We start from the raw sequence: 57,671 nt of genomic DNA on the forward strand, positions 1-57,671 counted from the left end.
TGCGGACACGGTTTGATGAAATTGATGAACAGAAAATTTACGAAAAAGGACAGCGGTTAGGGAAGAAGATCGGGGAATGCATTGGAGAGCGTATAGGCAGACAGCAAGGAGAACTCATTGGAGAACGCAGAGGAGAACTCATTGGCAGACAGCAAGGGGAAGAAAAACAAAGAAGGATGCTTCAACAAATGTTGAGTATCCGGATTCCGATGGGTGAAGAAGAAGCTGAACTGCTTCAGCAATTAAACGGTGATGAGCTTTTATTATTGTCAGAACGGTATGAGATGATAAAGACGTCCAAAGATCTGGCTGAACAGGTTCACGAAATTGTAAATCAGAGAAGGAACTCAACCCCACAGCCTAAGCTGGCGGTCACAGTTTAGAATTCTCTGCAGAGGTGATCCCAATGATCAGAATGACAGAAGAACAGCGGGCGGAGTTTTTGAGAAGTACAAGCTTGGACATCGCATTAATACGGACACGGTTTGATGAAATTGATGAACAGAAGATTTACGAAAAAGGACTGCGGTTAGGGAAGAAGATTGGGAAAATCATTGGAGAACGCAGTGCCGAGCTTAAAGGGCTGAGAATGATACTTCAACAGGTGTTGAGTATCCGGATTCCGATGGGTGAAGAAGAAACGACACTGCTTCAGCAGCTAAACGGTGCCGAGCTTCTGTTATTATCGGAGCAGTATGAAATGATAAAGACATCTGAAGATCTGGCAGAACAGGTTCATCAGATTGTAAATCAAAGAGCTCACCATTAGCCTGGCTTCAAGTGAATTTCCACTTTCTGAAAAAAGGCTCTAATTAAAGAAAAATGCCAGGATCAAGGAAAAATCCTGGCACAGGAACAACAATCTAAAATGATTGTTTCTTAACTATTTCATGAACTTCCGAACCAACTTTGCTTTCCAAGGAGAAACAGGCTGATAGCGGATTGGCAGGTCGATGAGGGTTGATTTATCGACGATACTTTTGGTATGGGAGAAGGTTTTAAAGCTGGCATAACCATGATAACCGCCCATGCCGCTGTGTCCAACGCCGCCAAAAGGCATCGCCGTGGTCGCTAAATGAATGATCGTATCGTTAAGGCAGCCGCCGCCGAAGGAACATTCGCGCAGGAAGCGATCCTGATGTTTATGATTTTCACTGAACAGATAAGCGGCCAGCGGTTTCTCCCGCTGCTGGATGAAATGCAGCGCTTCGCTGAAATGTGTATAGGTCAGAATCGGCAGGATCGGTCCGAAGATTTCTTCCTGCATTAGACTTGAATTGGGATCCGGATCGACGATCAACGTCGGCATCAATTTGTGCTGGTTCCAGAGGCCACCGTAAACAACAGGCTGATCCATCAAGAGTTCATTCAGCCGCTGTTCATGTTTCTCATTGATGATTTGCGGATAGTTTTCATTTAATGTCGGATTTGTGCCATACTGGCGTATGATTTCAGAACGCAGCGCTTTGATCAGCGGTTCTTTTACGCGGGAATCCACTAAAATGTAATCTGGGGCCACACAGGTTTGTCCGGCGTTGAGCAGCTTGCCGAAGATGATCCGGCGTGCGGCCAGTTCGATATCGGCGGACGCATCGACCAGACACGGACTCTTTCCGCCTAACTCCAAGGTTACCGGCGTCAGCCAGCGCGATGCTTTTTCCATCACCAATCGGCCGACCTGGACACCGCCTGTGAAAAAGATCGTGTCGAAACGTTGTTCTAAAAGCTCGGTATTTTCTGCCCGGCCCCCCTCGATGACCGCAACATAACATTCGTCATAAATGATGTTCAGCAGCTTAGCGATACAATGGGAGGTTGCCGGCGCATAGGCGGACGGTTTAACGATCGCGCAGTTGCCGGCGGCCAGTGCGCCGATCAGCGGGCTCATCGTCAATTGGAACGGATAATTCCACGGCGCCATGATCAAAGCCACGCCAAACGGTTCGGCCATCGTAAAGCTGACAGCTGGAAATTGAGCTAACGGCGTCGGGACACGCTGGAACCCCATCCATTTCTTTAAGTTTTTTCGTGCGTAATTCAGTTCTTCAAAGACCATGCCGATTTCAGTCATATACGACTCAAAATTGGATTTTCCCAGATCCTGTTTCAGAGCCTCCATGATTTCCAGTTCATGTTCCTGGATTACGCGTTTCAATAGCGTCAGCGCTTCAAAACGAAACGCATAGCTCAATGTTGCGTGCGTATTAAAATAAGCCCGCTGATTATCCACACAGGTTTTAATATCCATACATCAATCCTCCTGTTTTCCTTATTGTATCACGAAGCGGAAATCATCAGGTGAAAGAATGCTGAGATTCGTTAGCGAGATATCGATCAATATGGAGGAAGTCTCATGATAAAATTAAAAAATCAGGATTTTAGTTACAAGTGTTTAAAATTTACTCAATTTGAATTGGCTTCGAGGAAGTCCATTAATTCCTGACGCGAGCGGCACAGGATCATTTTTTTATAACAGCTTTCATCGATCAGAATATCAAAGATCAGATTGTAGATTTTAGAAGCTTGTTCATCATCGCTTCGGCTCAGAATCAACAGGACTAAATTGACCCGCGAGTCATACCAGCGGATCGGTTCGTCGCTGTAATAATAGACGACCTTGGTTAATAACGCATCCTTTTCTAGCGAATGCGGTACGGCAAAACGGTTGAAAAACGCCGTAGAGGACAAACTTTCCCGCTGTCGGACGGAATCCATAAACTGATCATCGATGACACCCCGCTGTTGAAGCAACTGATCGAAGAAAGTCAGGATTTCAACTTCTGTGGTCAGTCCATGGTTGCAGAAAAAGAGTTGATCATCGAAAAAACGAAGCAGATTCTGGCGCAGCTTGCGGCGTTTTTGAGCCTTCATAAACTCGAGGTTTTTCTTCTCAATTCGATGGATTTCAAGCGGGGATAATATGGGACTGATCGGGATCAGATCCGTAAGACTGTTTTCCGTCTTCACGGTGGATAGATAAAAATCAGCGTGATCCTGGTCTGTAATTTCCGACAGACTGGAAACGATTTTCACAATATCCAGCGTACAGCTTAATTTTTCTGTCAGCTGCTGAACCATCAATTTGCGCAGCTCATGATACTGCGGACAAATACAGATCACACGGGGCAGATCATACGTCGGCACATAGGTAGCGATCGAGCCGAGATAAATCGCGATTAAGCCGATTTCATCACCGGGGATTGCGGCCTGGAATTCTTTTTCCAGCTGATAAGCGAGATAGACCGCGACATCGTAAATAAACGGATGCGATGTGCGCAGCGACGTCGCGAAATCATTGTGGAAAAAATTCTGATGACGGCAGCGCAGAAGCAGAAAATGGACGTGCAGGACAAAGTTGTCGAAGACAGCGGAATAATCCAGTTCCAGCTGAAAATGACGAAAAGTCTTGTCCAGCAGTTTCCGGATCTGACCGCGGAAACGTTCGTTTTGAAGGATCTGTTCGTTTTCTTCCGGGAAGGAACCCGTAATGAACGCCAGAATCGTCGCTTTATCCGCTTCGGTAAAGGTCAGCTCGAGCTGTTCCTGCAGCCGTCCGCAGATCGTATCGACAAAGCGGGTCAAAAGCGGAGAGGTTGAGATCGGCAGCGCGTCGGCTTCGGTTTCACTGCCGTCGCTGGGATAGCCGTTGATCATCCGCTGAACGCAGACCGCAATGCAGATAATGATGTTTTTGATATAGATGTCGTCGATTTGAACATCCAGTTCATCCAGCGTTTCATGGATGATTTGCGCCAGCTCCGCCAGGCCGAACGGCGAAAAATAACCATCGAAATTGACGAGTGTCGTGGCTAATGCGTTAGCTTCGGCAAAGAAAAAATGAGAAAGCATCCGGCGTTTATCGGTTTCCTTACCCTGACAGCTCAGCCATTCCCCGCGCCGCTGCAGACTCAGCGAAAAACTGTGAAATTTCGGCATCATGCGTTTCACCAGACTGTAAATCGTGGATTCGCTGACGTATAACTTCTGCGTCAGATCGTAAATCGACGCTTCCTTGCATTCGAGCAGGGCTAAGATCAGCTGTTTTTCCAGCTGACGGTCATCATCCACGCGGCAGTCCTGGATCTGTTGGAGAACCGCTGGATCTTCGTTCAGCACATAGCCTTCCTTATTGGAAAGAATGATTGGCTGACCGGCAATCCGGTTGATCGCGCTGACTTCATACCGGAGTGTGCGCGGCGAAACATTCAGCAGCTGGCTGAACTGTTGACCTTTGATCGGTTTCTGATATTCCCGCAGCAGGCGCAGCGCTAAATATTGTCGCTGAGAAAGTTCAATCATGATTTTTCCTCCCTCTGCCTCTTCAACATCATTATTATCAAAATCCTTACAAAAACACAAGGAAAGGTGAAAATAAAAAATTGCCAGGATCGCGGCAATTTCTTAATCATCCCTTTATGAAACAAGAGGAAATCGAAATTAGATTGAAAACCCAGGGTTATTTCTACTCAATCGTTCAATGAAAGAAAGCGAAAGCGCTAGTCAAGGTCAAAAAGAACGTCTTCGTCATTCTGAACATAAACTCTCAGATTCTTCCGGCCTTTCTGAACGATCGAGTGTCCTTCGGCTTCCAGCTTCGCTTTCTGCGCCAGGACGCCGCCGGGATATTTCGGATTCAGTTCTCCCGCTGCTTTAAGCGTCCGCCAATAGGGAGTTTCATCCGCTGACCGTTGAAAGCTGGCCCAGGTGGCAATCGAAACGAAGATGCCGGCGGTGATCGGTTCTGTGAAATCTGCACCGTTGATTCGGGTGAAATCTTCACGGAGTGTCCCCACAGTGATCATCTTACCCCAAGGTACGTGTTTCATCATGCGGTTGTAGTCGATCGGCGGAGCGAAAAACATCCGGGTTCCTGCACAGGGTCGATATCCATGGTCATTATTTCTTATAATAAGATCAAGCAAGATTGAAACCCATCAATTTATGATCAAGAAGAAGCGGGCGAAAATGTTTCTTATTTGCCAACTTCTTTTTTTGCTTGCACAGCTTGGATCCAGTCTTGAGGGCTTGCCGCGGTCGCGGCAAAATCCAGATTGTCCGCACGGCTTGAAAAGAAGTATGCTGACAACGGAAAAGATCCCGTATTCTTTTCAACCGGGAGAGTTGAGACCGTCGGTCAGCCATGCCTGTGATGTGGGCCGATGGACGCTGCGCCGGTCTTGACTCTCCACCATTCAATACGCTGGAAATCAGCGTTAGAAGGAGTGAAAAATCAATGAAAACACCGAAAGGTTTTCTATGGGGCGGCGCTTCGGCGGCCAATCAATTTGAAGGTGCTTATCTGGAGGATGGCAAAGGATTGAGCGTAGCGGACTGCTTTACCGCCGGTTCCCGAACGCATCGCCGTGAATACACCGACGGCGTCGTCGAGGGGAATTATTATCCGTCGCACATTGCGACCGACTTTTATCATCATTGGAAGGAAGACGTCAAGCTGTTTGCGGAAATGGGTTATAAAGCCTTCCGCACCTCAATCGCCTGGAGCCGGATTTACCCGCACGGCGACGATGAACAGCCTAACGAGGCGGGACTGCGGTTTTATGACGAACTGTTTGACGAGTTATTAAGCTATGGCATCGAACCGGTGATTACGCTGACGCACTATGAGGTTCCGTATGCGTTGGTTGAGAAATACAATTCCTTCGCTGACCGGCGCTGTGTGGATTTCTTTGAACGCTACTGCCGCACGGTGTTCACGCGCTACAAGGGGAAGGTCAAACTGTGGATGACGTTCAATGAAATCAACACCATGATGCATGGTGGCGAGCAGCAGACCGGCGTGCGGATTCCGGAAGGCGCTGACCGTGATCAAGTCCTGCTGCAGGTTGCTCACCATTTGCTTCTTGCCAGCGCGAAGGCAGTTAAACTGGGGCATGAAATCGATCCGGAAAACAAGATTGGCTGCATGGTCTGCAATCCGCTGTTTTATCCGGAAACCTGCAAGCCGGAAGATCAGATTCAGGCGATGAAGGATAACGACGCAATGTTCTATTTCAGCGATACCCAGGTTCGCGGCGGCTATTCCAACAAAGCGAGGAAGCTGTGGGAAGCGCGCGGCGTGCAGCTCAAGACGGAGCCGGAGGATGAACAGATCTTACGCGAAGGCTGCGTAGATTATGTGGGATTCAGCTATTACATGTCGGCGGTTTCCTCAACCCGTCCGGTTGAAAAAGTCCAGGGCAACATGATGCGGATGGTGAAAAATCCGTATGTCCAGGAAAGCGACTGGGGCTGGGGGATCGATCCGGTCGGCCTGCGGATCGCGCTGAATCAGTTTTACGACCGCTATCAAATTCCGGTTTTCTGCGTGGAAAATGGCTTCGGCGCAGAGGATGAGGTCAGCCCGGACGGCCATGTTCACGACCCGTACCGGATCGATTACTTCCGCCGGAATATTCAGGAACTGCTCAAAGCGATTCATGAGGATGGCGTCGACGTGATGGGCTACACGGCCTGGGGCTGCATCGACTTCATCAGCGCCGGCAGCGGCGAGATGAAAAAACGCTATGGAATGATTTATGTCGACCGCGACAACGAAGGCCGCGGTACGTTAAGACGGATTAAAAAAGACAGCTTCGACTGGTACCGCCGCGCGATCGCTTCCAACGGGGAGGATCTCGGCTGACGCGGCAGGAGAAGAAAAAGGAGGGACGGATGGCGAAGAAAGAACTGGATCTGCTGCAGGACAAACCCGCCTCAGCGATTCTTAAATTTGCGGTGCCGATGTTGATCGGCGCCTTGTTTCAACAGGTGTACAGTCTGGTCGACACGGTGGTCGTCGGCAACTTTATCAACAGCGACGCGCTGGCGGCGGTGGGCACCAGCGGCGTCATCATGAATATCGTGACGATGGCCGGGATGGGATTAGCCGTCGGGACCTCGGTCGTCACGGCGCAGTATTTCGGCGCAAAGAAGCTGCGCGAAGTCAAGACAGCGATCCGCACGTCGCTGATTGTGTTTGTGGCGCTGGGCTTGGGCGGCGGCGCGCTGGGCCTGGCGATCATGAAGCCGATGCTGCAGCTCATGAATACGCCTTTGGAAATGATGGATTATGCCCTTTCCTATCTTGGCGTGATCTTTATCGGCGTCGTGTTCGTCATGCTTTACAACATGTTTAATCAGGTATCCATCGCGTTGGGTGATTCTAAAACCCCGATGATCATGCTGCTGGCGGCCAGTGCGATCAATGTGGTGCTCGATCTGGTCTTCACCCTTGTCTGCCATTGGGGAACAGCCGGCGTGGCGGCCGCGACCGTGATCGGCCAGGGCTTCGCGGCCTTGACCTGCTGGCGGCTGATTCAAAAGAAAATGAACCAGATGGTCACGGAACAACCCGCCTGGTTTGATAAGCAGATGTTAAAATCCATCTGCGCAATCGGACTGCCGGCCGTGGCGCAGAATGCGATCTCCGCGTCCGGCATGTTGGCCGTGCAAAGTCTGCTGAACAGCTTCGGCAGTGTGACCGTGGCGGCTTATACCGCCGCCAACAAGGTCGACGGGATCGCGATGTCGCCGATGGTATCGCTGGGAACCGCCATATCCACTTATGCCGCCCAGAATATCGGCGCGAAGCAATACGACCGGGTCAAAGCGGGACTGCGCTTCACCTTGGGCCTGGCGCTGGTCTGCTGCCTTGTGACCGGCGTGCTGATCTACGGCGCGACCGACGCAATTCTCGGATTGTTTGTCAGCGGCAGCGCCAGCCGCGAGCTGTTTGATATCGGCGCGGAATACCTGCATGTCGCGGTCTTCAGCTACTTTGTCATGGCCGTGATGTTTATCCTGACGGGTGTGCTGAAAGGCGCCGGTGACGCCAAGCTGGTGTTCGTCTGTTCGATCACCGATCTGTTGACGCGCGCCGGGTTCGCCTATGCCGCGGTCGGCGTCTTAGGCCGCTATGCGCTGTGGCTTAGTTACCCGTTCGGCTGGTTCTGTTCCATCGCGATTGCCTGGCCGCGTTATCTGTCGGGCAAGTGGAAAAAAATTACGATTATCGCAAAGGAGTCGGAGCTATGAAACATACATTCCATCTGAGAGCGGCGAAGGAAGAAGTCTTTGACTATTTTATCGACGTCCTGCTTCAGGATGTGCTGGCTTATACGGGTCAGAAGCTTTCCCGCAGTCAGTTAAAAGAAGGCTTTACTTACCGGAAAAACTTATCGAACAACCCGAAGAAATCCCGGATCGCGACAGTCCGGCTGACGGAATTTCGCTATCCGGAGCATTATGCCGTGATTTATACGCGCGATGATTTCCGCAAACGCGCGGTCTACGATCTGAGCGATGAACGGCAGGGCTGCCGGTTTGTGATGAGGCAGCAGCAGGAAAAGAAGCTGCGCGATGAATCCGGAGCCCTGTTGTGGACGGTTACGGAATCCGCAGAGAGGGAGGAAAAACCATCGCTGATGACGCGTTTGCGGATGCGGGCGGTGGTCCGCCAGCTGCGGAAAAGATCGAAAACCGCCGTCGTTCTGTAATGGGGCAAGACTCTGCCGCGAAGGCGGCAAATGTGAAATTGCCCCAGATAAGTTGTTGACGCTATACTGATATCAGAAATACGGGATAGTGAGGACGGAGGTGTTTTTAAGCCACAGGTTTTGAGAAAATAAGGAATCTTGCAGAAAGGGGAAACTCATGAATAATTTCTTAGACAAACTCGATCACGTTTTATCGCCGGTCGCGGACGTATTGTCCAACAACAAATTCCTGCGCTCAATCGCCAACGGTTTGATCGCGCTGATGCCGTTAACGATGGTCGCCGCGATTTTCAGCATTCTGGAGGCGCTGCCGAAGGTGGCTTCCTTCTTACCGCAGTGGAGCGAAGCGGTGGATGCCGCACTGTTAGTTCCGTACAACGTCATCTTTGGTTTAATGGCTTTGATCGTATCGTTCACCGTCGCTTACCAGCATTCCAAAAACTATGAGGATTCCGACAGTATGATGAACGGTCTGTTATCGCTGTTATGTTTCGTGCTGATGGCGTCGACCTATGAAAACATGACGTTCAGCGCCCAGTATTTCGGCTATGCCGGAATCTTCGCAGCCGTGCTGACGGCGTTGGTTTCCGTGGAACTTTATCATTTCCTGGTCAAACACAACCTGCGCATCAAAATGCCGGATTCTGTGCCGCCGCTGGTCAGCAAGTCGTTTGAAGCGTTGATTCCGCTGCTGATTCTGGTCACGGTGTTCTATGGCGGCAACTGTCTGGTCGTCAGTCTGACCGGTAATTCGATTCCGGCGCTGATCCAGTCGCTGGTCACCCCGGCCATCAAGGGCTCCGATTCGATCTGGTACCAGGCGATCCTGCACTTCCTGATGCAGCTGTTCTTCTGGCTGGGCATGCACGGCTGGGCGATCACGGCAGGGTTCTCGATGCCGATCTCCAACGCGCTGCTGGCGGAACAATCAGCCGCTTATGCCGCAGGGACACCGATTGCCGAGCTGCCGTATTTTACCACGGGCGGCGTCAACATGTGCAACGTCTTCTACTTCATCCCGCTGATCCTGATGTTCGCGTGCAAAGCCAAGCGCAACAAAGCGATCGGCAAGATGACGTTCATTCCGACCTTGTTTAATATCTCCGAACCGATGACCTTCGGCATTCCGATCGTCCTGAATCCGATTCTGGGCATTCCGTTTATCCTCTACCAGCCGATCATCGTTTCGATTAACATGGCGGCGGTCAAATACGGCTTCATGAACCGCTCGGCGATGTCCGGCATCGCGGCTTTGCCGCAGCCGTTCTCAACCTTTGTCGCATGCTACGGCGACTTCCGCGTCTTCTTAGTTTTCGCGGTGATGATGATCGTTGCGATTGCGATCTGGTATCCGTTCTTAATGGTGTGGGACCGGAAATGTCTGCGGGAGGAACAGGAAGCGATCGCCGCGGGTCAGGTGGAAACGGCGGAATAAAGAAAGAAGGATATCATGAAAATTATACGTTTGTTCTGCGCCAACGGCTTCACTACAGAAATGATGACCAAAAAGATGCAGCAGGCGGCTGAAAAGCTGGGCCTGGATTATGACATCAAGGCTTTCCCGTATGCCAAGATCCGCGACGAGGGACCGAAAGCTGACGTCATTCTGTTAGGCCCGCAAATTCGCTACAATTTAAAACATGTCGAAAAGGACTATCCGACAACGCCGGTGATCCTGATGGATATGCGTCTGTATGCCGCAATGGATGGCGAAGCAATGGTAAAGCAGGCTCAAGCCGCTTTGGAAAAATAGGAAACACGACGGAAGGAGGAATACAGATGCAACAGGAATTGACAAACGTCAGCTGCGAAATCATCGCGAAGGTGGGGACGGCCAAGGGGTTGTTCGTGGAAGCGATCGAAACTGCCGCGGCCGGCCAGCTGGATCAGGCCCGCGCTTTGTTAAGTGAAGGCGAACAGATTTTTAACCAGGGACACGAAGCTCACGGTCAGCTGTTGACCCAATTCGCAGCCGGGGCTGAGGTCAAGGTCGACCTCCTTCTCGTTCATGCGGAATGTCAGATGATGAGCGCCGAAGACTTTAAGGTGATCGCTGAAGAAGTCATCGCGATCGCAGAAAAGAGGATTCATGCATGAAGATCAATGTGGAAACCGGCAAGCGCGCCGCGATGAATGACATTGTCGAAGCGCTGGAACAATCTGAACTGCACGCCGTCTTTTGCGGCAAGGACAAGATGAATCCGATTGCGCTGGTCTTTGAGATCGACGCGGAAGACACGAAAGCAGTAATTCGTCAGGCTGAAAAAATCATTAAGGCCCGGTTGGGCAAATCAGTTTCTTTTCGGGTCGTGCCGCACGGCAGCTTGCTGTACTATGGCTGATCCCGCCGGGAAACTCGCGTCAGAAAAGAATTCAAAATCAGAGGAAGATGAATGGAACATTCCGTTCATCTTTTCAAAAGAAAGAACTGAATCTCAAGTAACTGTTTTAAACCGTAAAACGAAACCGATCTCCGTTTTCCCGGGAAATACCGATGGAATCAAACTTGCCTTGAAACCGGATTTCATCAGAAGCAGACTCTTTGCAATCTGAATTCACTCAGCGTCCCGGGATTATTCCAAGCAGGAAGCCCAAACATTAAAAAGAAAGAAGGAGCGCTATGCAAACTCATTTTACCCATCTCTTCACACCGCTGCGTGTACGCGGCATCATGTTTCCAAACCGGATTTTCCTCTCACCTCAGGGCCATTCGCCAAAGCATCGCCACCCGTCTTCGTATGATTCCTTATACGATGCCGGCATGTTGTTCTTTGATAAATCCCAGGGTGGTTTCGGCGGCTGCACGATTGCTACAGGACCAGTTCTGGAAGACGGCCACTATGAGAAATATGCCCGCGATCAGATTCGCGAGCTGATGTCGATGGCTACCCAGACCGGCGCCAGGGTCGCCGCCGGGGTCATGCCGTTTACTTTCCATCCTGATAAAATTCCGCCGATCACAGATTTAGAACCTCAATACGCGGAAATTGAAGGCGGTACGCCGAAAGGTCAGCCTAGCAGCGGAAACCAGCCGATGATGCCGAACTACCGTGCATCCGATGGCCTGTGGGACGGTTATCCGTGCGAAGAAATGCCGAAGTCCATGATTCTGGAATCTATCGAAACAGCTCGCAGAAGTGCGAAAGCGGCACGGGAATTCGGTTTCGATTACGTGGAAGTTGGCGGCTTCGCCCATGGCAGCGCGATCGCGTCCTTCTTGTCAGCCAAAGAAAATCACCGGACTGACGAATTCGGCGGTTCGCTTGAAAATCGCTGCCGTTATCCGTTAATGCTCTTACAGGCGGTACGTGAGGCGATCGGCGAGGATATGCCGATGGCGATTACGATTTCCAGCCAGCTGTATGATCAGCGTAGTGCTGATTTGTCGCATACCGAAGATGAAATGATCGAATTTCTCAAACGGGCGCAGGGAATTCTCGATATGGTGATTATCTCCTCTGGAATGGATACGACGAACCTGTGGAATGAAAACGTGTTCCATTGCGGAACGATCTTTCAGAAGAAAGACTTCACCGTCGAATTCTCCAAGCGGATGAAAAAAGAAACACCGCAGCTGATCGCAATTCCGCGCGGCGGCATCAACACCGTTCAGCTGGCGGAGGAAGTCATCGCTGAAAACTGGGGCGATGCGGTGTGCGTAGGCCGTTCCTTCGTTGCGGATCCTTATTGGCCGAAGAAAGCGATGGAAGGCCGGGAAGAGGATATCGTTCCTTGCCTGCGCTGCGATTACTGCTATCACAGCGCGACCGATCACATGAATTTATTCTGTTCCGTCAATCCGCGGCTGTTCCGGGAACGGCGGGTGCCTGCCGCTATTGAACCTGCGTCGGTGAGGAAGAAAGTCGTTGTAATCGGCGGCGGACCGGCCGGATGCAAAGCAGCGTTAACCGCGGCAGAGCGGGGACATGAAGTCATCCTTATTGAGAAGAGTGATGCGGTTGGCGGTCAGCTGAAGCATGCGCCGTATGATCATCACAAAGAGGATCTGGATAATTATAAAAAATATCTCCAGGTTCAGATCGCAAAATCCAAGGCTCAGGTGATCTACAACACGACGGCTACGCCGGAATGGGTGCGGTCCATGAATCCGGACGCGCTGGTGATCGCGGTCGGCGCTGAACCGGTCTGCCCTCCGATTCCAGGCATTGAGAAAGCACAGGAAGCGACGAGTTTCTATACCCGGATGGATGAGATTGGCCAGCGGGTGGCAATTATCGGCGGCGGGACGATCGGCGCGGAACTGGCGCTGACTTTAGCGGAAACCGGACGCGATGTGACGGTCATTGAGATGAATGACGAGCTGGCGGCGCAGGGCCATTTCTTTTATAAGATCGGCTTGAAACACGCGATTCTTGACGTTAAAGAAAACTACCACGCTTTGTTGAAAACTCGCTGTCTGGAAGTGTTGGATAACGGCGTCAGAGTCATGGACGCAGAAGGCCAGGAACAGATTGTGGAAGCGGATACCGTGATCTATGCGGTCGGCATGAAATCCAAACGGGAAGAAGCGCTGGCGTTCTATGGTATTACGCCGCAGACGGCGGTGATCGGTGATTGCAAGCGCGTCGGCCGAGTGATGGAAGCGACGCATGACGGATATTTCTTCGCAATGAGCTTATAGAGGGAATCAGTTCTCATTCCTCATGATTAAAATGAAAAAGGAAAGCTGCGAAGACTTTCCTTTTTAACGGTCAATTAACGAAAAAGATTGCTTTGAAATCAGTTCTTTCTGGGAAACTGGCGAAAGAAAAATTTGCATTATCCGCAATTTCGGGCATGGTTCCAATGGATTCCGATATGACCGATACCCAAAATTACAACAGATACGCAGAGTAATGGATTGTGGTTAGCGATTCCCAACAGGAAAAAAGCCATGACCGGCAAAGTCGCGCCCGCAACCGGAATCTTGAGAAAAGGGGCATAGAAATCCCGCAGCGTCTGCGGACTCCGAAAATAACGGATCCAGAAGCCTTCGTAGCTCAGCATCATCGCCAGAGACAAAAGAAAACACAGCTGTTCCAGAAATCCTGAATAAGCTGATTGACTCTCGAAGAAGGCAAATACGGTAACCAGGACCTGACCGATTCTTTCCAAGCGGACCAGTGATGGTTTTTCTTTTGCGACCGCAGCTTCGTAACCTTGCGGTTTGTGCCGCGTCCAGAAAAGATTGGGCAGAAACAAGCCGGTCAAATAGATCAGACCTGGGAATGAGAATTTCCACGACATAGGGACACCTCTTTCTAAAATTATCAAAAAAATATGACATAAATTCATCAGAGATGCAAAGATTAAGCTGGAAAGTTTAAATTTAAAGCAACTTCCAGCGCCTTGCCGATACAGGCTGAGAACATTAAATCAAAGTAAACCGCAAGTTCTTTTGCGGGTATTGTCATTCCTTCTTCAACCCAGTCTGCAATTACGGCCATGGACCCTTTGGAATGATAATTGATTACAAAGTTGATTCTTTGGGTATCGACTTCTTTTAACAACCCCTGCTCCTTATAATCTTTGATTGTTAACTCTGCACACATCCTGAGGTTTTCCTGCGTTTCTTTCAGCATATAACTGATCAGATCGTTTTGCCCGCGGATTTTAAGCGCCTGTAGATAAAAGGCTTTAGCCCTTTCCATTTCGCCAAGATAGAGAGGAGAAATCGCATCCCAATTTGAGGTTGGCCCATCAATAATTTTGCGAACTGGCAGCGTGATATCCTGATGAAAAATCCAACAGATCAGTTCTTCTTTGTCACAGAAATGATAGTAGAAGGTTCCCCGATTAATATTGCATTGATCAGCTAACTCCTGGACAGTGATGCTTTCTAATTTTCTTTGCATACACATTGATTTTAAGGCATTTGCTAGTAAATTCCGTGTTAAGCTGTTTCGCATTATAGATTCCCTTCCTTTTTAATTTCAACATTTTGTGTGAAATGTTGAACAATTCAACAATAATCCTTTTGTTGTCGATGTAATTTAAGTTTAACACATGCTATTCTGGAGTCAACAATAGTCCTGATAATGGACTAATCTGAAGGAGGAACTTATGCGAAGCGCAAAGAAATTAACGACAAGTTTTATCAGTCTTCTGCTTATGGTCTCTTTAACGGGATGCCAGAATGAACCAACGTCCCAGCCAGTATCTTCGACAGGCTATACGCCGGGTACTTATGAAGGAGTTGGAGCGGGCATGAATGGAGAAGTTCATGTCGCTGTTACCTTTGATAAGGATTCTATTACCGCGATTGAAATTAAAGATAATGCGGAAACCATTTCAATCTCGAAACCGGCTTTGACAAGACTGCCACAGGATATTGTGCAAAATCAATCGTTAAATGTGGACTTGGCCAGCGGTGCAACGATTTCCAGTAATGCGGTGATTACCGCTGTCGGTGAGGCTGTCAAGCAAGCCGGTGGAGATGCAGAGGCTTTAAAAAGCAAGGCGAAACCTAACCTTGAGGTCCAACCGGATGAGCAGACGGAAACGGATATTGTCGTTGTTGGTAGCGGCCTGGCTGGAGTGTCAGCCGCATTAGAAGCCGCAAATCAGGGAAAATCGGTGCTGTTAGTGGAAAAGATGGAAGCCTATGGCGGGTCCTCAGCACAATCCGGAGGGGCTGTTTGTTATACACTGGAAGACTCTGATTTTACAGAACAAGATTATGCGGAATGGTTGATCCAGATGGGACATGACGGAGAGAATATCAACGAAGAATTGGTTCGGAAGATCGCCTCAATGACAGGGGATAGTCTTGAATTTTTACGCGATCAAGCAGGTGTTGACATTTCTTTTCCAGTCCGGGAAACATTGGCACACAATACAGTTTCTTATCTGGTTTCAACAAAGAAAAGTGTTGTTCTCGGAGCAGGTGGTTTAATTATTGAACCTTTCATCGAAAAATTAACTGCGATGAATAACGTTACGCTATTAAACCGGACAAAAGCAGAATCTCTGATCGTCAATGATACAGGCGCTGTATGCGGCATTCAAGCGGTCAGAGCTGATGGTAGTTCGCTAACGGTGAAAGCCGATTCAGTGATTCTTGCGACTGGCGGCTGGGACCGGAATTCGGAACTTACAGAAAAACTGGCTCCAGGCTTTGTCAACAGTGTTCATTTAACCGGAACAGGGAATACTGGAGATGGAATATTGATGGCGGAAGCTATCGGTGCGGCGATCAATGAACAATTGCCAGCTTGTGTTGATGGATTTATGGGCTTGCCGGTAACGCTGACCAGTGATTTTATTCTAGTAAATCAACAGGGAGAACGTTTTGTCAATGAAAGTGCAGTGAATATTGAAGTCTTTAATGCGATTGCCCGGCAGGAAAGTGGCATTCATTATTATATTTATGACGCGAATGAACTCTTTGAATTTGTAAATACGACAGATCGTGCAGCATTGGAAGCCGCGGCTGAGGCAGGCACCGTGCTGAGCGCGGATACCATTGAAGAATTAGCTGAACAGATAAAGGTAGATCCTTCAACTTTAAGAGCAACAGTGGACCGATACAATAGTTTTGCGGGAACTCAGGATTCAGATTTCGGCAAAGATATGACAAACGTGCAGCCATTTGAAAACGGACCTTTTTATGCAATGTCAGGTGTACCTTATATTATGACAGCTTATGGCGGACCAGTGGTCGATGAAGAATGCCATGTTCTTAATCAGGAAGGGCATATCATTTCAGGCCTTTATGCAGCCGGAGAACTTGCGGCTTCTAATTGGACCGGACAGGATTCGATTGGACATGGGATGAGCCTGCAGGATGCGCTGAGTACGGGACGGATCGCCGCACTATCAGCATCAAGAAAATAAAATATGGCAGATTGCTGATCAGGAAAAGAGATATTCATTAATACCTCTTTTTCTATATTGTACAAAAAACGGAAGACGCTTTGATCTTCCGTTTATCATTTTCTGCATTCACAGCATCGGGACAGGAGTTTGAGCTAGTGCATCAGCCGGCTCTTGTTTTCTGAACTCATCTGGAACACGATCGCCAGCGGAATCATATACGACAACATACTCGAGCCGCCGTAGGAAATAAACGGCAGCGTAATGCCGGTGATTGGGAACAAACCGGTGATCATGCCCATGTTGACCAGCTGCTGGAATAATAACATGCCGATCATTCCGGCGACCATATACCGCTCGCGCGGCTGATCATGCCGTGAGGCGATGCTGATGAGCTTTAAATCGAACGCCGTCAATAACGCGACGACCGAAGTCGTACCGAGAAATCCGAAATTCTGACCGATGACAGAGAAAATGAAGTCGGTCTGCGGCTCTGGAAAACGAATCAGGACTTCGCGGAAGCCATGGCCCGTCAAGCCCGAGGAACCGATCGTTAATAACGAGGTATACAGCTGGTTGCCCCAGGTATTGATGTATTTCTCTGTTTCCAGCCAGCCGTAAATCCGCCGCATTTTATAACCCCCGCCTAAGATCGAGGATAAAAGATTCGGATAAAACTTGAACATGAAGATCAGTCCGCCGAAGCCGATGACCAGGCAGGCCGCGCCCAGCCAGACCCATTCCTTGCGGACGCCCGAGACCGCCAGCATGACCAAGATACTGACGATGATGATCAGCGGGATGCCGGTATCCGGTTCTAAAAAGATCAGGATCAGCGGCGGAACGGCGATCTTGCCGACTTTCCAGAACAGCTTGAAGTCACTCGCAAACGACATTTCCGTCTTCCCGAGGTTATGCTCGTGGATAATGTTGGCGACCATGATGATCAGCACGACCTTCATGAACTCGCTGGGCTGGAAAGTACCCAAGCCGGGGATCTGATACCAGGCCGTTGTTCCATTGACTGGACGGATAAACCGGTCCGGCAGGTTGATCACATACTTATCCACTAATAAAATCGCTAACAGCACCATCAGAATCCAGTAAAAGATTTTGACGCCGGTAAATAACCGGTCGCTTCCAAACCGCGTCAGAAAGGCCAGCATCAGAAAGCCGATCGCATACCACATGCCCTGTTTCAGCCACAGATGCGTGCCCTGCAAGCGCGTTGCCATGATCGGATCGGCGCAGTAGATCGCCAATAACGAAACGCAGGTCATCGCCAAAAGCAGAAGCATCAGCGTCTGGTCAATATGGAATTTCTTGTGGATCCGTTCCGGCTGTTGGCTCATAATGCTTTCTCCATCGTGACGTGACGAATGCCGGCCTCATAAAACGGCTTGGACACCGTGGTATAACCCAGCGACGCGTAGAAGCCTTCAACCTGAGCCTGGGCGTGCACAACAATCTTTTTATAACGGGCCAGATGCGGATCCTTTTCAATCTCACGCATCATCAACGCTCCGATATGCTGGCCGCGGTAAGGCTTCAGGACGGCTACCCGTCCGATATGGATTTCCTCGCCGAAGTCCAGCCCCCGGCAGCAGGCAACCGCTTCGCCTGCCTCGTTTTCCACCAGCCAATGCATGGCGGTCTCGTCGTCCTGATCCTGTTCAATATGCAGGTCGACCTGTTGTTCTATGACAAAGACTTCTGTGCGGATTCTGACAATCCGGAAGAAATCCGCCTGTGTTTCAGCAAACTTGGTTTTCATGAAAGTCAAACCACTCCTTTCATTTGAATCTGATGTACAATAATGGTATCATAATAGGCGAGGTGATGGTATGAGAAGATGGCATTCTTTGTTAGAAATCATTCAATTTCCATTGAAAATGCTGTTTGTGGCAATCATCCTGACGGGGCTTGGAACCTTGATTACCAACCAGAGCTTATCGGTGTTCTGGTCGGTGAATGACCGCAATATCCTGCTGCTGGCAGATCTGTTCAAACGGACGGGCAGTTTTATTATCGTCAATTTTCCTTTCTTTGTCATGATAAAGTTTTTAGCGACGAAAAGCAATTCGTCGGTTCCGATCATGATCGGAATCACCGGCTATGTGCTGGTGCTGGTCATCACGATGCTGTTTCAGCCAGCGGGCCTGCCGACGTCGGCATCCTCGGCGATTCTGGGATTAAGCTATTCTTCCTCCCTGTTTGATCGAACCCGCTATCCGCTGCAGACAGGATTCTTTGCCTGCGCCGCGGTCGTTCTGGCATCACGGATCGCGTATTCCAAGTCGCGGACGAAGTCGATTTACGGTTTCTTCTCGTTTGTTGACCGGGATACCTGGGGTTTGATTTTAACGTTGATTTTATGTATGATCACCGGCTTCGCACTTGTCTGGCTGTGGCCGATCGTGCTCAATCTTCTCAATACGATCTTTGAGTTCATTGCTACCGATATTACCAATCCGATGAACCTGTTTGTTTACGGCGTCATGGACCGGCTGTTAGCGGATCTCAACCTGGGCGCGCTGATGCGTACCTTGTTCTGGTATGGCGAACAGGGCGGTACCTGGATTAATAATTTAGGCGTCAATTACATGGGTGACGTGGGAATCTGGACAGCGCAGATGAACAGTCTGATCACGCCCAGCGGCGTCGGCCGGCTGATCACGCCGTATTATGTTTTGAACCTGTTTGCGGTTCCGGGCATGTTGATCGGATTCTATACGATCTTTACGGATAAAATGGAGAAACGCCGGATTCGTCTGTTCTTCCTGTTGGCAATTCTGGTGTCGTTAGTCACAGGCACCCTGCTTCCGCTGGAGCTGTATCTGTTGATTTTGACCCCGTTGTTGTTCGTCTTCCATCTGGTCGTCACCGGCGCGTTGTTCGGTATCTTCCAGTCGATGAGCGTGACACTGGGCTTCAGTTATACCGGCAGCACCGTCACCGCCATGCCGGGGACCTTATTTGATTTTATGCTGTACGTGCGGAATCCCAATATGCAGAATACAATTCAGATGATTTTCCTGGTCGGTGTGATTCTGTTTGTGCTCTACTTTGCGTTCACTCGTTTCTACTTCAAATATCTGGCATTGGACTTATTCAATACCGGCGCCAGTAAGCGGCGGGTTGAAGGCTTTATCTTAGCGGTAGGCGGATTGGAAAACATCAAAATGATGCATTCCTCGCCGACGCGGTTAACGATTCAGGTTGTGGATTCCTCGCTGATCAACTTCTCACAGATTCAGCGCTTAGGGGCCAGCCGGGTGGTAGAGAGCCGTGCCGGATATTCCGTTAACTTCGGGGCCGGCAGCACGATTATTAAAAATGAGATTAATAAGCGGATAAAGGAAATGAAGCGCAGCGCATAATCAAAAATACTTGGGATTGAAACGATACGGGAGATCGGGACAATCCCTTTTTTATTTATTCAAAACAAAGAATAAGGATCTTATCATTTTATGCTAAAATAAAATCAAGGAGATAGACTGAGGAAAAGATTATCCGGCATTATCAATTGACTTGAGTATTAAAAAGCAGACTTAATCAAGATTCCTGAAGCTTATCTTTTGGATAGTTCAAAACGCAATCAAACAATAAAGTTGGAATAATCGAAGGGGAAAAAATGAAAAAATTCTTATATCGTCATGGATGGTCTTATGATCAAGTTCGTCACCTTAAAGTGGTTCCTCTTTGTTTTTTGGTATATATCTTAGTAACTTATGGTTTTACGGCAATGACCAGGAATCAATCTATAAGCCAGGAAACTCCGCTAATAATTCATCTTTCGGATTTTGGTTTTGTGGATGAAAGTGTAGAAAAAAATCATAGCTGGACTGATGGATTAGGAAATAAACGAGTTGAATGTATCCTTTTGGGAATGGATCCGGCTGCCAGTCAACATGTCAGGTTTAATATTCAAGTGGTTGATTACCAAGAAGATATAAATCCTGTGGTTGGCTATCTGCGTGAGATGGGAATAAGCGTTCCTCAAAATACGTTTCAAACGCAAGATCTTGAACACTATCTTGAAGAACTGCATGAATTAGACGCTGAACAATGGGGATCGGAATTGGCCTATTCAAGTCAGACGTTTGATGTAGAACTCACATCCTATGGCATACCGAGTAATGCAATTTATCTGCTTTCCGGGAACAGAGCTATAATATTCCGATATAATACTAAAATTGAAATAACCCAGGAACTGATTGACAGCGTGGTTTCTATCTACCAAAAATCGTTTTACTAACAAGGATTAAGTTCTTATTCATAAAGAGGAAAGAGAACGAGCTCAATTGGGCAAGCATGAGATGAATATGTAATTTTAGGTAATGAAGGATGCGGCATCATTGAGATACTGAGTTGTTTCGGGAATTTTGAAGCAGAACCGCTCAGCTGTTTGTTAAATTTTTGAGGAGCAAATCAAGGCGCATCGATAATAACCGAGTATAGATCAAGTTAACGATCAGGGGACAAAGGAAAATTATGTTGAAGAAAATCAAAGAAGAGGTTATGTCTGCTTTTGGGATAACCTATACTCAGGCTGAAATAATTAAAAGAGATTCAAGAAGAATTAATCAAACTTTCTTTGTAACTTTAATTCTATTAGGGTTGTTTGTCTATGCGTCTAATCATGATGTCCAACAAGAAGTACCGCAAATAATACACATGACAGACTTTGGCTTTGTAAATGAAACAGTGGATCGAAAGCTTTCCGAAGCGGATTCCCTGGGGAATTTAAGATACAGTCTAATTTTATCGGGCATGACTCCTGATTTAGAAAGAACGGTTGAAATTTATCTGGAAGTCATTGATTTTAATGCGGAAGAAGATCCGGTTATTAGTTACCTGAGAGAAATGGGAATAACAATTTATCCTAATCAATTTAAAGAATCGAAGCTCAGTGAATATTGCCAGAATTTGAATTTGTTGGATGCTGCACTATGGCAATCGGATTTAGCTTATTCTGCGAAAGAACTCGATTTCCTGTTTCCATCGGATCGCAGAGAACAGAATGAAATTTATTTATTATCGGGCAGGAGAATGATTGTTTTACGATTTAACAGTTCTCTGGATTTTACTGAGGAATTGATCAACAAAATAACTTCTTTTTACGATAACACGGAGATTTTCTCCAAAGAAGAACCGCGGCAGAAATCATGATGAAACACTCTGTTATATTTTTGGAGTGTATTTGTGTTAAACTTGAGTTACAGATAGAGGTTGTTTTGATTATAAGATCTTAGTTTTTTCAGCGGTTTCAAATTGTTCAATTATAAGCTTGCCGGTTATTTGTTTTTTGATCAAATGGACATTGTTCAAATAAACGTGAGTTTGAAAGGAGAACTTATGAAAAAAAGGAAAATTCTGATCCTTGTCATCGCGTTAATCCTCGGCTTCCTGATCGAATCGACTGTGCTTCGTTTTCGGAACACCATGCCTTTTCTGGGGAATATTTTAATTAAGCGTGTCTTTCTGGCATCCATCTATCCCTTCATCATAGGACTGCTTTTGTTTTACGATGGGGAAACAATAAGATTTAATAAGAAAAACAGGATTCTTGTTCTTACTTTGCTTATCATCGCTAACGTAGAACCTATCTTCTTTTGGCTGATTCCGAATTTAATCGAGGTCGAGGAAATCTACGGGGCGATCCCTGTTTATGGATGGAATCGCATTGAATATTTATCTCCGGTTTTATCCATGATCGCGGCGTACTGTGCGAGTCGGCCGAATGAAATTGAGAAATAAGACTTGTTGGAATTGTGGGATATAAAGTTAATAAGGTAAATTAAACCTGTTTCATGCGTTATATTCGGCTCGCTTTGGGGAGAAAGGAAAGTTATATGAACATCCAATTCAAGAAGGGACATCGGTTTAAAGGCAGGCGTTCATGGATAAAAAGGATTTCAATCCTGGGTTTGACTTTGTTTTTTCTTCTGAGCGGCTGTACGGAAAGCCCGCCTTCGCAAGATCAGGATAGTCAGGAATCACAGATCAATTACATCGTTACAGAATGAATTTCTCTTCTCTGCCGGAAGGAATTTACGAATATCATGAGGTCTATCGCAACCAGATCAGCGTTATCGGTTTAAAAGACTGTGAAAACTATTTTTCTTCCACCGATCTGTATTTGTTAGATTTAGAGAACGGCGAGCTGGAAAAAATAGAAGAAATCGATAAAGAGGAGGAAACGAACCGGATCTGGAACTTTGTACGATTGGACAAACAGACTTATCTCTATACGGAAGTCGTTTATCCAAGCCTGTCCGACCATGCTTTTATGCAATACAACGTCTATCGTCAAAAAGGAGAGGATCGGCAGAGAATTACCGGGGGTTTTGTTTCCAGCATCTATGAATTGCCGGAGCTGGTCGTTATGGAGGACTCCCTTGTATTTGATACAATTTCATATTCCTTCTCTCACGAAGAAGAAAACGGACAGTATGATTTTGAAATCTGGAAAGTCAACGGAGAAAATCAGGAATTGCTTTTAAGAGAAGAAGGCAATTATTCTGATTACCGTCCGGATGAAACTACCGAATATTTAAGCAGTAGCTTAAGTCTTGTGAACGAATCAGAACTCTGTTTTACAACCGCCGACGCAACGAATAGTTATCTGAATCGAATACAAAATGGCCAGTGTCTGAAGCAGAAAAGTACGAAGGACCTGATCAATGCAATTCCTTTAGGAAATCAATGGTTGGTAACAGAAGGAAAACAGGAATCGATGAACCCGGAACATTTCACAACCTATCTTCTTGATGATCAAGGTCTGAGAAACGATCTTCCTTCACCGGTTCACCTGGAAACCTATTGCGTGTTAAATCATACGATAGTCGGTTATAAAAACCAGGAGATCATTCTTATTCAAGGTCAGAATCAGGAAATTGAAATGATTCATATTCCTGAAATTAAAGACAGCTCTGTGTTTAGAAAGATTAATGATCACGCTGTCCTGATCCTCGATTTTAAAAAACAGATGATTCGAATGGACATTGAAGAAGGATCCGGGAAAGCGGAGTAACGCGTTAAGGATGATTGCTTTTCAAGATTCGCTGTGATAGAATAGGCTCGGCTTAGAAAAAGGAGGCGAAACGCAATGCTTTTTAAACAAAGAATCGTTCTTCAAAGACGAAACAGCTCCGTACAAATCAAGTTGATGAAGCATTGTGCGGAGCCGGACCGGGGAATTATTTAATTTTCCATCATCTTCATCTGTCATACGCGGATTGAGAAATTCATGGCGAATTTCTTGTTTTCATCGTAGGCAGAGGAAGCGATTTACGGATTCAGGTCACAGATGCTTTGTCTGTGGCCTTTGTTATTTTTGAAGACAGAGGCCTGGGAGAGAAACTCCGGAAAGTCTCTGTTTTTATTATGGGAAAAAGGTTTGTTTCGAGGAGAAAGACAAGATTCAGAATACAGATCAGGACTAAAATCGATCGCTTCCAGCCAGAAAAGATCACCCAGAAGAAATGGAAAGCCCAATCAATGAAGTAAAAAATACGAATCAGTTATCTCAGCTAAGCATAAGAACAGGGAAACTGAAATTTCAATAGAAAGCAGGAATAAGAATATGAGTATTTGCAACGTAGCACATTTAACCCATCAGTTTGATGAGAAAATATTATATCAGGGCGCCGAATTCGAGTTGTTTAACGGCGAACATTGCGGAATCGTCGGACCCAACGGAGCAGGAAAGAGCACGCTGATGAAAATTCTGACCGGGCAGATCAGTCCGGATCAGGGCGACATCCGGTGGCAGCCGGGAATAACGATCGGCGCTTTGAATCAACAAGCCTGGACAGATCAGGCGGAAATGACAATTTTGGAGTTCTTAAAAACCGCGTACCAGACCTTGTGGCAATGGGAAAGTCAGATGAACGAAGCCTATCTGAAAGCGGCGGTAGAAATGGAAAACAGCGAACATTGGCTTAAAAAAGCCGGACGGCTGCAGGAACAGCTGAATGCCGCCGGGTTCTATGAAGTGGAAGTCATCATTGAAAAGACAATTACCGGACTGGGATTGGATCAGATCGGACTTGATAAACCTTTGTGCCAGTTAAGCGGCGGTCAGCGGGCCAAGGTGATTCTGGCGCAGCTGTTATTAAAAAATCCTGACGTTTTACTGCTGGATGAACCGACAAACTATCTCGATCATGAACATATCGTCTGGCTGGCAGAGATGTTAAGACTGCGCACCGGCGCATTCTTGGTGATCACACACGATTTCGATTTTCTTCAACAGATCGCGGCGTCGATTCTGAATGTAGAATGGGGACATATCACGAAATATTATGGCAGCTATGACGCTTTTTTGCGTCAGAAGGAGCATCGGCAGAAAGAATACCGCCGTCAGTATGAAGCCCAGCAGGAGAAAATTAAAAAGACGGAGGAATATATCCGCCGCAATATTGCCGGGGTGAATACCCGTATCGCACAGGGCCGTCGTAAGCAATTAGAACGATTAGAGCGTCTGATGCCGCCGGATTCGCCGGTGCCGCTGCATTTTGATTTCCCAGTCGCTTCGATCGGACAGGGTATTCTGTTAGAAACATCGGAATTGAGCGTCGGTTATGAAAGACCGCTGCTGCCTGAGCTGGATCTGAAGATTCAAGCAGGTGAGAAATGGGTGGTGACGGGATTTAACGGTATCGGGAAAACGACGCTGTTGAAGACTCTGATCGGGGAATTGCCGCCGCTGCAGGGCAGTGTGTGCCGTTTTGAAACACTGCGGATCACTTATTTTTCGCAGACGCTGAGCTGGCCGGATCCTAAACAGAGCGCATTGGCCTTGTTTTCTGACTGTTATCCCCGCAAAACTTTGCAGGAGCTGCGTTTTCTTCTGGCACAATGCCGGATTTCGCATGAGCTGGCTACCCGGCCGTTAGACACGTTGAGCGGTGGAGAACAGGCGCGGGTTAAGCTGTGTCTGGCGCTGCAGCAGGAAAGTAATTTGTTGATTTTGGATGAACCAACCCAGCATCTGGATGAATGGGTCAAGAAGGCACTGAAGGAAGCCTTACAGCGGTATTCGGGCGCAATCCTGTTGGTATGCCATGAAGCGGATTTTTATGCGAACTGGGTCGAACATCAGCTGTCGCTTCGCAGTTTGGTTCGTTGATTTCAGAGCATAAAAATACCTGAAGCAAAACTTAATTCTTCTATTCAAACTGAAATGAAAAAGAAGACTAAAAGAATATTGCTTAAACAAAAAGAAAAATATCAATTTTATTGATAATATTCTTTTTAAAATGATAATTTTCTGAGAAAAGAGTATAATAAAGCTGATAAGCAAAGGAGGGATCGATGTGAAAGAATATCTGTATGTCAGAGAAGCCGCAGCGCTTTGGAATGTAACACCCCGAGCTGTAACGGCGCTCTGTAAGGAAGGTAAAATAGAAAATGCCCGGAAGGAAAACGGAGTCTGGGTAATTCCTGCGGATGCGGAAAGACCGCTGGATCATCGTGTAAAAACGGGAGCTTACCGAAAATCAAAACAAGCGGAGAGGTTGCCGCTGCCAGTGGGAATCTCAGATTATCGTTTGGCTTCTTCCCAATATTACTATGTGGATAAAACGATGATGATCAAAGATTTCATTGATGAACGTCCGATGGTATCGCTGTTCACCCGGCCCCGGCGTTTTGGGAAAACGCTGAATATGGATATGCTCAGAACCTTCTTTGAAAAGACAGAGGAAGATACTTCTGTTTACTTTAAAAATATGAAAATCTGGAAATGCGGGAATAAATATCGCGAGGTTCAGGGAAAATATCCCGTAATCTTTATGACCTTCAAAGATGTTAAGCGGAATACCTGGGAAGAAACCTATGAACATCTGATCACGTTGATCAGCGAAGAATTTCAGCGTCACAGCGACTTGCTGAACAGTGAACGCTGCAGCGATTATGATAAGGCTCTTTATCAACAAATCGTTTCTCGTCAGGCACGGGAAACGGATTATATTTCAGCGCTGAAGGTGCTTTCTTCTATGCTGTATAAGCATTATGGCGAAGCGGCGGTGATTATCATTGACGAATATGATACTCCAATCCAACAAGGCTATCTTCTCGGGTTTTATGAATCAGTTGTGTCGTTTATGCGGAATTTCTTTTCCAGCGGACTTAAGGATAACCGCAATCTTGCGTATGGTTTTCTGACGGGGATTCTGCGGGTAGCGAAGGAAAGTATTTTCAGCGGTTTGAATAATCTGGTGGTGAATTCCGTGCTGGATAAAAAGTATAGTGAATATTTTGGATTTACGCGTCAGGAAGTAGAAATGATGGCGCGTTATTATCACAGGGAAGATAAAATTCAAGAAATTTGCGAATGGTATGATGGCTATCGTTTTGGAATTACGGAAATCTTTAATCCCTGGTCGGTGATTAACTATTTTCACAATGCCTGTGAGGCAAAAGCTTATTGGGTGTCCACAAGCGGGAATGAGGTTATCGGCGAAATTCTGGCCGGCGCCAGTTCGGAAGTAGTCGATCAGCTGGCGGATCTGCTGCAGGGAAAGTCCATTTTAACCTATGTCGATTCCAGTGTGATCTATCCGCAGATCAAGGATAATCCTTCGTCAATTTACAGCTTTCTGCTAGTCTGCGGCTATTTAAAAATAACGGGTTCTGACAAGGCATTCGGATTAGGTAATTTGTGTCAGGTCGCGCTGCCCAATCGGGAAATTAAGTTTGTTTATCAAAGCGAGATTTTAAATCAATATGCCGGAATGATTCCTCAGTCTGCGGCGATTGCTATTCAGGAGGCTTTGTTTACAGGGGATGCTGAGCGGCTTCGGGATCGGCTGGAGAAGTTGTTAGAAACCTCAGTCAGCTTTTATGATACCGCGAAAGAGAGCTTTTATCACGGCTTGATGTTAGGCTTGCTTGCAACCCTGGATAATCGCTATCAGGTATTGTCGAATCGGGAATCTGGATCTGGTCGGTATGACTTATGTCTGCTTCCGAAACAAGAGAAGCTGCCTGGCATTCTGATCGAGCTGAAGGCGGTTAAAAACGGAACGAAAGACGAACTGAAAAAGCTCGCTTCCGACGCGGTTCTTCAAATTCAACAAAGGCAGTATGATGTGCAGCTGCGGGAAGCCGGCGTGAAAAAGGTGCTGCACTTTGGCGTCGCGTTCAGCGGCAAGCATGTCGAAATTGTATCAGAATGGGCATAAATCAGTGTCGTCTATAGAATAGCGGATCCTGGCATCAGACTGTAGTTCACAAAGTAAAAACAGATCGAAATTCACAGCGGCGTTTTAAGCCATCTTAGCGGGGCAGTGATCAGGAGCCTGTTTCTCAACAAGGAAATGAGTTTGGAGAGAAGGGAGATCGCTGCCAGGCCCTGTCAAACGCTCCGCTGATGACTTAACACACAAAGACACCCGGGCAGTTTCCAATCCCGGGTGTCTTTTAAGATCCGACAAGGACTCACATCGAAATCCACGTTTTCGATGAAAGTCCAGCGCCTGCGGTCTCCCTGATCAATAATAAATCTGTCTCTGAATGAATTCTTTCTGTTCGGTTCCCTGCAGCTTCTCAATGATCGCAAACGCGAAATCAATGGTGGCCGCCGCGCTGCGTCCGGTGATCAGGTTGCCGTCGGTGACGGTGTATTGATCGACGTACGTACCGCCGAAATCTTCGTTCATGCTTGTGAAGCAGGTGTACCGCTTCCCTTTCAATAAGCCCAGATGTCCCAGTATCGTCGGCGCCGCGCAGATCGCCGCAATCGGCTTATCCAGCGCTTTAAACTTCAGGATGATCTGTTTTACGTCCTCGCTGCTTTCCAATAAAGCGTAATGCGGCCCGCCCGGCAGCAGCAGGCAATCATAATTTTCAGGGTTTAAGCCGGATAATGGAAGCAGGCTGCAGATCGGCAGATCATGCTTGCCCGTCGTCTTTTCTCCGCTGATGCCATACAGATCCGCTTCCAGTCCGCTGCGCTTCAATAACGCCAGCGTGCCGATCGCTTCGATCTCCTCGTAGCCCTTGCCTAAAATCGTACAAATTCTCATAACCGCACCTCCATTTTCCTTATTATAAACCCAAAACTCCCCTGACCTGCAGAAAAAATGATGGTATAATAAGAACAGTTTTTTTAGAGGTGAAAGTATGGAACAATATACGCCGATGATGCAGCAGTATCTCGAGGTAAAAAAGAATTATCAGGACGCCCTGGTTTTTTATCGTCTGGGCGACTTTTATGAAATGTTTTTTGAGGACGCCAAGATCGCGTCCTGTGAGCTGGACCTGGTGCTGACCGGCAGAAACGCCGGAGTGAAAGACCGCGTGCCGATGTGCGGCGTGCCGTTTCACGCGGTAACGGGCTATATACAGCGTCTGGTTCAGAAAGGCTACAAGGTGGCGATTGTTGAACAGATGGAAGATCCAGCCTTAGCCAAGGGCCTGGTCAAACGCGATGTGATCAAGGTCGTGACGCCCGGCACGGTGATCGACGAACTGTTTGATGAACGCTCCAGCATTTACCTGGCGGCCGTCGTGGACTATCAGTACGGATTCGCCCTGTCGATCTGCGAAATGTCGACCGGTGAAACGACGGTAACGCATATTCCGCGCAACATTCTCCATTTGCAGCAGACGCTGCTGAAAAACAATATCCGCGAGATCGTCGTGAAGGAAGGCTTCGACGAGAAGTTTATCCGCGGCGTCCGCGATCTGTCCGCCGTGGCGATTTCCTATTGTGCCGAAGACCAGATCGGCGAGGAATACCTGCCGCTGTGCGAGGAAGTGAGCGACGGGGCGCAGCGGGAAGCCTACGGACTGATGCTCAATTACCTGATCGAAACGCAGAAGCGGATGATGCATCATCTTCAGACTGTCGAAATTGAAAATGAAAATGACGTGCTGTATATGGACTTCTCAACCCAGCAGAATCTGGAACTGGTCGTTCCGCTGCGCACGCAAAGCAAATCAGAAACACTGTGGTCATTTCTCGACCGCTGCCAGAGCGCAATGGGTTCCCGCCTGTTAAAAAAGTGGATTGAACGGCCGTTGGTGGATAAAAAGAAAATTCTGTTCCGCCAGGACCGGATTGAATATTTAATGAAAAATTATCTTGTCCGCGAGGATCTCAAGGATAAGCTGAATCAGATCTATGATATGGAACGGCTGATCGCCAGAGTAGCCTATGGTTCCGCCAATGCAATCGACTGCCAGCGTCTGCAGAAAACGCTGAGCCAGGTGCCGGAAATCCTGGCGCTGTTTCAGGACGCGCCGGTTTTTCAGGAATACCGGGACATCGACTGCTGCCTGTCGCTGACAGAGCTGCTGGACGGGGCGTTCGTTGAGAATCCGCCGGTGTCCGTCAAGGAAGGCGGGATGTTTGCGGAAGGCTTCAGCGAACAGCTGGACGAATACCGCAGCGCCCAGAAGGAAGGAAAAACCTGGATTCTTCAACAGGAGAACTACGAACGCGAGCGCACCGGAATTAAGACGCTGAAAATCGGCTACAACCGGGTGTTCGGCTATTATATCGAAGTGTCCAAGGGTGCGGCGGCGCAGGTCAAGGAAGAATACGGCTATGTCCGCAAACAGACGCTGACCAACGCCGAGCGCTACATCACCTCCGAGCTGAAGGAAAAGGAAGACGCGATCCTGCATGCGGAGGAACGTTCCATTCGTTTGGAAACCGAGCTGTTCGCCAACCTGCTGGAACAGATCCGCAGCTATCTGCCGAAGCTGCAGAAACTGGCCTTGATGCTGGCGAATATGGACGTCTATTACGCCCTGTCCTCGATCAGCGCGGATAACGGCTACGTCCGTCCCCTCTTCACAGAGGACGAGCTGAAAATTGAGGAAGGTCGCCATCCGATCCTGGAAAAGATCAGCACCAACCGCTATGTTTCCAACAGTCTGGCCATGGATAAAGAAAATCAGATCCTGATCATTACCGGGCCGAACATGGGGGGTAAAAGTACCTATATGCGGCAGGTGGCGCTGATCATCCTGATGGCGCAGATCGGCTGCTTTGTGCCGGCGAAGAAATGCGAAATGCCGATTTTCGATAAGATTTTCACCCGCATCGGCGCCAGCGACGATATCTTGTCGGGACAGTCAACCTTCATGGTGGAAATGACGGAAGCGAACAACGCGTTATCCCAGGCTACGGAGCATTCCTTAATCCTGTTTGATGAAATCGGCCGCGGCACTTCCACGTATGACGGCATGGCGCTGGCCCAGGCTATGATCGAATACATCGCCGTCTGTATCCATGCGAAGACGCTGTTCTCCACGCACTACCACGAACTGACCAGTCTGGATGAAAGTCTGCCGGTGGTGAAGAACGTGCATGTCGAGGTTCATGAGGATAACGGCCATGTCACCTTTATGTACCGTGTTAAAAAAGGCAAAGCCGACCGGTCCTACGGCATCAACGTCGCCCGCCTGGCGCAGCTGCCGGAAGCGGTGCTGGAACGGGCCGGCGATCTGTTAGCGGAATACGAATCGAAAAAACGTGTCGTCCAGCAGTCGCTGGGCATCGTCGAAATGGTCAAAGCGCCGGTCAAGGAACAGGGCGTGCTCGACAAATTGGAAATGGTCGATCCCAACCAGCTCTCGCCGATTCAGGCGCTACAGATGATCATGGACTTGCAGCAGGAGTTGAAGGAAGCGCAGAAAGCGTAACGGCAGTCCGCCAGGCCTTCCATTTCATTTCCACTACCAGAAATTAATGAATTAAAGCAGAAACGTGGAAAGTAAAATCAGAAACGAGGAAAAGCAATGAAAATATTCAGAATGCTTTGCCTGGCGTTAAGCCAGGGTTTAATTCTCGGCTTGATCGCCAGCGCGATCCGGCAGACGCTGCGCCGCCGCAACCATCCGGATTTCACCTATACGCCTAAGCAGCTGGAAGAAGGCCGCCGGCGCTGGAAGACCGGTTCGCGGATTCTGACCTATGTCACTTTTGCGATGCTGATCCTCGGCTTTATCTGGTGCCTGTATTTCCTGGTGCTGGCGCTGGTCGATCCGGCGCAGGCGGAGTATGCCAACAATCTGTCGGAAATGATTGTCGGCTTGCTGACGATCATCTCGATCGGCTTCGCGTTTTACGAGTTTCTGCGGCATGGACAATAAAAAATAAGAAAAACCGGCAGTCCGCCGGCGTATTTGAAAAGAATGACCGGTTCCCTGAATTTACCGCATCCTCTGGGAATCGGCTCGGAAGCAGTTTTACAGAATAGGAGGGTGAATCCACGATGGCAAAAATACAGCAGCTGGACGCGCATTTAACCAACATGATCGCCGCCGGGGAGGTCGTTGAACGGCCGATGGGCGTCATCAAAGAACTGGTCGAAAACGCGCTGGACGCGAAAGCGACCCGGATTGAAGTCAACATCAACCAGGGCGGCACCGAGCTGATGGAAGTGATTGACAACGGCGTCGGGATGGATCGGGAAGACGCATGTCTGTGCTTTGAACGGCATGCCACCAGTAAAATCAAGACGACGGAAGATCTGTGGGCGATTCACACACTGGGTTTCCGCGGCGAAGCGCTGCCTTCGATCGCTTCCGTTTCCAATCTGACGCTTTTGACCAACAACGGCGAAGATTCCACGCGTGTGGAAATCCGCTACGGTCAGCGCCAATCCGCGCGGCCTTACCCCTGCAACCAGGGAACACAGATTACGGTCAGCGGCCTGTTTCAGAAAACACCGGCCCGGCTGAAGCATCTCAAGTCGATTCCGTATGAAACCTCGCTGATTCTCGACGTCATCCAGAAGTTTGCGCTGAGCTATCCGGACGTCGCGTTCCGGCTTGTCCATGACGGCAAGGAAGTGTTCCGCAGCGCCGGCAACGGCAGTCTGCTGGAAGTCATGGCGATCATTTACGGCCGCGATCTGGCCCGTCAGTGCATCGAGGTAGAAGGACAGGACTTCGATTACACGGTCCGTGGTTTGATGGCGCTGCCGGCGCAGACCCGCGCCAGCCGCAATTATATGACCGTCTTCATCAACCGCCGGATGATCCGCTCCTACCGGATTCAGAAAGCGATTCTGGAAGCCTATAAGAACTATATTCCGCAGGACCGCTATCCGATTGTCGTGCTGGATATCGAGATGGACAGCCATCTGTGCGATGTGAACGTTCATCCATCCAAATGGGAAATCCGGCTTTCCAAGGAGCAACAGCTGGAATTTTTAATCCGCGATACGCTGACCCGCACCCTGCGCGAGCACATGCAGGCGCCGGAGGTGATGCGCGTGGAAACGCCGCGGGAGAAAGTGGAAATGCCGCAGTTGTTTGAAACGCCCGCGGTTATTCCTGCCAACCAGGTGCGTGAGGATTCTGTCGAAGCCAACGAATGGCGCAGACAGGCGGCCCTGATGAGCGAACAGCGCGAACGGGAACAGATCGCCGCGTCGCTTTCCCGGGAAATACCGCAGGATCCGGAAGTCACTGGAAAAGCAGAAGCATCCTCAGTCTTACCTGCGGAGCCTGAAGCTCTGATTAAAAAAACAGCGGTGGAAAACCAGGAAGGTTCGTCGCTAACAACGCCGAAGCCAACCGCAAAGATCTCATCCGCGGACAGCCTTTCCGATCAGCTGCCGGAGCCGGAACCGCTGGATCCCCGGGTTCAGCAGACGGAAGCTTCGGCCGAAGCGCTGCGCTCGGTGCCAAAACAAACCTTTCCGCAGATGCAGGTACTGGCGCAGATGCATGGCAAATACATTCTCGCTCAGGACGAACATGCGCTTTATATTGTCGATCAGCATGCCGCGCAGGAACGTGTCCATTTTGAAGAAGTCCAACAGCGCTTTCTGGATCAGGAGCCTTTAATGCAGGAGCTGCTTGTGCCGATCATTTTGGAAGGCAGCGCGTCGGTGGCGGCCCGGCTGCAGGAAATGAACGAATTGCTGGAACCGATGCACATCCATTTGGAAAACTTCGGTCAGAACAGTTTGATCTGCCGTCAGCTGCCAGCTTGGATGAGTGAAATTGACGAACAGGCGTTCTTACAGGACGTGCTGGATCTGTGGAAAGACGGCCGCGAAGTCCGTGCCGAGGATCTGCAGCGGCACCGGCTGGCAACGATCGCATGTCATCATTCGATCCGGTTCAACCGTGTATTGTCGATAGGCGAAATGCAGGAGGTGATCGAACAGCTGGCTCATTGTGAACAGCCGTATCACTGTCCGCATGGCCGTCCGACGTTCATCACCATCACGGAAAAGCAGCTGATCAAGGAGTTTCAGCGATGAAGAAAGTACTGGTGCTCGTCGGCCCGACCGCCGTCGGCAAGACGGCGTTTTCGATTGAACTGGCGAAGCGGTTTCATGGTGAGATCATCAGCGGCGATTCGATTCAGGTCTACCGTGGGCTGGATATCGGCTCGGGGAAGATTACCGAAGCAGAAAAACAGGGTGTGCCGCATTATAATATCGACACGCGGGATCCGAAAGAAAAAACAAGCGTCGCGGATTTCCAGCGGGAAGCGCGCGCAGCAATTGAAGCGATCAGTGCCCGGGGCAAGCTGCCGATGATCGTCGGCGGCACGGGTTTGTATATCAAAGCGGCATTGTATGATTATCAGTTTCAACCTGAAGACCCGCGTGCGCAAAGCTTGAGCGAAGAATTGGAACAACGCGATGAAGCTGAGCTGTATGCCTGGCTGAAACAGGTCGATCCGCAGACCGCGGATCAGATTCATCCCCACAATAAGCGCCGGATCGTCCGTGCACTGGTGATTCATGAGCTGGCGCAGACGCCGAAAAGCGAGCTGGAAAGCCGGCAGGAGCACAGAATGATTTACGACACGTTCATTTGCGGTTTGACTTGCCAACGGCAGGCGCTGGTGGAGCGGATTGAAAAGCGCGTCGACGGAATGATCGCCGACGGGCTGATCGAGGAAATCCGCGGCTTATTGCGACAGGGCGTCAGCTTTGACGACCAGTCGATGCAGGGGATCGGCTACAAGGAATGGCGCGGCTATTTTGAAGGGCGGGAAACGGTCGATCAGGCGCGGGAACAGATTTTAACGCATACCCGGCAATTTTCCCGCCGTCAGATGACCTGGTTTACCCGGCAGACGCCTATCTGCTGGGCGGCGGTCGATCAGCCGGGCGAGAAAGAACAGGTAGTGGAGGAAATCGACGACTGGCTGAAGGAGGAATGCTCGTGGAAACACCGTTACAAAGACTGGAATTGTTAGTCGGTCCGGCGGCGATCGAACGGCTGAAGCAGGCGTGCGTGCTGATCGTCGGCATCGGCGGAGTCGGCGGGTATGCCGCGGAGGCGCTGGGCCGCAGCGGGATTGGAAAATTGATTCTGGTCGACGCGGACACGGTCGCCCCCAGCAATCTTAACCGGCAGATCATCGCCACGCTGGAGACCCTGAACCAGTCGAAAACCGAAGTTATGGCCGCGCGCATCCGCAGCTTTGCCCCGGAATGTGAAGTCCAAGCAGTGAACGCGTTCTTTAACGAACAGAGCGAGAGCCTGTTCGATCAGAAGATCGACTACGTGATCGACGCGATCGACACGCTGTCAAGCAAGCTGGCGCTGATTGAAATAGCGCAGCGTCATTCTGTGCCGTGCATCAGCTCGCTGGGAATGGCAAATCGCTTTGATCCGACCCAGCTGACCGTCACGACGCTGGATAAAACCTGCAATGATCCGCTTGCCCGGGCCCTTCGCCAGATGGTGCGCAAGCGGGGATTCACCGTGAAGATTCCGGTTGTCTGGTCCAGGGAGCTGCCGCGCACGCAGAATCAGCTGGTCAATGCTGAAGGACAGACCTTGAAGCAGAAATATCCGCCGGCCAGCACGATCTTTGTGCCGGCCGCCGCCGGGCTGACCTGCGCTTCGGTGGTGTTTCAGGCGCTGATCGAGGAAAATAAAGTGTCCGAGAAGAAGGATTGAAGATTATAAAATAAGGAAAGAAACGGTGATGGGTTATGACTGATCACCGTCGTTAATTCACATGAATAAGGATGGAATGCGAACAGAATACATTCCATCCTTTTAACTTATCCGGTAAAAATTGAATGAAATCAGGATAATCCGGCTTCATCCTTTACAGAATCATTAAATTTTACGAAAGAAAGATGAAATTACTGAAATAAAAGTACTCAACACCGACAGATTTCGATATAATACCACCGTTGAGGGGGTATTTTATGAAGCAAATCAAGAAACTGGCCCGCCGGGGTATGGCGCGGACGCTGGCCCTGCTGACAGCGATCTTCTTCGGTGTCGCGGTAGTTTTCGGGCTGATTATGTTGGGCGAAGGCGTTAAGCAGGCGCTGCTTATGGCTGTGACCATGATCGTGATGTTCGGCTTTATTCTGTTAATCTTCGTGCTGATCGGCAGCGTACCGTATCTGCGCGTTGGCAAAATGGTTAAGCGTCAGTGTGAGGATCTGGGGATCGAGTTAAACGAAGAGGAAGACTTCGAGTTCGTTACCAAAGAGATTTCAATGAGTAAGAACTGGATCGTCAGCGGTCTGTATGGTTCTAATTTCGCGCTGCATCGCCGCAGTATCGACCATGTTGAGGAAACGAGCTATTATCAGAAGGGCCGCACCTATCCGATGATTCTGTTGTTCGTCGGACCGAAGAAAAAGTATAAGATTATCTGCAGCCGCAAGGGCGATTTCGAGCGGATTACGGATGCGCTGGATCAATGGTTCCCGCCAATAGATACACCGGCAGCGGCCGAAGATCAAGCGGGTGAAAAAGCCTATGATCCGGCTGAAGAAGATCGTCAGGCTCGCCGGGATCGGATTCTGCGGCAGGAACAAGGTCAGAATGGTAAGAAAACCATTGCGGCGATCTTAGGGGTTGTCGGGATGGTCGTCGTGTTCTCCGTGATTTATAATCTGCTTCCAGCCCGCACTTCGGCACCGAAAACGACGCCGAATATCGTGGGTCAGTCGTCGAAGCCAAAGTCCAAAGACCGCCAGGTTGACGCGTATATCGCAACGATTAACGACGATCAGTTCCAGCAGATCGCGCAAGGATTGATCGTGGAAACGGATGGCGATGTAGATCAATTAAGCTGGTTTGTTGCTTCAGAAGAAGAGGATCAAACATCATTTGTTATTTACAATGATACGCCTTATTTCTTCTATGGCGAAGCGGTTATTCGGGATGCGGAAGGCAAGAAATTAGGAACCGTAGAAATTCCATTGGCGAAACCGTATGATTACTGTTTGGCTATTGGCACAGTGGGACCGGGGGCTGATGGTTATGAGTATACAACCATGGAATTCTATTCTCTGAGTTATGCGGCTGCTTCTGTTCGTTATCAATACACGAATGATGGTGACGAGACTTCCAGCTGGATTGATATTCTGTTAGCGTCGGAAGACTTAAGCGAGGACAATGTGGAGGAAATCTGCATGGCGGAATATTATTCCAATGTGCTTTCGCAGATCGCGTCAGAAGAGCTGATGTTCTTTGACGAAAATGATTTGAAGTATGTGAATGACGATGAAAACGAAGGCCTGGACCGGACTTCGGCGAAATACCGCGCGGTATTGGATATTGATCGCGGCGTCATTGAGTGGTATTCTATTAACAACGGAACGGAGACCGCGTTGTCTTCGCTCACTATGAAATAAAGGAGGATTTATTATGGATCATCAGGAAGTTGTTTCGTCCTTAGGCGGCGTCAGCCTTTCTCAGCACCTCACCCATACGTTTTTATGGATGACTGCCGGGTTGGCCGTCACGGCGATTGTCGCTTTTCTTACGCTGTTCAGCGGACTGTGGATGACGATTTATTCATTTTCATTAGCGCCGCTTGTGTTGTTAGTCGCGCAGCTGGGCGTGGTTATTTTTCTGACCGGCAAGCTGGCTAAAATGCAGCCGTCCACCGCGAAGCTGTTGTTTCTCGCCTATTCGGCGCTGACGGGCATTACGTTCTCGATTCTGCCGCTGGCCTATGGCTTCGGCACGATGTTTATCGCTTTCGGCTTTACCGCGCTGATGTTTGGAAGCATGGCCGTCATTGGCATGACCACGAAGAAAGATTTAAGCGGTTTAGGCCCGATTCTGATGGCCGGTCTGATCACGATGATCGTGATCACGATTGTCGGCTGGTTCATCAATCTGGATGCCATTTCGATGGTGATGAACTATATCATGATCGGAATTTTCCTGGGCTTGACCGCCTATGACATGCAGAAGATGAGAGCGATGTACTACGCCTGCGAATCAGAACCGGCGATGCTGGATAAGATTTCCATCTATTCCGCATTGGATTTGTATCTCGACTTCATCAATATTTTCCTGTATGTTCTGCGGATCTTAGGCCGCAGTCAGAAAAACTAACTCTCAGGTTAAATGAGAAAGCTGACTTCTGCGAAGAAGCCGGCTTTTTTCAATTTGGAGCTTCGTTCAAGAACGTTTGTGGCAATGACAGTATCGGAAAAATCAAAGGGATTAAGTTTAAGCCATAAATAATTTCACTTTTTGTCTTTCTTCTGCAATAATAGAGATAGAGGAAAGACACGTTTGAATGGGAAAATGAAAATCGCGTCGCTAAAAAGGAGGAGAAAATGAAAAACGCAAGCCGAGAGGTCAGCCGCTTCTACGTCGAAGTAATGGACGACTCAAAAATGAATTCGCAAACCGCCGTTCTGACGATTACAGACAATGACTTATTGATTGAGGGGGAACAAACCTTGAGTATCCTGCGGACGCAGATCCGCAAGGTGCAGCGGTTTCTGAATGCCGGGCGGATTCAGGCGGATGCGAAATCCGGAAAACCACAGGGAAAAGAATCGGATCTGGCGCTGACTGTGACCGGCACGTCCGGCGTCGACCGGTTATTGTTTATCCGGGTGCTCAAAAACGAAGGAACACAAGCAGAAAGCTTATTTGAACAGCTCTGCCAATAACCGCGCTCGCGGTTATTTTCGTATCGCCACAGAGGCGGTTATGGTGTAAAATAAAGAAGTCTATTTTAAACGAAACGGAAGGTGGGAGGATCGTGAGGAAATGGTTTAAAGGACTGGCGGCGCTGGCGCTGGCGATCAACATGATGCCGGCCCTATCCATCAAAGCGGAAGAAGAATTAAATCTGGACGGGGAATCGGCGGTTCTGATCGACGCCGACAGCGGCGCGGTCTTGTATGAGAAAAACGCGGACGACCGCCATTATCCCGCCAGTATTACAAAAATCATGACGGTCTATCTTGCCTTAAGCCAGGGCAATCCCGATCAGATGCTGACGGCGACCGATACGGCGATTGATAATATCGACCGCAAATCCAGTCATATCTGGCTGGATTATGGCGAAGAATTAACACTGAAAGACGCCTGTTACGCCGCGGTTATGGCGAGCGCGAACGACGCGAGCAACGTTCTGGCAGAAGCGATCGGCGGCTCGCAGGAGGAATTTGCCGGGCTGATGAACGAAGCCGCGGCGGCGGCCGGGGCGAAGAACACGCATTTTGCCAACGCGCACGGCCTGCCCGATGAGGATCACTATACGACAGCCTATGATATGGCGATGATCACGCGAATGGCGATGAAGAACGCCGCATTTGCGGAGGTCTTCGGCACGGTTAAATATGAAATGCAGCCGACGAACAAACAGAAAGATGTGCGCTATTTCGCTTCCGGCAACGATATGCTGAAGAAGGGCGAGTTCTTCTATGAATATGCCACCGGCGGTAAAATCGGCTGGACGGAGGATGCCGGGTATACCATCGTGACCACGGCTTCCAAGGACGGCGTAAATCTGATCGCGGTCGTACTGAAAAACTCCAGCAAGAACGCTCGCTATACCGATACCCGGACACTGTTTGATTATGGCTTTGCGAATTACAAGCAGATTACCATTCCGGCTTCTTCGTTTGAAGAAAAGACAATTGAAATCAAGAAACGCGGCCAGCTGTGGGCGACGGCCAAGTTTAAGATGAGCTACGACTTCAAGATTCTGGCGAAGACCAACGATGATGAAAGTCAGTACACCGCCAGCGTGATCGTTGAAAATGAGAAGGATCCGGATACCGTACAGGCCTATGCCATTCTGAATAAAAACGGGGCGGAGATTGCCCGGCAGGCGATGGAAAAGGAACTGGAAGTCAACGATATCAGCTTTAAGGCGACAACCTGGCCGATCATTCAGAAGGGATTGGATCTGTTCAGCGTCGGTGTGTTCGTTCTCTTTATGGGCTTGTTTTTGATCGCGGCCCTGGGCCGGATGAATCGCCGGCGTTCATAAATCAGGGAAAGAGGAAAACCTCTTTTTCTTTTTGGAAAATTCAGGTACAATGATCATCAAAGAGAAGGATAATGGAACAGAAAGAGTAAGAGGGGACAGGAAATGCTGAAATTGTTGGTAACCGATCTGGATGGAACCTTGCTGAAAATTGGAAACGAGCTGTCCGCCGGGATTAGCGATGAAAACCGCGAAGCGCTGACTGGGTTTGTCAGAGAAGGCGGGCATGTGGCGATTGCCAGCTCGCGGGGCCCAGACGCCCAGACGATGATCAGCGGCTTATTGGGAGTACCGGTCGCGGCGATCGGCATGAACGGATTTATTGTCTTAGATGAAGAGGGGGAGAAAATCAGCGAGCATTGGATGGACTTCGCCGACTTTGCCGAGCTGGTTGAATTCATTCAGAAACATCAGATCAACGGATCGCTGATCACCCGCGGCGACGATAACGGCGCTTACGGCTATGGCGGAGAGGAAACCTATCCGCAGCGCTTAACGCCCGGCAGTCCGGCAATCCGCCAGAACTGGCGTTTGGAATTCGCCGATTTCGCTTACCGGTCAGGGCGCTGCTCAAAAATCAGTTTGTTTGTGGAGCCTGGCCAGCACAGCGAAGCTTCACGGCTCTTGCACGCACAGTTTGACGGCCGGTTTGAGATCGCGGCCTCCGATGTAGATATGCTGGACGTAAGTCCGGTGGGAATCAATAAAGGCAGCGGTATTCTGGAACTGGCGCAGGCGCTGGGCCTGAACAAGGATGAAATCGCGGTAGTCGGCGATAATGAAAACGATTTGTCAATGTTCAGGGTCATCCCGGCAAGCTATTGCATCGATCATGCGGCGCCCACTATTCAGGCCGCGGCTTCCCACAGCGTCGCAACGGTGGCGCAGGCTTTGGCTTTAGCCCGGGAAATAAAGGGATAAAGCTTGAGCTTGTCTGAAAAAAGCAAATATAAAAAAATCTGGGGTTCCAGATTTTTTTTGTCGGTCAGCGGATGAAATTTGTCGCGGTCTTGGGTTCCTTATCCGACATCGGCAGCTGAGCCTTCCCCAGGTCCAGGCACTTCAGAAGATAGCTCATGTTGCGGGCCAGCGTCCGCATTGTCTGCAAGCCTTCCTGATCCTGCAGGACTTCTTCCGGCGTGTTGCCGTGCACGCTGTTCCAATATTGGGAACTGACGATGGGCATCGACGAAATCGTAAAGTATTTATTCAGCTGGTCGAACGTGGCGCTCGCGCCGCCGCGCCGGCAGCTGACGACGGCGGCTCCCAGCTTGTACCGTTTGTCAAACGCTGCGGCATAGAACAGGCGGTCGAGAAACGCAGTAAACGTTCCATTGGCGGAAGCGTAATAGACAGGCGATCCCAGGATCAGCGCATCGGCATTTTCCCATTTTTCCAAAACCAGATTTACGGAATCCGTGGTGAAGACACAGCGTCCTAATTTCCGGCATTGGCCGCAGGCAATGCAGCCCCGGACCGCTTCCTGTCCCACCTGAATCAATTCGCAGCTGATCCCTTCTTGGCGGAAGATCTTCTCCATTTCATGCAATGCCGTATAGGTGCAGCCCTTTGCATGCGGACTGCCGTTCAACATTAAAACTTTCATACCGATCACGCCCCTTTTCTGCTTTCATTATATCGCGTTCTCAACGCAAAATGAAAAAAACCGGCGCTCTCCTGCAATGAAGAACGTCGGATTCCAGACTGATTACTGATAGGCGATGGCGGCCCACATCTTGCCGGAGTAGCCAATCGCGATTTTTGTCGAGCTGCTACTCAGGATGATCGAACGATGGCCTGAAGAATTCATCCACCAGTTGAATTTGTCCTGAACGGTGCTGCCGGCATACGTCAGAATTTCCAGCGGATGACTGTAAGAAACTCCGTATTCGTCAAACGCCGTTTTATAATGGGAACCATCCGGGCGTTTGTGGGAAACATAACCAGCCGCTTCCGAGGCACGGACACCGATCGCCGCCTGCGCGCTTTCATCTCCCAGGGACAGCGGATCCAATCCGGCGTCAGCCCGGGCGTTGTTAATCAGATTCAACATCGATGTAATCGCGTCGCCCGCGACCACGCCGCTGGACTTCGGTTTCGGTTTTTCTTTGACCTGAACGCCCAGCGTGGCGGAACCCACGTTGCCGGAAGCGTCAGCGATCGAGAAGTAAACTTCATATTCGCCGCTTTGAGAAGCGTCGACATAGTTTTCAACCCACAGCTGCTGGATATCTAATGATTCCAGACTGTTGTCAGAAACAGATTTCACCCAATCGAGCGGATTCCATTCCTCTTCGTATTCAAGACGGATGTGCGGATACTTTAATTCAATGACCGGAGCGGTTGTATCCTGAATGTCCAGGGTCACTTCGCGCGACAAGGTTGTCTGCAGCAGACTGTTCTGCGCAGCGTTGTTGTTCAGCGTCAAATGAACCATGACGTCCTGTTGTCCAATTTTGCTCAAGTCTAACTGATCGATTTTAATTTCGGCATTCGTCAGATCAGCGGCCGGGGCCATCAATGTCGTTTCTTCGGCCGGGACACTGACAGCGGCTTCCTGAAATAACGCTGTTTTAATTTTATCAGCGGCATTCAGGTCGTTAATTTCCAGACGGATCGTTGGCTTGACGTCTGCTTCGGATTCACCCTCGGCTCGGATCGGAGAAGTGATCGCCGCAGTGGTAAAGCATGTAAGCAAGGTAACGATCGTTAATGAACTGGAAAGAGCTTTATGTTTTTGAGTCATAATTTCCTCCTTCGGTTCACGACCATGATTATTGTATAATGAAATAATTTCGATGGCAAATTGAATAAGGAAATTTTCACAGAATTCACATGAAATTCCCACATTTGGAGGCCTTTTTGTTAAAAATGGGAGAAAATTCCTTGGTTTTTCTTTCTTAGAAATTCATAAAAATTTAAGAATTCCGTAGACACTTCTTCAAAAATGACTAAAAAAACACTGCTTTTTTGAGTTGTTGAACAGACAAAATGACGTTTTTGTCAGGTTTCTCTTTTTGGTTTTCTGCGTGGGGAGAGATCTAAATAGGTAAAATTATTCTATTTATTAATCTTCAATTTTCCCAATGACACCGCTTGCATTATCAAGATGAAAAAGGAGATATTGGGACTCGAAAATTCAGGGCAATTCTGTCTGTGCCGCAAAAATCAGAAGTGCCGAGATGGAAATTGTTCGCAGGACACATGCTAAAAAACAAGCCTGGATCGTCATCATGACGTCCAGACTTGTAAAGGGGATGGGTAGGTTGGAATGCGCGCGGGTTATTTTCCCCGCTTCAGCTCAGCCAGATTTTTGGAACGGGCATAGCGTTTTAAGGATTCATAGTTGGCGGCCAGCTGTTTTTCATACGCCGAAGTCGCTTGCGGCTGGTAAAACCGTTTAGTCCGGATCGCGTCGGGCAGGTATTGGATTTTGTGCCACAAGTCCGGACGGTCGTACGGATATTTGTCTTCTTCCTTCATCCCGACCGGGGTGAAGCGCAGATAAGCCGGTACCGGCGGATCGCTGGCTTCCGCTTCCGCCATCGCGGCCTGGATCGCCAGTTCGCCGGACTTGGATTTCGGCGACAGCGCCAGATCGATCACCGCGACGCCCAGAGGAATCATGCCTTCCGGGAAGCCTACGCGCTTGGCAGCGTCGATCGCCGAGATGGTGCGTGCTACCGCGGCCGGATTGCCCAGCCCGATATCCTCGTAGGCAATCACCAGAAGCCGCCGTTCGATGGAATCCATGTCGCCGGCCTGAATCAGACGAGCCAGATAATATAAGGAAGCGTCCACATCGCTGCCGCGGATTGCTTTCTGAAACGCGCTGACGGCGTCGTAATGTCCGTCGCCGTCCTTGTCGATTCCCCGTACCGGGCGCTGGACATACTGCTGTACCAGCTCCGTACTGATGACCGGTTCATCGCTGGCGATCGCGCACAGCTCGAGGACGTTCAAGGCATAGCGGATATCTCCGCCGCAGTAGCCGGCGATCAGCTCAGCCGCTTTGGGATCCAGCTGAACCTGGCCGTTTAAGCCTTTTTCACTGGCGGCCGCGCGGTTAAGCGCCGCAATAATATCCGCGGTTTCCAAGGGCTTGATCGCGAACAGATGACACCGGGAACGGATTGCCGGATTGATCGCCATCGTCGGATTGGAGGTTGTCGCACCGATCAGGATGATTCGTCCGTTTTCCACATGCGGCAGAAGCAAATCCTGTTTATCCTTATTTAAACGATGAACTTCGTCGATGATCAGGACGAGTCCATCGTAAAATTTAGCTTCCTCAAAGATGGTGTCGAGTTCCTTTTTATTCCCGGTCACGGCGTTGAACAGGCGATAAGGCAGATGCAGCTCGTTGGCCAGCACCGAGGCCAGCGTCGTTTTGCCCGTCCCCGGCGGCCCGTAAAAGATCATGGAAAACAACCGGCCCTGCTCGATGCAACGCCGGATCACCTGTCCCGGACCGATGAGATGCTGCTGCCCGATCACCTCGTCTAAGGTTTCCGGCCGCATCCGAAAGGCTAATGGTTGTTTCATGCGATCAACTCCTTCGTCTTATTTTACCATCTGGAAAGGAAATAGGAAATGATTCTTCAGCGCTGCGGGAGTGACTTTCGCTTTCCTCCTCCAAGAAGACGCGGGGCAGGACGTCCGGCAGCCGCAGCCGCTTCGCTTCACCAACGCCTTGTTGGATCAGATAGTCCAGCGACGAATCAAGCAGACGTTGGAAGCTGTGATAAACGGCATGCGCAAATTCACTGATTTGTCCCTGTTCCATGGCCGTCAAAACTTGTTCAAGATCCGAATGGTAAGCGGGGGACAGCCCGGCGGCCGGCAGCTTGCGGGCATGATAGAGGTAGGGACCGCCGGCATAGAGAAATTGGAAAATCTGATTCACAATGACGCTCATCGAGGAGGAGGTTTGCGCTGCGGCCAGCCAATCGATCAATTCGCCCAGCGGATTCGGGGATTGCCGGATGCGGGCCGCGGTGATTTTCCGCTGTTGAAAATCCAGTTGTTTTCCAGCGCTCGCCGCCGCTGGAAAACTGATCAGGCAGAGCAGCTGCAGGGCGCACAGATACGTTAAGGAATTCCGCTTGCTGGCGGGACTGGCCAAGGGATTGAAACAGTTAAGATCCGGATCGCAGATCTGCGATCCCTTGCCATTGAGCGTGCGGATGAACTGAAGCTGCCGCAGATAGCGCAGCGCCCGGCGCAGGGTATCCACCGAGACACCATACTGTTCAGCCATCGTTTTTTCCGCGGGCAGAAAGGAATTCGGGGGCAGCTCACCGGAGAGAATCGCCTGAATGAGCGAGCGGGCGATCTGCCGGCTTTTTGAATTCTGATTCAATTCCGGCCCGGTTTGCCATTGAAAAATCCCGGCAGGTTCCATCGGCAGATCAAAATGGCCGGACAATTGCTGCATATAGGCTTCCACATGGCTCTGAGTTCGGTCGATCATACGCCGGATCCGGCTCAGAATCGCCAGCGGAGCCTGACTTTGAAGACCCTGAAGCAAGGTGGAAAAGTCACGGCTCTGCGGATGACGCGCCATGGTTTCATAGGGGTGTTCATATCCGGGGATCACGGGCAGCAGGCATGCCTGTTCCAGGTTTTGATAGAGATCGTCAAACAGAGGATTGCCGGAATAATTCAATAGCCCATGAAACAGCTGAGCTGACAGAATCCAGGAATGATCGCCTTTAAACCGGATCATCTTCTTATTCAGCCGGTAAAACTGATCGAAATCCGCCTCCTTCATCAATCGTCCGCTTTGCCAGAGTAAGATCGGAAGCAAACTTCGGAGGGTCTGATAGGCATCCTGAACGACGCCGCGCTGAATCAACGTAGCGCGGATCAAGGTTTCTTCCGGCTGCGGCGGTCCGGTTAAAATCACAGCCCGGCGGCGTGAGCAACATGCAAGATAGCCATCCTGTTCCAACAAAGCCAGAGCTTCCCGCACTGTGCGCACGCTGACCTTATAAACCTGGCTTAAATCGTTAATCGACATCAGCCGCTGTCCCGGCTGCAGCCGGCCGGTCTGGATCTCCTGACGCAGGGTCTGCGCCAGCTGCCCGGGCTTGGTTGAATTAGAAAACATGGCGATCACCTCTGATAAGAATTATAGCACATTTCAAGAAACCTATAGGCTAATGTGCATAGATTTGATCTTGTTGTAAAATTCGCGGTACTATACAATGAAAAAAGAAAGGGTTGAACCATGAACAAGAAGCGGAATTTGGATCATTATGAGCGCGGCTTCAATGCCGCCGAAAAATGGGAAATCGTCCTTCAGCTTATTATTTTCATCACGGCGTTGTTTGTCGTCATGACGCTCACTCAGCGGCTGCGGCTGGCCATTGACCGCAAAACGCAGAGCTACGTGACCGACGTCGCGCTGCAGAACGCTTACCGGATTGAAGAAAAACTGCAGGTGCTGCAGCAGGATCTGGAACTGGTCAAAGCGCATGTGAATGATGAACTTCCCTCACATCAGCCGATTTTTCTGCAGGAAACCGCTGCATTGTTAGGCTTTGATTCACTGGTCATTCACGCCAACGACAGCGAAACCGGCGTCATTGTCCGGGAAAATCAACAGATCGACGTGACGGTGGCGTTGGATGAACGACGGCAGCTGACGGGATCCATATCGCAGCAGCGCATGCAGCGGATGATTCAGTCCCAAAGCTTCGGCGGCCAGGGTTTATCCTGTATTTCCGACGCCGAAGGCCGGGTGATCATTTCGCCCACGTCGCTGGAGCCGTTTTTGAAGCTCGATGAAATCTTTGTGGAAAAGCGCGACGCGCAGGTGGTTGCCGATATTGAACAGATGCAGGCGCGGATGCGCAGCGGCGAACGCGGCGTACTGCAGTTTGTCGCCCGCGATCAAACGGAGCTGGTGCTCTCGTATATCCCGATTCACAACGGACAATGGGTGCTGCTGACCCTGGTGCCGGCGGCACTGATGTCGCGCGAGGTCGATTTGTATGCTTTCTGGAATTACATCGTACTGGCCCTGTTGTTAATTTTCTGCGGTCTGATTTTGATGCTCAGCCTGTACCGCAACTGGAAACATCGCCGGCGGTTAGGCGAGATCGCATTTATGGATCCTTTGACCCGGGCGCCGAACGATTCCGGATTCTGGCTGTTATGTCGCCGGCAGCTGGATATGCCGGGCTTGAGTCCGTCGTCGATTGTTTTTATCAACCTCAAACATTTTAAATTGATCAACGAAAATTACCGCAGTGAAACCGGCGATATCGTGTTGAAAATTTTTATGGAATGCCTGCGTCAAACCTGTGGTCAAGGTGAACTGGCCGCACGCATTGAGGCTGATCACTTCGCACTGCTGGTTCGTGGTCAGGCGTATGACGGTTTGCTTGCGCGGCTGCAGCGGCTGCAGGGTCAGGTTAAGCAGGCTTTGGCGGCTCAGCAGATTGATTTTACCCTGGCCTTCAACGCCGGTTTCTATGCGATTTATTCAGTGTCGCAAGACGTTCAGGTGATGCTTGGCCGCGCAAAAACGGCTTGTTGGAGTGCTGAAAAGCAGGAGCTTCTGCTTTGCCAGTATGATCAGCGTCTGATCGATACGCTGAATCAGGAACATGCGATGACCGCAGCGCTGCCGGGAGCGCTGCGCGACGGTCAGTTCATGATCGTTCTGCAGCCGAAGGTGGATCCGGCCGGCGGCCGGGTCGCAGGCGCGGAAGCGCTGGTGCGCTGGAAGCATCCGGAAAAAGGGATGATCCCGCCGGGACAGTTTATTCCCATCCTTGAAAACAGCGGTCAGATCGTGCAGCTGGACGAGTTTGTGTTTGAACAAGTCTGCGCACTCTTAAAGCGCTGGCAGGAAGACGGGATCGCACCGCTGCCGATTTCCGTCAATTTGTCCCGGCATCATTTTAAAAACCGGAATTTCCTTGGGCGGCTGCGGTCGATTGCGGAACATTATGGGGTCGATCCCGGTTGGATTGAGCTGGAAATTACGGAATCGATCTTCTTTGACGAGTCCTCTATCGAACGGGTAAAAACGATTGTGCATCAGATTCATCAGAGCGGATTTACGTGTTCGCTGGATGATTTCGGTTCCGGCTATTCTTCGTTGGGCCTGTTGAAAGAGTTTGAGATCGATGCGATTAAGCTTGACCGGATCTTTTTCCCGGCGACGTTGGATCCGCGCAGTCAGGTCGTGATCGAGGGGATCGTCGCACTGGCGAAAAATCTGAAACTGACAATCGTTGCGGAAGGGGTGGAGTCGGGCGAACAAGCTGATTTTCTGCGCCGGATCGGCTGCGATCTGATCCAGGGCTATTACTATTCGCCGCCGTTAACACTCCCGGCGTTTGCCGAGCTGCGCCGCAAGCGGAATCAGAAATTTGAATCTTGATGAAAGTCTTCCCGCCGGCTGGGGAGACCTTTTCTATCTGAACGGAATCCGGAAATTCCCGCTCTTGCGGCCGGTCGGTTTTCCGTTATAATTAAAGAGAAGAAAACAAAAAGAAATCAGGCGATTTCTTGACCAGGGAGGAAGTCAGGCTATGCGAGTAGTTTTACAGCGGGTAACGGAAGCATCCGTCACGATCGACGGACAGCTCTTTAATGAAATTCAACAAGGGTATCTTTTACTGGTGGGGATCGTTGACGGCGACGATCAGGAGATCGTTGGAAAAATGGCCGCGAAAGTCCATGATCTGCGGATTTTCGAGGATGAAAATGGTAAAATGAACTTATCCATCGAACAAATCGGCGGGCAGGTGCTGTCGATTTCCCAGTTTACGCTGTATGCCAATTGTAAAAAAGGGCGGCGTCCGAGCTTCGATCAGGCAGCCCGGCCGGAGATTGCCAGTCCGTTGTACGACGCCTTCAACGACGCGCTGCGTCAGACGGGATTGGTCGTCAAACCGGGAATTTTTGGGGCTGAGATGAAAGTCCGGCTGCTTAACGACGGGCCGGTGACGTTGATTCTGGACAGTAACGAATTATTTTAAGCGAATAGTTTGCCCGGATTTTGGGCTTGATTTAAAAAGACGCAGGAAACAGACGGTCAGTCTGATGAAGGAGGGAAACCATGGCACAGGTGATTTATGGTTCAGAGGTATCAAAGGACATTCGCAGCGAACTGAGCGAACAGATCGCGGCGCTGCGCGCGTCCGGCCGGCGGATGCCGAAGCTGGCGGTGATCCTGGTTGGAGAGAATCCGGCTTCGCTTTCGTATGTCACAGGGAAGGAAAAAGCCTGCACGCAGGTCGGTATGGAATCGGAGCTGATCAAGCTGCCGGCCTCGACTTCGCAGGAAGAACTGATGGCAGTCGTCCGGCGGCTGAACGCGGATCCGAACGTCGACGGGATTTTGTGCCAGCTGCCGCTGCCGGACGGGCTGGACAGCGCGCAGGTGATCCGCGAAATCCGGCCGGATAAGGACGTCGACGGCTTCCATCCGATCAACGTCGGCAAGCTGCACTTAAAAGAAGACGGCTTTGTGCCGTGTACGCCGCTGGGATGTATGGAGCTGCTTCACCGGATGGGAATCAATCCGGCAGGCAAACGCGCAGTTGTCCTGGGCCGGAGCAATCTGGTCGGCGCACCGGTCGCAAGGTTGTTGTTAAACGAGAACGCGACTGTTACGATCTGCCATTCCAAGACGGAAAATCTGCCGCAGGTGTGCGCGGAAGCGGATATCCTGATCGCCGCGGTCGGCCGGGCTAAAATGGTCACGGCGGATTACGTGAAGGAAGGTGCGGCGGTGATCGACGTGGGCATCAACCGCAGCGCGGAAGGCAAGCTGGTCGGCGATGTGGACTTCGCGTCGGTCGAGCCGAAGGCTGGTTTCATCACACCGGTTCCGAAAGGCGTCGGACCGATGACGATCACGATGCTGCTGAAAAACACGCTGAAGGCTTATCGCCAACATGAAGGGGAATAACCAATGATTACCGATTATGATTTAAACGACATTGTGGAAATGAAAAAAGAACATCCCTGCCACAAGTCAAAATACTGGAAAATTATCCGCATGGGCGCCGACATCAAGATTAAATGTCTGGGCTGCGGCGCGGCGATCATGTTTCCCCGCTCGGAATTTGAGCGGAAATGCAAAAAACTGATTGAGAAAGCGGATAAGTCCGAGAAATAAAACATAGGAAAGGGTCAGCTGAAGAAAAAATCTCCGCTGACTCTTTTTTAGGCAGAGCAGAGGAAAAACGCCATCCGTTAAAAACGAAATTTTCGAGAAGTCCGGTCCTTTTGACACAAGAAATATAAGGAAAAGATAAATAAACTTTGATTAAAGAACAGAACTGCTGTTCGTTACATAAAACGTGCATATCATTACATAAGGATAAAAAAAGCAGCCGCATTATAATATAATTTTATAAATGAATTCATCATAGGAGGGGAATACGATGAGCGATTTAAAATGTGAGAACTGCGGTTTTGCGATCGATGAGGAAACGGTTTTCTGTCCTAATTGCGGGGCTAAGATTGATAAACAGAAATCGACGAAATCAACGGTAAATATCAATAATAAGGAATTGAACGACAGTATCAGACTGTTAAAAGGGGCAGTGACAGAAGCCGTGAACAATGTCAATGAATCAGCGCAGAAAAAAATAATCCAAATTACTACCGGTAGTTATGCGAAAAGTCCTGAACTTGTGCTAAGTGAAGATGAAGTCGTGATTAAAACTTATCACTGTGCGGCGATTAAATGGCAGTTCTGCAATGGTTATTTAACGGTAACGAATAAACGTGTAATCTTTAACGGTGTCAGCAGCAAAAGCCGAATTGAAAAAGAAGTAACCTTGGAATCCATTTCTGGTATTGATACGTATTATGGCATGAACGTCAGCATTACAAAACTGATATTCGGAATTATTTTATCTTTCTTTGGTTTATCCACAATGGATGATAATGGTGCCAAGCTGATTGGACTGATCTTTTTGATGCTCGGAATTTTATTGATTTATCTGGCGATAAAAAGAACCTATATTTTAGCTTTGTATTCTTCTAAAGCAAGTTTGTCGCCAATCAACATCGGCGCAGGACCGGCAAGTACATTAGGAAATGGTGCAATAATGTCCTTGCAGGCAAATCCGACATCGGAAACCGATGCGATGATGAAAGAGGTCGGAGCCTTGATTCTCGACGTTCAAACATTGGGAGATTATGCAATCGAAAAATGGAAGAAATAAAGTGGTGAAATGAAAGTCGTCGAAAATCTTAGATCGATGAATCTAGGGGTAAGAAGGTGGGACAGAATTGAGGCAAGTTAATGCTTATTTAGCATTGAATTATGAAGTCGGTGATTATAAATATCTGTTTGCATCGGTAAGACAGGAAAACGAAAAATATGGGACTCGAGCGATCTACAATAAGAAATACTTAGATCCGGCTACTATGCTTTATACTCAGTCATTAAAGCATGATAATCGGCTGGTTGTCGATATGCCGCTTGCAATGGCCGGACAGAGTAGTTCGTCATTAGGCTGGAAGCGTGACAGCGTTTACTATAAAAATGAACTTCTTCAGCAATGTCCCGAAGCATTTTCAGAAATAAATAAAACTCAGCCGGGCATGGTTGCCGATGAACAATTCGTTCAGGTTTTTCCACAGTATAAAGATTTTTTAGGGCAAAAATTAGTTCATCACCACATTGGAGAAGGACGGCAGGCTGTTTATATCCCTGAATCACTCCACGTCGGCCCCGTTGGAATTCATAACGCGGAAAAAGAAGCGGGTATCTTTGAAGCGGCCAAGCTGGAAAGTGATTTTTGTAAAGGGCTTTATAAAAGCGATCCTGACATTACCAACGAACAGCTTGATAAACGATTTTCAGACTATGTAAAGGAAAATCAGATTAAAGTTGGTATGCAGGAAAATCACTCGAACTTAATGTCAAATGAGATATGGGAGAAAGGACAAAGATTAAAAGAAACCTGGAATAAAATGGATAGAAATGATGATATTAAAAAATTACAGGAATTAAAAGTGCAGCTATCGAACAATCCAATCCTGGGAGAAACTGATAATGTTGAGCAAATCTTAGCTCGTGGATTGGGAAAAAGCACCTATACAAAGCCGGTGGAAGATCAATCCAACAATGAAGATGCGGAGTATCTGGACTCTCTCATGCATTCGATTGAAAACTATCCGAAAGATAAACAGCAGGAATTTTTGAATAACTACTGGGGAAACTATGATTCTGACCTGTCAGCCAGAGAGAATTTTCAGCGGATGTTTCAGAGACAGACACAGGGTGTTCAAAATTCTGAACCGGATTTAGAGAATCCGTCTGAAATGCAGAACTTATCCGGCCCTGAAGAATTAGAGAATACGGATGAAACGATGGATTCCCTGGCAGAGGATACAGGTGAAGAAGAAGCATCTTCAGAATCTAAAGAATTGGATAACGACGAGGATGAAACAATGGATTCTCTGGCAGAGGATACAGGTGAAGAAGAAGCATCCTCAGAATCTGAAGAATTGGATAACGACGAGGATGAAACGATGGATTCCCTGGCAGAGGATACAGGTGAAGAAGAAGCATCCTCAGAATCTGAAGAATTGGATAACGACGAGGATGAAACGATGGATTCTCTGGCAGAGGATACAGGTGAAGAAGAAGCATCTTCAGAATCTGAAGAATTGGATAACGACGAGGATGAAACGATGGATTCCTTGATTGAGGATGAAAGTCTGGGATCATCTATGGATGAAGTTGGTGAAAGTGAAGATCTTTCTGAAGGCTTTGATGAAGGAATGAGCATGGATTAAAAAAGTTTTGAACGAGGAGGGAATAACTTGAAGAAGTCAGTGTGTTTTGAGGGGATGCAACTGCAGGATCAAGTAACGATCACAAGTCCTAATCCGCAGTTCGTATTGAATGGCCTGCAGAATAATCAAAAAACTATGATTCCGATAGATGAGAACCTGCTGAGCAAGCATATGCTTTTGCTTGGAGGAATCGGAACGGGCAAAAGTAATTTGTTCTACCATTTAATCCGCGGACTTCGCTATTCAATGAAAGAAAACGATATCATGATCATTTTTGACGCCAAAGGTGATTATTTCGAAAAGTTCTATAAAGAAGGCGATATTGTTATCAGCAATGACGCTCATTCCAATGTCGCTTGGAACATCTTTGAAGAAGTAATGGTAGATGAACGCTGGGAAGAAAACATTATGGAAATAACGCGGTTTCTCTTTGCAGAAAAAAGTCAGAAAACAAATCAGATTTTCTTTCCCAACGCAGCCCGCGATTTGTTGACGGCGCTAATGCTACACTTGACCCGAAGTGAGAAATATAAAGGTCACAGAAATAACCGATCATTAAGAAATTATATAAATTCTTTTTCGATAAAAGGAATGAAGGCTGTGCTGAAGCAGCACAAAGACTTGACGGGGATGACAAGCTATATAGAGAATCCGGATTCCGGTCAGGCCATGGGTGTCGTTTCAGAACTCCAGCAGACAATCCGTGAAATTTTAATCGGAAATTTTAAGGAAAAAGGTGATTTTTCCATTCGCAAACAATTAAGAAAAGGCGAAAAAAAAGTAATTTTTATTGAATTTGATCTAGGCATTGGAAAAACCTTATCCCCGATCTATTCTCTGCTTATTGATTTAGCGATTAAGGAAGCCTTGTGCCGGAAAGAAAAAACCGGCAGTATATATTTTGTTCTGGATGAGTTCAGACTGTTGGCGCCGTTAATGCACATGGATAACGGGGTTAACTTTGGAAGAAGCCTGGGAGCGAAGTTTCTGATCGGAGCACAAAACATCGAGCAGGTTTTTGATGTTTATGGAGAAAAAGCGGCGTTAAGTATTTTATCCGGCTTTTCGACAACGATCGCTTTCCGTTTAAACGATTTTGAATCAAGAAATTATATCAAAAACCGAATTGGTCAAAACACGAAAATGATTACATATATGTCAAAAGTTCAAACGAAGGGCATCGTTGAAAATGTCAAAGAAGGGAATGTCGTCGAGGATTGGAATTTGCTCAGATTAAATATCGGCGAGGCTGTTGTTCAATCGCTATCGTCCGATCCGTTTATTTTCTATTTTAATGAATTCGTTATGAAGGGGGCTTAAACTATGATTTGTCCACATTGCGGCAAGGAAAATGGAAATAATAATTATTGCAAATACTGTGGTCACGCGATGACCGTTGCAGCTAATCTTGAACCAGAAGAAAATACAAAAAGTTCTACAAAAAAAGCAGCCGTTATGGCTGTTGGCTTGTTTGTGGTGGTGTTGGGGCTGATGTTGGCGATGAATCTGAACAGCTCTTTAAATAAGAGTAGTTCATATTCTGGCAATCAATCCTGGAAAAATGAAGTGAAAGATCCGGTTGTGAATACGCCGGTTAAGAGTGATGAAGAAATTTTTGCGGATGTCGCATCGACCTTCCGATATTATTATCAGAGTTATATTAATGCGTCCAATGAAAAAAACAGCGACTGGATCGATCACTGTACAGAAGCGCTGAGGCAAAAACAAGCTGAGCGAATCTATAACAACAACGCTGACTATATTTTTGAAAATACGGCTATCTGGTTGGATATGGATAGTTATTCCGTATATTTTTCAGGAAAGTATGGCTATGCGGACTTCTATGTTTCCGTGGAAAACGACGCCTGGAATCGGTATACCAACGAATATGTTTTTAATAATCCGGCGCTGTCTGTAGAGGCTGAATATGACGGCTATTCCTGGGTCATTACCAATGTGGATTCTATTGACAGAAGCTGGCTGGGGAGCGACTATCGGAATATCACGAACTATTAACAAAATCAGTTTGAAGTATGCGAGGAAAAACAAGAATGGATGAGAAAGACTGAGGACTTGGAGAAATTGACCTTCCGCCTTCAGTCTTTCTTGTTTTATGCGGCAGGCTGGTAAGCTGTTGTTGCTTTTCATCGAAAAAGCAAAAATAATGATAATTCGATTTGGAAAACTCACTATGAAATTGGATTCTAAGCTATATCTCGATCTTTTTTTGAGTTTATTTCGTTATGTTAAGTCGTGTATAAGATTTGTATGATTGCGCTGCCATTTGTTCTATTCTTGGTATTTCAAGCAGGGAAACCATAATGTTGACAAAGTTGAGACAGATTTTCGGCGAATAGTTACAAGATATTTACTTGTATCTTGTGTTGCATCTTGAGAAACGAACTGAAAAAAGGTAAACTAATAAAGGATTTCCGCGGCCAGCTTTGCTTTAGAAGCCGCGTGAGTGAAAGGATGAAAAATTATGTCATTAACCGCAGGTATCGTCGGACTGCCGAACGTCGGCAAGTCGACCCTGTTTAACGCCATCACCCAGAGTCAGGTCGAGGCGGCGAACTATCCGTTCGCAACAATTCAGCCGAATGTCGGCGTCGTTGAGGTGCCGGATGAGCGCATCGACAACATTGCGGCTTTGTTCAACCCGAAGAAAATTATCCGCACCACATTTGAATTTACAGACATCGCCGGGCTGGTCAAGGGCGCGTCCAAGGGCGAGGGGCTGGGCAACCAGTTCTTAAGCCACATCCGTCAGGTCGACGCGGTGTGCCATGTCGTGCGCTGCTTTGACAACCCGGATATCACCCATGTCGAAGGCTCGGTCGATCCGATCCGCGACATCGAGATCATCAATCTGGAGCTGGCCCTGGCCGACTTGCAGACGGTGGAAAACCGGCTTACCAAGGTTGAACGCAAAGCGCAGGCTAAAGATAAAGAAGCCGCCGCGGAGTATGCAGTGTTAAGCAAGCTGGTTGAAGCGCTGCGCGAAGGCAAAGCTGCCCGCAGTGTTGAATTGACCAAGGAAGAAGCGTTAACGGCGAAAAGCTATCAGCTGTTGACGGCCAAGCCGATGATCTACGTTGCCAACATGTCCGAAGACGAGATTGCCGATCCGGAAAATAACGCTTATTACAAACTGGTTAAAGCCTATGCCGAAGCGGAAAACAACGATGTCATCGCGATCTGCGTGCAGATTGAGGAAGAACTGTCGTCGTTGGAGAAAGAGGAAAAACTGGCGTTCTTAGAAGAACTGGGGATTCCGGAATCCGGTCTGGACCGGGTGATTAAGTCTGCTTATCATTTATTAGGCCTGAAGACATACTTCACCGCCGGCGAACCGGAAGTCCGCGCCTGGACCTTCCGCGAGGGCATGACTGCGCCGGAATGCGCCGGAATTATTCATACCGATTTCCAGCGCGGTTTTATCCGTGCGGAAACATACAGCTACGAAGATCTGATGACGTATAAGAGCGAAACTGCTTTAAAAGAAGCCGGCAAGCTGCGGCTGGAAGGCAAGGAATACATCGTGCAGGACGGCGACGTCATGCATTTCCGTTTCAACATCTGATCGGACTGCGAAAGTTTGGCCGCTGAAGCTAACGAACATCCTGGTTGATTCCAGGATTTTTTTATGGGTGTTGATCTGCGGTCATGAGCTGTTCTGTTAGGAAAATTATGGAAAGCATCGCAACGATATGCCGAGATTGTTCAATCCCGGCGGTTTTTGCCCGGCACACAACGGGTTATTCCTTGTCATGCGGCAAGGGTCTATGGTAAAATTAACTTGACAGGTTGGTACATAAAAAATGAATCCACAAACAGCGCAGAAAAAAACCAAAATTGCGATCATAGGAATTTGCCTGTGCTTTTTATTGGGCAGTCTGGGCTATGTTCATTATATGCGCACCCGGAGCGAGCAGGACAGTGTTCAATATCTGAACAACGCCGCGACGCAGCTGCAGAACACGCTGATCAAGCAGATCGACGGTGATTTTCAAACCCTGGAAGCGCTGGCGATCGTGATCGGCGAAACGGGGATTGACGACGCCGACAGGATGATCGACATTCTGGAAACCATTAATAATCAGAATCAGTTCGTTCGGATGGGGTATGCCGATCTGAGCGGCAACGCGGATCTGGTCGATATCCGCAGCAACCACCATTTGAAAAAACAGGTAAGTCAGGATCCTTTTTTTCAGCAGACGCTGGCGGAAGGCCGCAGTCTGTCGGATCCGCAGCTGGATGAGGAAGAAGAATGGGTCGGCAGTTACGGCATGTTGATCAAAAACAATGCCGGCGAGCCGATCGGGGTTTTGATTGCGGAGAATCTGATCGACGTATATCGTGCCATTCTTGACGCTCCGCTGCTCAACGGCGAGGGATACAGTCTGCTTGTGGATGAAACCGGCGCCGTCCTGATGCGTCCGCATCGTGAGCTGCCGGCGGAGAAGCAGACGCTGACGGAGCTGGGGCAATTTACGGAAAAAACGCTGGATACGCTGCAGAACTGGCTGGCTAACGGGCATTCCGGAAGTTTGCGTTATCGCTCTTTGGCCGGGGAACAAGCCATCGCGCAGCTAATCCCGCTGGGGATGAACCGCTGGTATCTGTTCAGCGCGGTGCCGACGGCGGCGCTGCATAAAAATTATGCGCAAACGTCGCTGGGCATGACGATCATCATCACCCTGGCTGCGTTGATCTTTTTAATGTTGATGAACTGGCAGAGCCGCAGCATGCAGGCGAACCAGCGCGCGCTGGAAACGTTGGCGTATCAGGATCCGCTGACGGGAGACCGCAATTTTGCTTCGTTCCAGAAAGAGGTGCCGGCACTGATCAAAAGCGGCTGCACGGTCTGGTACTGCGATATCAAAAAATTTAAATATTTCAACGATTTGTTCGGCTATGAACAGGGCGACGCCCTGCTGCGCGATTTCTCCACTGTCGTGAAAGCGTCGCTGAAGGATGACGAGCTGTTCTGCCGGGTGTCCGGCGATAATTTTGCCGGTTTGCGTCAAACCGCGGACCCTCAGCGACTGGCGGGCTGGTTCAATCAGCTGCTGGCACAGCTTGATCAACAGATGAACGAGCACTCGGCGCTTGTCCATCTGGAGCTGTGCATGGGCTTTTTCCCGGTCAGGGAAGAAGAATTGAACCTGTCGGTCAACGAAATGGTCAACCGCGCCAACATTGCCCATCGTTCCGTCAAAGACCAGCCAGGCGATCAGTTCGCGTTCTTTACGCCGCAGCTCAGGGCGCAGACGCTGCGGGAATCCGAGCTGGAAGCCCAGGCGAAAAAAGCACTGGCGCGCGGAGAATTTGAAGTGTACGTGCAGGGCAAGGTCAATATTCAG

General features: G+C 48.9%; 50 protein-coding genes (1 of these 50 running past the window's edge). 38 read left to right on the forward strand and 12 right to left on the reverse strand.

Features of this window, described 5'->3' with window-relative positions:
* Both DWY25_RS17885 and DWY25_RS11305 read left to right on the forward strand, forming a co-directional pair.
* Nucleotides 1-383, forward strand: a 383-nt coding sequence (locus tag DWY25_RS17885; protein WP_220412946.1) for a hypothetical protein, incomplete at its 5' end; no start/stop codon positions are given.
* 23 nt (nucleotides 384-406) lie between these two features.
* Nucleotides 407-769, forward strand: coding sequence for a hypothetical protein (locus tag DWY25_RS11305; protein WP_117895324.1), 363 nt, complete (start codon nucleotides 407-409; stop codon nucleotides 767-769).
* Between the two features lie 114 nt (nucleotides 770-883).
* On the opposite strand, the gene DWY25_RS11310 is transcribed toward DWY25_RS11305, so the two are convergent.
* From DWY25_RS11310 to DWY25_RS11320, 3 genes are all read right to left on the reverse strand, one after another.
* Nucleotides 884-2,248 carry an aldehyde dehydrogenase gene (locus DWY25_RS11310; RefSeq protein ID WP_117895325.1) on the reverse strand — a complete coding sequence of 455 codons (1,365 nt, stop codon included), beginning with the start codon at nucleotides 2,246-2,248 and terminating at the stop codon, nucleotides 884-886.
* Between the two features lie 155 nt (nucleotides 2,249-2,403).
* Nucleotides 2,404-4,299, reverse strand: coding sequence for a BglG family transcription antiterminator (locus tag DWY25_RS11315; protein ID WP_117895326.1), 1,896 nt, complete (start codon nucleotides 4,297-4,299; stop codon nucleotides 2,404-2,406).
* A 197-nt stretch (nucleotides 4,300-4,496) separates the two neighbouring features.
* Entirely contained in the window at nucleotides 4,497-4,862 is a 366-nt protein-coding gene (locus DWY25_RS11320) for an MGMT family protein (protein ID WP_244925970.1), read from the reverse strand.
* A gap of 371 nt (nucleotides 4,863-5,233) precedes the next feature.
* Between DWY25_RS11320 and DWY25_RS11325 the strand changes: the two genes are divergently transcribed.
* The 8 genes from DWY25_RS11325 to DWY25_RS11360 all read left to right on the forward strand — a co-directional run bounded on the left by DWY25_RS11325 (nucleotide 5,234) and on the right by DWY25_RS11360 (nucleotide 13,137).
* Nucleotides 5,234-6,643 carry a 6-phospho-beta-glucosidase gene (locus DWY25_RS11325; protein WP_147611935.1) on the forward strand — a complete coding sequence of 470 codons (1,410 nt, stop codon included), beginning with the start codon at nucleotides 5,234-5,236 and terminating at the stop codon, nucleotides 6,641-6,643.
* Nucleotides 6,644-6,672: 29 nt separating this feature from the next.
* Nucleotides 6,673-8,034 (forward strand): MATE family efflux transporter, encoded by a 1,362-nt coding sequence (locus DWY25_RS11330; protein ID WP_117895328.1) that lies wholly within the window; start codon nucleotides 6,673-6,675, stop codon nucleotides 8,032-8,034.
* A complete protein-coding gene (locus DWY25_RS11335; RefSeq protein WP_117895329.1) occupies nucleotides 8,031-8,495 on the forward strand; it encodes a DUF3284 domain-containing protein in 465 nt (154 codons plus the stop codon). The genes DWY25_RS11330 and DWY25_RS11335 overlap by 4 nt, the downstream gene beginning before the upstream one ends.
* A gap of 157 nt (nucleotides 8,496-8,652) precedes the next feature.
* A complete protein-coding gene (locus tag DWY25_RS11340) occupies nucleotides 8,653-9,930 on the forward strand; it encodes a PTS sugar transporter subunit IIC (RefSeq protein WP_117895330.1) in 1,278 nt (425 codons plus the stop codon).
* A gap of 15 nt (nucleotides 9,931-9,945) precedes the next feature.
* On the forward strand, nucleotides 9,946-10,248 hold the full coding sequence (locus DWY25_RS11345; protein ID WP_117895331.1) for a PTS sugar transporter subunit IIB: 303 nt from the start codon (nucleotides 9,946-9,948) through the stop codon (nucleotides 10,246-10,248).
* Between the two features lie 26 nt (nucleotides 10,249-10,274).
* A complete protein-coding gene (locus DWY25_RS11350) occupies nucleotides 10,275-10,592 on the forward strand; it encodes a PTS sugar transporter subunit IIA (protein ID WP_006060075.1) in 318 nt (105 codons plus the stop codon).
* Nucleotides 10,589-10,837, forward strand: a complete 249-nt coding sequence (locus tag DWY25_RS11355) for a hypothetical protein (RefSeq protein WP_117895332.1) — start codon at nucleotides 10,589-10,591, stop codon at nucleotides 10,835-10,837. Before DWY25_RS11350 ends, DWY25_RS11355 begins: the two co-directional genes overlap by 4 nt.
* Nucleotides 10,838-11,115: 278 nt before the next feature.
* On the forward strand, nucleotides 11,116-13,137 hold the full coding sequence (locus DWY25_RS11360) for an FAD-dependent oxidoreductase (RefSeq protein ID WP_117895333.1): 2,022 nt from the start codon (nucleotides 11,116-11,118) through the stop codon (nucleotides 13,135-13,137).
* 137 nt (nucleotides 13,138-13,274) lie between these two features.
* On the opposite strand, the gene DWY25_RS11365 is transcribed toward DWY25_RS11360, so the two are convergent.
* Both DWY25_RS11365 and DWY25_RS11370 read right to left on the reverse strand, forming a co-directional pair.
* Complete coding sequence (locus DWY25_RS11365) at nucleotides 13,275-13,742, reverse strand: hypothetical protein (protein WP_117895334.1); 468 nt, start codon at nucleotides 13,740-13,742, stop codon at nucleotides 13,275-13,277.
* Between the two features lie 62 nt (nucleotides 13,743-13,804).
* A complete protein-coding gene (locus DWY25_RS11370; protein WP_117895335.1) occupies nucleotides 13,805-14,404 on the reverse strand; it encodes a TetR/AcrR family transcriptional regulator C-terminal domain-containing protein in 600 nt (199 codons plus the stop codon).
* A 154-nt stretch (nucleotides 14,405-14,558) separates the two neighbouring features.
* Between DWY25_RS11370 and DWY25_RS11375 the strand changes: the two genes are divergently transcribed.
* Nucleotides 14,559-16,331 (forward strand): FAD-dependent oxidoreductase, encoded by a 1,773-nt coding sequence (locus DWY25_RS11375; protein WP_117895336.1) that lies wholly within the window; start codon nucleotides 14,559-14,561, stop codon nucleotides 16,329-16,331.
* Nucleotides 16,332-16,465: 134 nt separating this feature from the next.
* Here DWY25_RS11375 and DWY25_RS11380 read toward each other — a convergent pair whose 3' ends face one another.
* Entirely contained in the window at nucleotides 16,466-17,662 is a 1,197-nt protein-coding gene (locus tag DWY25_RS11380; protein ID WP_117895337.1) for an FtsW/RodA/SpoVE family cell cycle protein, read from the reverse strand.
* On the reverse strand, nucleotides 17,659-18,084 hold the full coding sequence (locus tag DWY25_RS11385) for a GNAT family N-acetyltransferase (RefSeq protein WP_117895338.1): 426 nt from the start codon (nucleotides 18,082-18,084) through the stop codon (nucleotides 17,659-17,661). The genes DWY25_RS11380 and DWY25_RS11385 overlap by 4 nt, the downstream gene beginning before the upstream one ends.
* 70 nt (nucleotides 18,085-18,154) lie before the next feature.
* Here DWY25_RS11385 and DWY25_RS11390 point away from each other — a divergent pair, with 70 nt between their 5' ends.
* The 7 genes from DWY25_RS11390 (at nucleotide 18,155) to DWY25_RS11425 (ending at nucleotide 27,502) form a co-directional block, all read left to right on the forward strand.
* Complete coding sequence (locus DWY25_RS11390; protein ID WP_006058476.1) at nucleotides 18,155-19,690, forward strand: PTS sugar transporter subunit IIABC family protein; 1,536 nt, start codon at nucleotides 18,155-18,157, stop codon at nucleotides 19,688-19,690.
* Nucleotides 19,691-19,944: 254 nt separating this feature from the next.
* A complete protein-coding gene (locus DWY25_RS11395) occupies nucleotides 19,945-20,568 on the forward strand; it encodes a hypothetical protein (RefSeq protein WP_117895339.1) in 624 nt (207 codons plus the stop codon).
* Nucleotides 20,569-20,804: 236 nt separating this feature from the next.
* Nucleotides 20,805-21,482: a hypothetical protein gene (locus DWY25_RS11400; protein WP_117895340.1), complete on the forward strand. Its 678-nt coding sequence runs from the start codon at nucleotides 20,805-20,807 to the stop codon at nucleotides 21,480-21,482.
* 186 nt (nucleotides 21,483-21,668) lie between these two features.
* On the forward strand, nucleotides 21,669-22,070 hold the full coding sequence (locus DWY25_RS11405; protein ID WP_117895341.1) for a hypothetical protein: 402 nt from the start codon (nucleotides 21,669-21,671) through the stop codon (nucleotides 22,068-22,070).
* Nucleotides 22,071-22,335: 265 nt separating this feature from the next.
* The gene (locus tag DWY25_RS11410) at nucleotides 22,336-23,346 is read left to right on the forward strand and encodes a hypothetical protein (RefSeq protein ID WP_117895342.1); all 1,011 of its coding nucleotides are present in this window, start codon (nucleotides 22,336-22,338) and stop codon (nucleotides 23,344-23,346) included.
* A gap of 552 nt (nucleotides 23,347-23,898) precedes the next feature.
* Nucleotides 23,899-25,446 (forward strand): ABC-F family ATP-binding cassette domain-containing protein, encoded by a 1,548-nt coding sequence (locus tag DWY25_RS11420; RefSeq protein WP_117895344.1) that lies wholly within the window; start codon nucleotides 23,899-23,901, stop codon nucleotides 25,444-25,446.
* A gap of 187 nt (nucleotides 25,447-25,633) precedes the next feature.
* Entirely contained in the window at nucleotides 25,634-27,502 is a 1,869-nt protein-coding gene (locus tag DWY25_RS11425) for an AAA family ATPase (RefSeq protein WP_117895345.1), read from the forward strand.
* Nucleotides 27,503-27,811: 309 nt separating this feature from the next.
* Here DWY25_RS11425 and DWY25_RS11430 read toward each other — a convergent pair whose 3' ends face one another.
* Entirely contained in the window at nucleotides 27,812-28,345 is a 534-nt protein-coding gene (locus tag DWY25_RS11430; RefSeq protein ID WP_117895346.1) for a DJ-1/PfpI family protein, read from the reverse strand.
* A 97-nt stretch (nucleotides 28,346-28,442) separates the two neighbouring features.
* Between DWY25_RS11430 and mutS the strand changes: the two genes are divergently transcribed.
* From mutS to DWY25_RS11480, 10 genes are all read left to right on the forward strand, one after another.
* Nucleotides 28,443-30,974: a DNA mismatch repair protein MutS gene (mutS, locus tag DWY25_RS11435; protein ID WP_117895347.1), complete on the forward strand. Its 2,532-nt coding sequence runs from the start codon at nucleotides 28,443-28,445 to the stop codon at nucleotides 30,972-30,974.
* Nucleotides 30,975-31,070: 96 nt separating this feature from the next.
* Nucleotides 31,071-31,424, forward strand: a complete 354-nt coding sequence (locus DWY25_RS11440; RefSeq protein WP_117895348.1) for a transporter — start codon at nucleotides 31,071-31,073, stop codon at nucleotides 31,422-31,424.
* 122 nt (nucleotides 31,425-31,546) lie between these two features.
* Nucleotides 31,547-33,550, forward strand: coding sequence for a DNA mismatch repair endonuclease MutL (mutL, locus tag DWY25_RS11445; RefSeq protein WP_117895349.1), 2,004 nt, complete (start codon nucleotides 31,547-31,549; stop codon nucleotides 33,548-33,550).
* Nucleotides 33,547-34,500, forward strand: a complete 954-nt coding sequence (gene miaA / locus DWY25_RS11450) for a tRNA (adenosine(37)-N6)-dimethylallyltransferase MiaA (RefSeq protein WP_117895350.1) — start codon at nucleotides 33,547-33,549, stop codon at nucleotides 34,498-34,500. The genes mutL and miaA overlap by 4 nt, the downstream gene beginning before the upstream one ends.
* Complete coding sequence (locus DWY25_RS11455) at nucleotides 34,461-35,210, forward strand: tRNA threonylcarbamoyladenosine dehydratase (protein WP_117895351.1); 750 nt, start codon at nucleotides 34,461-34,463, stop codon at nucleotides 35,208-35,210. Before miaA ends, DWY25_RS11455 begins: the two co-directional genes overlap by 40 nt.
* Before the next feature lie 257 nt (nucleotides 35,211-35,467).
* Entirely contained in the window at nucleotides 35,468-36,913 is a 1,446-nt protein-coding gene (locus tag DWY25_RS11460; protein ID WP_117895352.1) for an ABC transporter permease, read from the forward strand.
* A gap of 13 nt (nucleotides 36,914-36,926) precedes the next feature.
* Entirely contained in the window at nucleotides 36,927-37,625 is a 699-nt protein-coding gene (locus tag DWY25_RS11465) for a Bax inhibitor-1/YccA family protein (RefSeq protein ID WP_117895353.1), read from the forward strand.
* Nucleotides 37,626-37,852: 227 nt separating this feature from the next.
* Nucleotides 37,853-38,194 carry a hypothetical protein gene (locus DWY25_RS11470; protein ID WP_117895354.1) on the forward strand — a complete coding sequence of 114 codons (342 nt, stop codon included), beginning with the start codon at nucleotides 37,853-37,855 and terminating at the stop codon, nucleotides 38,192-38,194.
* 92 nt (nucleotides 38,195-38,286) lie between these two features.
* Nucleotides 38,287-39,525, forward strand: a complete 1,239-nt coding sequence (locus DWY25_RS11475; RefSeq protein ID WP_117895355.1) for a D-alanyl-D-alanine carboxypeptidase family protein — start codon at nucleotides 38,287-38,289, stop codon at nucleotides 39,523-39,525.
* A 102-nt stretch (nucleotides 39,526-39,627) separates the two neighbouring features.
* Nucleotides 39,628-40,443 (forward strand): HAD-IIB family hydrolase, encoded by an 816-nt coding sequence (locus tag DWY25_RS11480; protein ID WP_117895356.1) that lies wholly within the window; start codon nucleotides 39,628-39,630, stop codon nucleotides 40,441-40,443.
* A 64-nt stretch (nucleotides 40,444-40,507) separates the two neighbouring features.
* On the opposite strand, the gene DWY25_RS11485 is transcribed toward DWY25_RS11480, so the two are convergent.
* The 4 genes from DWY25_RS11485 to DWY25_RS11500 all read right to left on the reverse strand — a co-directional run bounded on the left by DWY25_RS11485 (nucleotide 40,508) and on the right by DWY25_RS11500 (nucleotide 45,634).
* Complete coding sequence (locus DWY25_RS11485; protein WP_117895357.1) at nucleotides 40,508-41,128, reverse strand: flavodoxin family protein; 621 nt, start codon at nucleotides 41,126-41,128, stop codon at nucleotides 40,508-40,510.
* Nucleotides 41,129-41,230: 102 nt separating this feature from the next.
* Nucleotides 41,231-42,268: a CAP domain-containing protein gene (locus DWY25_RS11490; protein WP_117895358.1), complete on the reverse strand. Its 1,038-nt coding sequence runs from the start codon at nucleotides 42,266-42,268 to the stop codon at nucleotides 41,231-41,233.
* Nucleotides 42,269-42,804: 536 nt separating this feature from the next.
* A complete protein-coding gene (locus tag DWY25_RS11495) occupies nucleotides 42,805-44,067 on the reverse strand; it encodes a replication-associated recombination protein A (RefSeq protein WP_117895359.1) in 1,263 nt (420 codons plus the stop codon).
* Nucleotides 44,068-44,071: 4 nt separating this feature from the next.
* The gene (locus DWY25_RS11500; protein ID WP_117895360.1) at nucleotides 44,072-45,634 is read right to left on the reverse strand and encodes a GntR family transcriptional regulator; all 1,563 of its coding nucleotides are present in this window, start codon (nucleotides 45,632-45,634) and stop codon (nucleotides 44,072-44,074) included.
* A 120-nt stretch (nucleotides 45,635-45,754) separates the two neighbouring features.
* Between DWY25_RS11500 and DWY25_RS11505 the strand changes: the two genes are divergently transcribed.
* From DWY25_RS11505 to DWY25_RS11550, 10 genes are all read left to right on the forward strand, one after another.
* The gene (locus tag DWY25_RS11505) at nucleotides 45,755-47,920 is read left to right on the forward strand and encodes a putative bifunctional diguanylate cyclase/phosphodiesterase (RefSeq protein WP_117895361.1); all 2,166 of its coding nucleotides are present in this window, start codon (nucleotides 45,755-45,757) and stop codon (nucleotides 47,918-47,920) included.
* A gap of 151 nt (nucleotides 47,921-48,071) precedes the next feature.
* Complete coding sequence (dtd, locus tag DWY25_RS11510) at nucleotides 48,072-48,521, forward strand: D-aminoacyl-tRNA deacylase (RefSeq protein WP_117895362.1); 450 nt, start codon at nucleotides 48,072-48,074, stop codon at nucleotides 48,519-48,521.
* An 80-nt stretch (nucleotides 48,522-48,601) separates the two neighbouring features.
* Nucleotides 48,602-49,456 (forward strand): bifunctional methylenetetrahydrofolate dehydrogenase/methenyltetrahydrofolate cyclohydrolase FolD, encoded by an 855-nt coding sequence (folD, locus tag DWY25_RS11515; RefSeq protein WP_117895363.1) that lies wholly within the window; start codon nucleotides 48,602-48,604, stop codon nucleotides 49,454-49,456.
* 3 nt (nucleotides 49,457-49,459) lie between these two features.
* On the forward strand, nucleotides 49,460-49,666 hold the full coding sequence (locus DWY25_RS11520; RefSeq protein ID WP_117895364.1) for a DUF951 domain-containing protein: 207 nt from the start codon (nucleotides 49,460-49,462) through the stop codon (nucleotides 49,664-49,666).
* Between the two features lie 268 nt (nucleotides 49,667-49,934).
* Nucleotides 49,935-50,723: a zinc ribbon domain-containing protein gene (locus tag DWY25_RS11525; protein ID WP_117895406.1), complete on the forward strand. Its 789-nt coding sequence runs from the start codon at nucleotides 49,935-49,937 to the stop codon at nucleotides 50,721-50,723.
* A 67-nt stretch (nucleotides 50,724-50,790) separates the two neighbouring features.
* On the forward strand, nucleotides 50,791-52,305 hold the full coding sequence (locus DWY25_RS11530; RefSeq protein ID WP_147336688.1) for a hypothetical protein: 1,515 nt from the start codon (nucleotides 50,791-50,793) through the stop codon (nucleotides 52,303-52,305).
* A 27-nt stretch (nucleotides 52,306-52,332) separates the two neighbouring features.
* Nucleotides 52,333-53,625 (forward strand): type IV secretory system conjugative DNA transfer family protein, encoded by a 1,293-nt coding sequence (locus tag DWY25_RS11535; RefSeq protein ID WP_147336689.1) that lies wholly within the window; start codon nucleotides 52,333-52,335, stop codon nucleotides 53,623-53,625.
* Nucleotides 53,626-53,628: 3 nt separating this feature from the next.
* Entirely contained in the window at nucleotides 53,629-54,321 is a 693-nt protein-coding gene (locus tag DWY25_RS11540) for a zinc ribbon domain-containing protein (protein WP_117895367.1), read from the forward strand.
* Nucleotides 54,322-54,787: 466 nt separating this feature from the next.
* On the forward strand, nucleotides 54,788-55,888 hold the full coding sequence (ychF, locus tag DWY25_RS11545; RefSeq protein ID WP_117895368.1) for a redox-regulated ATPase YchF: 1,101 nt from the start codon (nucleotides 54,788-54,790) through the stop codon (nucleotides 55,886-55,888).
* A gap of 238 nt (nucleotides 55,889-56,126) precedes the next feature.
* Nucleotides 56,127-57,671: the 5' portion of a bifunctional diguanylate cyclase/phosphodiesterase gene (locus tag DWY25_RS11550; RefSeq protein WP_117895369.1), read on the forward strand. It continues 726 nt past the right edge of the window; only the first 1,545 of its 2,271 coding nucleotides appear in the window; the start codon lies at nucleotides 56,127-56,129; its stop codon lies off the right edge, out of view.

The sequence above is a fragment of the Holdemania filiformis genome, assembly GCF_003459085.1.
Classification (GTDB): domain Bacteria; phylum Bacillota_I; class Bacilli_A; order Erysipelotrichales; family Erysipelotrichaceae; genus Holdemania; species Holdemania filiformis.

What these genes read in the sequence shown, in the direction of transcription:
- DWY25_RS11305 (WP_117895324.1), top strand. Translation starts at nt 407, where the DNA reads ATGATCAGAATGACAGAAGAACAGCGGGCGGAGTTTTTGAGAAGTACA.
- DWY25_RS11310 (WP_117895325.1), bottom strand. Translation starts at nt 2,248, where the DNA reads ATGGATATTAAAACCTGTGTGGATAATCAGCGGGCTTATTTTAATACG.
- DWY25_RS11315 (WP_117895326.1), bottom strand. Translation starts at nt 4,299, where the DNA reads ATGATTGAACTTTCTCAGCGACAATATTTAGCGCTGCGCCTGCTGCGG.
- DWY25_RS11320 (WP_244925970.1), bottom strand. Translation starts at nt 4,862, where the DNA reads ATGTTTTTCGCTCCGCCGATCGACTACAACCGCATGATGAAACACGTA.
- DWY25_RS11325 (WP_147611935.1), top strand. Translation starts at nt 5,234, where the DNA reads ATGAAAACACCGAAAGGTTTTCTATGGGGCGGCGCTTCGGCGGCCAAT.
- DWY25_RS11330 (WP_117895328.1), top strand. Translation starts at nt 6,673, where the DNA reads ATGGCGAAGAAAGAACTGGATCTGCTGCAGGACAAACCCGCCTCAGCG.
- DWY25_RS11335 (WP_117895329.1), top strand. Translation starts at nt 8,031, where the DNA reads ATGAAACATACATTCCATCTGAGAGCGGCGAAGGAAGAAGTCTTTGAC.
- DWY25_RS11340 (WP_117895330.1), top strand. Translation starts at nt 8,653, where the DNA reads ATGAATAATTTCTTAGACAAACTCGATCACGTTTTATCGCCGGTCGCG.
- DWY25_RS11345 (WP_117895331.1), top strand. Translation starts at nt 9,946, where the DNA reads ATGAAAATTATACGTTTGTTCTGCGCCAACGGCTTCACTACAGAAATG.
- DWY25_RS11350 (WP_006060075.1), top strand. Translation starts at nt 10,275, where the DNA reads ATGCAACAGGAATTGACAAACGTCAGCTGCGAAATCATCGCGAAGGTG.
- DWY25_RS11355 (WP_117895332.1), top strand. Translation starts at nt 10,589, where the DNA reads ATGAAGATCAATGTGGAAACCGGCAAGCGCGCCGCGATGAATGACATT.
- DWY25_RS11360 (WP_117895333.1), top strand. Translation starts at nt 11,116, where the DNA reads ATGCAAACTCATTTTACCCATCTCTTCACACCGCTGCGTGTACGCGGC.
- DWY25_RS11365 (WP_117895334.1), bottom strand. Translation starts at nt 13,742, where the DNA reads ATGTCGTGGAAATTCTCATTCCCAGGTCTGATCTATTTGACCGGCTTG.
- DWY25_RS11370 (WP_117895335.1), bottom strand. Translation starts at nt 14,404, where the DNA reads ATGCGAAACAGCTTAACACGGAATTTACTAGCAAATGCCTTAAAATCA.
- DWY25_RS11375 (WP_117895336.1), top strand. Translation starts at nt 14,559, where the DNA reads ATGCGAAGCGCAAAGAAATTAACGACAAGTTTTATCAGTCTTCTGCTT.
- DWY25_RS11380 (WP_117895337.1), bottom strand. Translation starts at nt 17,662, where the DNA reads ATGAGCCAACAGCCGGAACGGATCCACAAGAAATTCCATATTGACCAG.
- DWY25_RS11385 (WP_117895338.1), bottom strand. Translation starts at nt 18,084, where the DNA reads ATGAAAACCAAGTTTGCTGAAACACAGGCGGATTTCTTCCGGATTGTC.
- DWY25_RS11390 (WP_006058476.1), top strand. Translation starts at nt 18,155, where the DNA reads ATGAGAAGATGGCATTCTTTGTTAGAAATCATTCAATTTCCATTGAAA.
- DWY25_RS11395 (WP_117895339.1), top strand. Translation starts at nt 19,945, where the DNA reads ATGAAAAAATTCTTATATCGTCATGGATGGTCTTATGATCAAGTTCGT.
- DWY25_RS11400 (WP_117895340.1), top strand. Translation starts at nt 20,805, where the DNA reads ATGTTGAAGAAAATCAAAGAAGAGGTTATGTCTGCTTTTGGGATAACC.
- DWY25_RS11405 (WP_117895341.1), top strand. Translation starts at nt 21,669, where the DNA reads ATGAAAAAAAGGAAAATTCTGATCCTTGTCATCGCGTTAATCCTCGGC.
- DWY25_RS11410 (WP_117895342.1), top strand. Translation starts at nt 22,336, where the DNA reads ATGAATTTCTCTTCTCTGCCGGAAGGAATTTACGAATATCATGAGGTC.
- DWY25_RS11420 (WP_117895344.1), top strand. Translation starts at nt 23,899, where the DNA reads ATGAGTATTTGCAACGTAGCACATTTAACCCATCAGTTTGATGAGAAA.
- DWY25_RS11430 (WP_117895346.1), bottom strand. Translation starts at nt 28,345, where the DNA reads ATGAGAATTTGTACGATTTTAGGCAAGGGCTACGAGGAGATCGAAGCG.
- mutS (WP_117895347.1), top strand. Translation starts at nt 28,443, where the DNA reads ATGGAACAATATACGCCGATGATGCAGCAGTATCTCGAGGTAAAAAAG.
- DWY25_RS11440 (WP_117895348.1), top strand. Translation starts at nt 31,071, where the DNA reads ATGAAAATATTCAGAATGCTTTGCCTGGCGTTAAGCCAGGGTTTAATT.
- mutL (WP_117895349.1), top strand. Translation starts at nt 31,547, where the DNA reads ATGGCAAAAATACAGCAGCTGGACGCGCATTTAACCAACATGATCGCC.
- miaA (WP_117895350.1), top strand. Translation starts at nt 33,547, where the DNA reads ATGAAGAAAGTACTGGTGCTCGTCGGCCCGACCGCCGTCGGCAAGACG.
- DWY25_RS11455 (WP_117895351.1), top strand. Translation starts at nt 34,461, where the DNA reads ATGCTCGTGGAAACACCGTTACAAAGACTGGAATTGTTAGTCGGTCCG.
- DWY25_RS11460 (WP_117895352.1), top strand. Translation starts at nt 35,468, where the DNA reads ATGAAGCAAATCAAGAAACTGGCCCGCCGGGGTATGGCGCGGACGCTG.
- DWY25_RS11465 (WP_117895353.1), top strand. Translation starts at nt 36,927, where the DNA reads ATGGATCATCAGGAAGTTGTTTCGTCCTTAGGCGGCGTCAGCCTTTCT.
- DWY25_RS11470 (WP_117895354.1), top strand. Translation starts at nt 37,853, where the DNA reads ATGAAAAACGCAAGCCGAGAGGTCAGCCGCTTCTACGTCGAAGTAATG.
- DWY25_RS11480 (WP_117895356.1), top strand. Translation starts at nt 39,628, where the DNA reads ATGCTGAAATTGTTGGTAACCGATCTGGATGGAACCTTGCTGAAAATT.
- DWY25_RS11485 (WP_117895357.1), bottom strand. Translation starts at nt 41,128, where the DNA reads ATGAAAGTTTTAATGTTGAACGGCAGTCCGCATGCAAAGGGCTGCACC.
- DWY25_RS11490 (WP_117895358.1), bottom strand. Translation starts at nt 42,268, where the DNA reads ATGACTCAAAAACATAAAGCTCTTTCCAGTTCATTAACGATCGTTACC.
- DWY25_RS11495 (WP_117895359.1), bottom strand. Translation starts at nt 44,067, where the DNA reads ATGAAACAACCATTAGCCTTTCGGATGCGGCCGGAAACCTTAGACGAG.
- DWY25_RS11500 (WP_117895360.1), bottom strand. Translation starts at nt 45,634, where the DNA reads ATGTTTTCTAATTCAACCAAGCCCGGGCAGCTGGCGCAGACCCTGCGT.
- DWY25_RS11505 (WP_117895361.1), top strand. Translation starts at nt 45,755, where the DNA reads ATGAACAAGAAGCGGAATTTGGATCATTATGAGCGCGGCTTCAATGCC.
- dtd (WP_117895362.1), top strand. Translation starts at nt 48,072, where the DNA reads ATGCGAGTAGTTTTACAGCGGGTAACGGAAGCATCCGTCACGATCGAC.
- folD (WP_117895363.1), top strand. Translation starts at nt 48,602, where the DNA reads ATGGCACAGGTGATTTATGGTTCAGAGGTATCAAAGGACATTCGCAGC.
- DWY25_RS11520 (WP_117895364.1), top strand. Translation starts at nt 49,460, where the DNA reads ATGATTACCGATTATGATTTAAACGACATTGTGGAAATGAAAAAAGAA.
- DWY25_RS11525 (WP_117895406.1), top strand. Translation starts at nt 49,935, where the DNA reads ATGAGCGATTTAAAATGTGAGAACTGCGGTTTTGCGATCGATGAGGAA.
- DWY25_RS11540 (WP_117895367.1), top strand. Translation starts at nt 53,629, where the DNA reads ATGATTTGTCCACATTGCGGCAAGGAAAATGGAAATAATAATTATTGC.
- ychF (WP_117895368.1), top strand. Translation starts at nt 54,788, where the DNA reads ATGTCATTAACCGCAGGTATCGTCGGACTGCCGAACGTCGGCAAGTCG.